At 64.0% G+C, this 55687-nt stretch carries 55 protein-coding genes, 1 tRNA gene, 1 other RNA gene and 2 pseudogenes (1 of these 59 cut by a window edge); 45 read left to right on the top strand and 14 right to left on the bottom strand.

Features of this window, described 5'->3' with window-relative positions:
- Positions 1-763 carry the 5' portion of a Xaa-Pro aminopeptidase gene (pepP, locus tag HZR81_RS11215; RefSeq protein WP_200597214.1) on the bottom strand. Its footprint begins 572 nt before the window's first position, so only the first 763 of its 1335 coding nucleotides appear in the window; the start codon lies at positions 761-763; its stop codon lies off the left edge, out of view.
- A gap of 16 nt (positions 764-779) precedes the next feature.
- Complete coding sequence (locus tag HZR81_RS11210; RefSeq protein ID WP_500128128.1) at positions 780-1334, bottom strand: YecA/YgfB family protein; 555 nt, start codon at positions 1332-1334, stop codon at positions 780-782.
- Positions 1335-1462: 128 nt separating this feature from the next.
- On the opposite strand from HZR81_RS11210, the gene HZR81_RS11205 reads away from it, so the two are divergent.
- The 4 genes from HZR81_RS11205 to HZR81_RS11190 all read left to right on the top strand — a co-directional run bounded on the left by HZR81_RS11205 (position 1463) and on the right by HZR81_RS11190 (position 2804).
- Entirely contained in the window at positions 1463-1672 is a 210-nt protein-coding gene (locus HZR81_RS11205) for a TIGR02449 family protein (protein WP_063541102.1), read from the top strand.
- Positions 1669-1983, top strand: a complete 315-nt coding sequence (locus HZR81_RS11200; protein WP_003303305.1) for a cell division protein ZapA — start codon at positions 1669-1671, stop codon at positions 1981-1983. The genes HZR81_RS11205 and HZR81_RS11200 overlap by 4 nt, the downstream gene beginning before the upstream one ends.
- 33 nt (positions 1984-2016) lie before the next feature.
- Positions 2017-2195: non-coding RNA, 6S RNA (ssrS, locus tag HZR81_RS11195), on the top strand.
- A gap of 6 nt (positions 2196-2201) precedes the next feature.
- Positions 2202-2804 carry a 5-formyltetrahydrofolate cyclo-ligase gene (locus tag HZR81_RS11190; RefSeq protein WP_500128127.1) on the top strand — a complete coding sequence of 201 codons (603 nt, stop codon included), beginning with the start codon at positions 2202-2204 and terminating at the stop codon, positions 2802-2804.
- A 28-nt stretch (positions 2805-2832) separates the two neighbouring features.
- Here HZR81_RS11190 and HZR81_RS11185 read toward each other — a convergent pair whose 3' ends face one another.
- A complete protein-coding gene (locus tag HZR81_RS11185; RefSeq protein ID WP_014818647.1) occupies positions 2833-2985 on the bottom strand; it encodes a hypothetical protein in 153 nt (50 codons plus the stop codon).
- Positions 2986-3182: 197 nt separating this feature from the next.
- On the opposite strand from HZR81_RS11185, the gene HZR81_RS11180 reads away from it, so the two are divergent.
- A complete protein-coding gene (locus HZR81_RS11180; protein WP_110778749.1) occupies positions 3183-3632 on the top strand; it encodes an EVE domain-containing protein in 450 nt (149 codons plus the stop codon).
- Here the strand turns inward: HZR81_RS11180 and HZR81_RS11175 are convergent, their stop codons facing one another.
- Positions 3633-4019, bottom strand: coding sequence for a flagellar basal body-associated protein FliL (locus HZR81_RS11175; protein WP_256359786.1), 387 nt, complete (start codon positions 4017-4019; stop codon positions 3633-3635).
- Between the two features lie 228 nt (positions 4020-4247).
- On the opposite strand from HZR81_RS11175, the gene HZR81_RS11170 reads away from it, so the two are divergent.
- Entirely contained in the window at positions 4248-5228 is a 981-nt protein-coding gene (locus tag HZR81_RS11170) for an NADPH:quinone oxidoreductase family protein (RefSeq protein WP_500128125.1), read from the top strand.
- A gap of 54 nt (positions 5229-5282) precedes the next feature.
- Here the strand turns inward: HZR81_RS11170 and secB are convergent, their stop codons facing one another.
- The 3 genes from secB to HZR81_RS11155 all read right to left on the bottom strand — a co-directional run bounded on the left by secB (position 5283) and on the right by HZR81_RS11155 (position 6499).
- The gene (gene secB, locus HZR81_RS11165; protein ID WP_500128124.1) at positions 5283-5765 is read right to left on the bottom strand and encodes a protein-export chaperone SecB; all 483 of its coding nucleotides are present in this window, start codon (positions 5763-5765) and stop codon (positions 5283-5285) included.
- Positions 5766-5828: 63 nt separating this feature from the next.
- The gene (grxC, locus tag HZR81_RS11160; protein WP_063541096.1) at positions 5829-6083 is read right to left on the bottom strand and encodes a glutaredoxin 3; all 255 of its coding nucleotides are present in this window, start codon (positions 6081-6083) and stop codon (positions 5829-5831) included.
- A gap of 2 nt (positions 6084-6085) precedes the next feature.
- Complete coding sequence (locus HZR81_RS11155) at positions 6086-6499, bottom strand: rhodanese-like domain-containing protein (protein WP_063541095.1); 414 nt, start codon at positions 6497-6499, stop codon at positions 6086-6088.
- Positions 6500-6639: 140 nt separating this feature from the next.
- Here HZR81_RS11155 and gpmI point away from each other — a divergent pair, with 140 nt between their 5' ends.
- The 4 genes from gpmI (at position 6640) to HZR81_RS11135 (ending at position 11742) form a co-directional block, all read left to right on the top strand.
- Positions 6640-8187 carry a 2,3-bisphosphoglycerate-independent phosphoglycerate mutase gene (gpmI, locus tag HZR81_RS11150; RefSeq protein WP_500128123.1) on the top strand — a complete coding sequence of 516 codons (1548 nt, stop codon included), beginning with the start codon at positions 6640-6642 and terminating at the stop codon, positions 8185-8187.
- Between the two features lie 115 nt (positions 8188-8302).
- Complete coding sequence (locus HZR81_RS11145; RefSeq protein WP_500128122.1) at positions 8303-9562, top strand: murein hydrolase activator EnvC family protein; 1260 nt, start codon at positions 8303-8305, stop codon at positions 9560-9562.
- Positions 9563-9631: 69 nt separating this feature from the next.
- Complete coding sequence (locus HZR81_RS11140) at positions 9632-10954, top strand: S41 family peptidase (protein ID WP_500128121.1); 1323 nt, start codon at positions 9632-9634, stop codon at positions 10952-10954.
- Entirely contained in the window at positions 10951-11742 is a 792-nt protein-coding gene (locus HZR81_RS11135) for a divergent polysaccharide deacetylase family protein (protein ID WP_500128120.1), read from the top strand. Before HZR81_RS11140 ends, HZR81_RS11135 begins: the two co-directional genes overlap by 4 nt.
- Positions 11743-11745: 3 nt before the next feature.
- Here the strand turns inward: HZR81_RS11135 and HZR81_RS11130 are convergent, their stop codons facing one another.
- From HZR81_RS11130 to hisB, 7 genes are all read right to left on the bottom strand, one after another.
- On the bottom strand, positions 11746-12492 hold the full coding sequence (locus HZR81_RS11130) for a substrate-binding periplasmic protein (protein ID WP_458992081.1): 747 nt from the start codon (positions 12490-12492) through the stop codon (positions 11746-11748).
- A 231-nt stretch (positions 12493-12723) separates the two neighbouring features.
- Complete coding sequence (locus tag HZR81_RS11125; RefSeq protein ID WP_125867349.1) at positions 12724-13470, bottom strand: substrate-binding periplasmic protein; 747 nt, start codon at positions 13468-13470, stop codon at positions 12724-12726.
- Positions 13471-13555: 85 nt separating this feature from the next.
- Positions 13556-14326 carry an imidazole glycerol phosphate synthase subunit HisF gene (hisF, locus tag HZR81_RS11120; protein WP_500128119.1) on the bottom strand — a complete coding sequence of 257 codons (771 nt, stop codon included), beginning with the start codon at positions 14324-14326 and terminating at the stop codon, positions 13556-13558.
- A 156-nt stretch (positions 14327-14482) separates the two neighbouring features.
- Positions 14483-15226, bottom strand: a complete 744-nt coding sequence (gene hisA / locus HZR81_RS11115) for a 1-(5-phosphoribosyl)-5-[(5-phosphoribosylamino)methylideneamino]imidazole-4-carboxamide isomerase (RefSeq protein WP_063541088.1) — start codon at positions 15224-15226, stop codon at positions 14483-14485.
- Positions 15227-15262: 36 nt separating this feature from the next.
- A complete protein-coding gene (locus tag HZR81_RS11110; protein ID WP_313304013.1) occupies positions 15263-15523 on the bottom strand; it encodes a DUF2164 domain-containing protein in 261 nt (86 codons plus the stop codon).
- On the bottom strand, positions 15524-16162 hold the full coding sequence (gene hisH / locus HZR81_RS11105) for an imidazole glycerol phosphate synthase subunit HisH (protein WP_200290114.1): 639 nt from the start codon (positions 16160-16162) through the stop codon (positions 15524-15526).
- Positions 16162-16755, bottom strand: coding sequence for an imidazoleglycerol-phosphate dehydratase HisB (hisB, locus tag HZR81_RS11100; RefSeq protein WP_003303331.1), 594 nt, complete (start codon positions 16753-16755; stop codon positions 16162-16164). Before hisB ends, hisH begins: the two co-directional genes overlap by 1 nt.
- A gap of 144 nt (positions 16756-16899) precedes the next feature.
- Between hisB and HZR81_RS11095 the strand changes: the two genes are divergently transcribed.
- The 35 genes and pseudogenes from HZR81_RS11095 to HZR81_RS10925 all read left to right on the top strand — a co-directional run bounded on the left by HZR81_RS11095 (position 16900) and on the right by HZR81_RS10925 (position 55664).
- Complete coding sequence (locus HZR81_RS11095; protein WP_185745353.1) at positions 16900-18198, top strand: nitrate regulatory protein; 1299 nt, start codon at positions 16900-16902, stop codon at positions 18196-18198.
- Between the two features lie 357 nt (positions 18199-18555).
- Positions 18556-19887, top strand: a complete 1332-nt coding sequence (locus HZR81_RS11090) for a CmpA/NrtA family ABC transporter substrate-binding protein (protein WP_500128118.1) — start codon at positions 18556-18558, stop codon at positions 19885-19887.
- A 26-nt stretch (positions 19888-19913) separates the two neighbouring features.
- The gene (gene ntrB, locus HZR81_RS11085; RefSeq protein ID WP_500128117.1) at positions 19914-20783 is read left to right on the top strand and encodes a nitrate ABC transporter permease; all 870 of its coding nucleotides are present in this window, start codon (positions 19914-19916) and stop codon (positions 20781-20783) included.
- A gap of 11 nt (positions 20784-20794) precedes the next feature.
- Positions 20795-21577: an ABC transporter ATP-binding protein gene (locus HZR81_RS11080; RefSeq protein ID WP_038655938.1), complete on the top strand. Its 783-nt coding sequence runs from the start codon at positions 20795-20797 to the stop codon at positions 21575-21577.
- A gap of 88 nt (positions 21578-21665) precedes the next feature.
- Positions 21666-22064 (top strand): aspartate 1-decarboxylase autocleavage activator PanM, encoded by a 399-nt coding sequence (panM, locus tag HZR81_RS11075; protein ID WP_208218758.1) that lies wholly within the window; start codon positions 21666-21668, stop codon positions 22062-22064.
- A gap of 181 nt (positions 22065-22245) precedes the next feature.
- Positions 22246-24468, top strand: coding sequence for an AsmA family protein (locus HZR81_RS11070; RefSeq protein WP_500128116.1), 2223 nt, complete (start codon positions 22246-22248; stop codon positions 24466-24468).
- Positions 24465-25532, top strand: a complete 1068-nt coding sequence (gene mutY / locus HZR81_RS11065; RefSeq protein ID WP_500128115.1) for an A/G-specific adenine glycosylase — start codon at positions 24465-24467, stop codon at positions 25530-25532. Before HZR81_RS11070 ends, mutY begins: the two co-directional genes overlap by 4 nt.
- Positions 25529-25801, top strand: a complete 273-nt coding sequence (locus tag HZR81_RS11060) for an oxidative damage protection protein (RefSeq protein ID WP_102839000.1) — start codon at positions 25529-25531, stop codon at positions 25799-25801. The genes mutY and HZR81_RS11060 overlap by 4 nt, the downstream gene beginning before the upstream one ends.
- 92 nt (positions 25802-25893) lie before the next feature.
- Positions 25894-25969 (top strand) — tRNA-Phe (locus tag HZR81_RS11055).
- A 174-nt stretch (positions 25970-26143) separates the two neighbouring features.
- Positions 26144-26317, top strand: a pseudogene (locus tag HZR81_RS11050) (Arm DNA-binding domain-containing protein); the annotation flags it as partial.
- A 407-nt stretch (positions 26318-26724) separates the two neighbouring features.
- On the top strand, positions 26725-27504 hold the full coding sequence (locus HZR81_RS11045) for a substrate-binding periplasmic protein (protein WP_500128113.1): 780 nt from the start codon (positions 26725-26727) through the stop codon (positions 27502-27504).
- 152 nt (positions 27505-27656) lie between these two features.
- Positions 27657-28136: a thermonuclease family protein gene (locus HZR81_RS11040; protein ID WP_500128112.1), complete on the top strand. Its 480-nt coding sequence runs from the start codon at positions 27657-27659 to the stop codon at positions 28134-28136.
- A gap of 177 nt (positions 28137-28313) precedes the next feature.
- On the top strand, positions 28314-30422 hold the full coding sequence (locus HZR81_RS11035; RefSeq protein ID WP_500128111.1) for a TonB-dependent receptor: 2109 nt from the start codon (positions 28314-28316) through the stop codon (positions 30420-30422).
- 42 nt (positions 30423-30464) lie between these two features.
- Positions 30465-30776, top strand: coding sequence for a hypothetical protein (locus HZR81_RS11030; protein ID WP_500128110.1), 312 nt, complete (start codon positions 30465-30467; stop codon positions 30774-30776).
- A gap of 2 nt (positions 30777-30778) precedes the next feature.
- Complete coding sequence (locus tag HZR81_RS11025; RefSeq protein ID WP_500128109.1) at positions 30779-32296, top strand: PepSY-associated TM helix domain-containing protein; 1518 nt, start codon at positions 30779-30781, stop codon at positions 32294-32296.
- Complete coding sequence (locus HZR81_RS11020; protein ID WP_500128108.1) at positions 32289-32591, top strand: DUF3325 family protein; 303 nt, start codon at positions 32289-32291, stop codon at positions 32589-32591. Before HZR81_RS11025 ends, HZR81_RS11020 begins: the two co-directional genes overlap by 8 nt.
- Before the next feature lie 87 nt (positions 32592-32678).
- Complete coding sequence (locus tag HZR81_RS11015; protein WP_500128107.1) at positions 32679-33443, top strand: substrate-binding periplasmic protein; 765 nt, start codon at positions 32679-32681, stop codon at positions 33441-33443.
- 153 nt (positions 33444-33596) lie between these two features.
- Complete coding sequence (locus tag HZR81_RS11010) at positions 33597-35654, top strand: BCCT family transporter (RefSeq protein ID WP_500128106.1); 2058 nt, start codon at positions 33597-33599, stop codon at positions 35652-35654.
- A 174-nt stretch (positions 35655-35828) separates the two neighbouring features.
- On the top strand, positions 35829-36824 hold the full coding sequence (locus tag HZR81_RS11005) for an IS5-like element ISPsp6 family transposase (RefSeq protein WP_003282265.1): 996 nt from the start codon (positions 35829-35831) through the stop codon (positions 36822-36824).
- Positions 36825-37158: 334 nt separating this feature from the next.
- Positions 37159-37932 carry an ABC transporter ATP-binding protein gene (locus tag HZR81_RS11000; protein WP_500128105.1) on the top strand — a complete coding sequence of 258 codons (774 nt, stop codon included), beginning with the start codon at positions 37159-37161 and terminating at the stop codon, positions 37930-37932.
- 14 nt (positions 37933-37946) lie between these two features.
- A complete protein-coding gene (locus HZR81_RS10995; protein WP_063540139.1) occupies positions 37947-38702 on the top strand; it encodes an ABC transporter substrate-binding protein in 756 nt (251 codons plus the stop codon).
- Positions 38703-38765: 63 nt separating this feature from the next.
- The gene (locus tag HZR81_RS10990) at positions 38766-39461 is read left to right on the top strand and encodes an ABC transporter permease (RefSeq protein ID WP_063540140.1); all 696 of its coding nucleotides are present in this window, start codon (positions 38766-38768) and stop codon (positions 39459-39461) included.
- Entirely contained in the window at positions 39458-40147 is a 690-nt protein-coding gene (locus HZR81_RS10985; RefSeq protein ID WP_063540141.1) for an ABC transporter permease, read from the top strand. The genes HZR81_RS10990 and HZR81_RS10985 overlap by 4 nt, the downstream gene beginning before the upstream one ends.
- 114 nt (positions 40148-40261) lie before the next feature.
- A complete protein-coding gene (locus tag HZR81_RS10980; RefSeq protein WP_102839007.1) occupies positions 40262-41164 on the top strand; it encodes a D-hexose-6-phosphate mutarotase in 903 nt (300 codons plus the stop codon).
- A 380-nt stretch (positions 41165-41544) separates the two neighbouring features.
- Positions 41545-43107 (top strand): type VI secretion system protein TssA, encoded by a 1563-nt coding sequence (gene tssA, locus HZR81_RS10975; protein WP_500128104.1) that lies wholly within the window; start codon positions 41545-41547, stop codon positions 43105-43107.
- Between the two features lie 17 nt (positions 43108-43124).
- Positions 43125-43631: a type VI secretion system contractile sheath small subunit gene (gene tssB / locus HZR81_RS10970; RefSeq protein ID WP_008567243.1), complete on the top strand. Its 507-nt coding sequence runs from the start codon at positions 43125-43127 to the stop codon at positions 43629-43631.
- 26 nt (positions 43632-43657) lie between these two features.
- The gene (gene tssC, locus HZR81_RS10965; protein WP_500128103.1) at positions 43658-45136 is read left to right on the top strand and encodes a type VI secretion system contractile sheath large subunit; all 1479 of its coding nucleotides are present in this window, start codon (positions 43658-43660) and stop codon (positions 45134-45136) included.
- Between the two features lie 4 nt (positions 45137-45140).
- Positions 45141-45548 (top strand): type VI secretion system baseplate subunit TssE, encoded by a 408-nt coding sequence (tssE, locus tag HZR81_RS10960; RefSeq protein ID WP_003303358.1) that lies wholly within the window; start codon positions 45141-45143, stop codon positions 45546-45548.
- 11 nt (positions 45549-45559) lie between these two features.
- Positions 45560-47476 (top strand): PAAR domain-containing protein, encoded by a 1917-nt coding sequence (locus HZR81_RS10955; RefSeq protein WP_500128102.1) that lies wholly within the window; start codon positions 45560-45562, stop codon positions 47474-47476.
- A complete protein-coding gene (locus tag HZR81_RS10950) occupies positions 47473-48111 on the top strand; it encodes a DUF2931 family protein (RefSeq protein WP_270054268.1) in 639 nt (212 codons plus the stop codon). Before HZR81_RS10955 ends, HZR81_RS10950 begins: the two co-directional genes overlap by 4 nt.
- Positions 48098-48460 carry a hypothetical protein gene (locus tag HZR81_RS10945; protein WP_500128101.1) on the top strand — a complete coding sequence of 121 codons (363 nt, stop codon included), beginning with the start codon at positions 48098-48100 and terminating at the stop codon, positions 48458-48460. Before HZR81_RS10950 ends, HZR81_RS10945 begins: the two co-directional genes overlap by 14 nt.
- Before the next feature lie 55 nt (positions 48461-48515).
- The gene (tssF, locus tag HZR81_RS10940; RefSeq protein ID WP_500128100.1) at positions 48516-50306 is read left to right on the top strand and encodes a type VI secretion system baseplate subunit TssF; all 1791 of its coding nucleotides are present in this window, start codon (positions 48516-48518) and stop codon (positions 50304-50306) included.
- A pseudogene (tssG, locus tag HZR81_RS10935) lies at positions 50270-51268 on the top strand (type VI secretion system baseplate subunit TssG); the annotation flags it as partial. The gene tssF and the pseudogene tssG, both read left to right, overlap by 37 nt.
- A 285-nt stretch (positions 51269-51553) precedes the next feature.
- Entirely contained in the window at positions 51554-54145 is a 2592-nt protein-coding gene (tssH, locus tag HZR81_RS10930) for a type VI secretion system ATPase TssH (protein ID WP_500128099.1), read from the top strand.
- Positions 54146-54155: 10 nt separating this feature from the next.
- Complete coding sequence (locus HZR81_RS10925; RefSeq protein ID WP_500128142.1) at positions 54156-55664, top strand: sigma-54 interaction domain-containing protein; 1509 nt, start codon at positions 54156-54158, stop codon at positions 55662-55664.
- The last annotated feature ends 23 nt before the right edge of the window (positions 55665-55687 follow it).

Genomic DNA, 55687 nt, shown 5'->3' with positions numbered 1-55687 from the left:
CGCCATCCTTGAGCGGCGCATCGTTCTCGCGGTAATGCAGGATGCAGGCATTGCGACCCGCGGCGACGATGCTGCCGTAGGCCGGCATCTTCGCCCCGCCCTTGCGGAACTCGTAGTCCAGTTCGGCTTCTAGGTGGTACTCGAACAGGCCGGCGCGGCTGGCCTGCATGGCGCGGATGTGCGCACGGGCGGAAATCTCTGCCGCATGCTTCATCACCTTCACCTCGTTGCTCGACTTGTACAGACGCATGTCGTGCAGCAGGTGATCGAGCGCGACGAACTCGCTGGGCGGTTGCGCGCCCTGGCGGGCCTTGGCGCGGATAGTCTTGATCCACTCCATCAGCCGGTGATCGAAGGCCTCGTTGGTGCCGATGGCGTAGTACACCCGGTCGCGGCCCTCGATCAGGCCGGGAAGAATGTCGTCGATATCACCGATGGGAAAGGCATCGTCGGCGCCATATTCGGCAATGGCCCCGTCCTGCCCGGCACGCAGACCGTCCCAGAGCTCGCGCTCGGGATCGCGCTCGCGACAGAACAGCACGTATTCACCATGCTCGCGACCGGGGATCAGGGCGATCACCGCCTCCGGCTCGGGGAAACCGGAGAGGTACTGGAAGTCGCTGTCCTGGCGGTAGACATGCTCGACATCACGGTTGCGGATGTACATCGGCGCCGCCGGCAGAATGGCGATGCTGTTGGGTTCCATCAGCTCCATCAGCGCCTTGCGCCGACGGGCGTATTCCGGTTTCGGGATGCGAGTCATGGACAGAGCGGTTTCCTCAATGCAGAGACGGTTTCGCTGCGGCGGGCAGCGGTTTGGCGCACTCGGTGAACAGCAGCAACGGCGCCACGCGCAGGTACTCCATCACTTCCATGTAATCGGTTTCGCCATCCTCGGATTCTTCCAGCGAATCCTGGATCTGTGCGATGGCAGAGAGGTCCTGCAGCACTTCCATGGCTTCGCTGCTCAGCGCACGATCACCCGCGGCCAGGCCGAAACCGGCCAGGAAACCCTGGCACCATTGGCCGAGCGCCACGGCGCGTTCGGCCAGTGGCGCTTCGTCACTGGGCAGCAACAGGACAATGGCGATGTCGTCGCCGGCGAGCTCGCCTTTGACCATCTCCTGCAGGCCGATCAGGGCCTGGCGCACATTGTCCTGAGGCGCCTCACCGAGCAGGTCGGAGGCATCGGTCAGCCAGGGCTCGACATCGAAGCCGGCGCCAGCGCAGCTGCGCCCCAGCAACAGGCCGTGCAGCTCGGCTGGCGATACGGTTTGCGGACTGCTCGCCAGAAGTGTGGCGAAAGCGGCGTAGGGGGAGTTCTGAATGGACATGGCGGCTAGGCGCACAGTGGCGCAATGACTAGAATGAAGGCCTCGTATCCTAGCACCGGCGGCCGCGGCAAGACCATCGAAGCCCCTGGGCATCGCCTCGTCTTCACCAGTGCCTCAACAGGAATCCCATGGAAGACGCCGATCTGAAAGCGCTGACCATCAAGCTGGAGCAGCTGATTCAGCGCATCGAACAGCTCAAGGCGCAGAACCATCTGCTACTGGCCAACGAGCGGGCCTGGCGTGAAGAGCGCGCTCATCTGATCGAAAAGAACGAAATGGCACGCTTGAAGGTCGAATCAATGATTTCGCGCCTGAAAGCCCTGGAGCAGGACACATGACCCAGCCGAACACCGTCACCGTGCACATCATGGACAAGGAATACTGCATCGCCTGTCCGCCGGAAGAACGCAGCAACCTGGAAGGCGCGGCCCGCTACCTGGATCGCAAGATGCGCGAGATCCGCAGCAGTGGCAAGGTCATCGGGGCCGACCGCGTCGCGGTGATGGCGGCACTGAACATTACCCACGAGCTGCTGCACAAACATGACCGCCTGGACGCCGAAGCCAACAGCGCGCGCGAGCATGTACGCATGCTGCTCGAGCGGGTCGACAGCGCCCTCGCCACCGATCCAAACCCGTCCGGCAACTGATCAACGGCAAACGCTTTGCGTTATACTGCGCCCAACTCCCTGGCATGTTCGCCAGTCGGCGATGACCCTCTCCCGATAAGCAATACCATGGAGGCTACACGTGGTGCCGGTGTGCATGTCCGCCTGACGGAAAGCCTTAAGGTACTCTGTAGTCGCCACCTTGAACTCTCGGGTTCAAGGGCCTACGCGGGCAGCGGCATGCTGGGGAGCCACTTACTATGATTGCAGCCGAAGGCCTTTCGCGCCCGGCGCTGCGCCGCAAGTTGCGCCACGCCCGGCGCCAACTGACACCCGCCCAGCAGCGCCTCGCCGCTCGCCGGCTCTACCGGCAGCTAGCCCACCATCCGCAGTTTCGGCGCGCTCGGCATATCGCGCTGTACCTGCCCAACGATGGCGAAATCGATCCACGCCTACTGCTGCAAGCGGCTCAGCGTCGCGGCAAGGCGACCTATCTCCCGGTCCTCAACCCCTGGCCGCGCACGCGCATGGTGTTCCAGCGCATCAAGCCCGGCGAGCGGCTGCGGCGCAACCGCTTCGGCATTCTCGAACCGGTGATTAGAACCGCTCGACAGCGTCGCGTCTGGGCTCTCGACCTGCTGTTGATGCCGCTGGTGGGCTTCGACGGGAACGGCGGGCGACTGGGAATGGGCGGCGGTTTCTATGATCGCAGCCTGGCGTATCGCGCGATGCGCAAAAAAAGTCACAAACCGACGTTATTGGGACTTGCTCACGAATGCCAGCGAGTCGATCGACTGCCGCTGGAGAGCTGGGATGTAGCGCTTCAGGCTACGGTGACGGACCAGGGCTGGTACGCCGGGTGACGGAGCGCCGCGTCCGTGCGGCACGAGGTCATCGCTGTTGAGCCTGCTGCACCTGAATGACCGGGGCCATGCCGGCCGCGCCATCGTGCTGATCCCACAGACTCTGCGTATAGCCTGTGGTGACTACGCCAAGACCAAAGATAAAGACCAAAATCCACAGAATATCGGGCTTACGTTTCATGTGTGTTCGCCTCCCCCTACCAGGCGAAATGCTTGCGTCGAGTCAGTGTGATTTATCGTTCTAGGACTCGATAGGCCACCTTACAGCCGCGGCATTTTCCGTTAAGCCTCGGCACCGCGCAAATCCGTATTGCAGCCGATTGTCGGAGATTTTGCCATCATGGTCTGATCGAACCGTCTGACAGGAGAGCAAGGTTCATGCCGTACTGGCTAATGAAGTCCGAACCGGACGAGTTTTCAATTCGGGACCTGGAAAAACTGGGCGGCGGACGCTGGGACGGCGTGCGCAACTATCAGGCACGCAATTTCCTGCGGCAGATGCAGGAAGGCGATCAGTTCTTCTTCTATCACTCCAGCTGCGCCGAGCCGGGCATCGCCGGAATCGGCCGGATATCCCGTAGCGCCTACCCCGACCCCACCGCGCTCGACCCTGAAAGCCCCTACCACGATGCCAAGGCTCGTGAAGACGCCAATCCGTGGAGCGCGGTCGATGTCGAGTTCGTCGAGGCCTTCGCGACGCCGCTGAAACTGGCGCGCCTGAAGGCCGAGCCAGCACTGGAGGAACTGGCACTGGTGAAGAAAGGCAGCCGACTGTCGGTGATGCCGGTGAGCGACAGCGAGTGGATGGCGATTCTGGCGATGCGCTGACTACTGGATGATCAGGTTGTTGAACAGCAGATCATCGACAAGCGGTTTGCCTTCCTCCTGTTCGAGCACCTCACGCACCTGCTTCAACGCTTCCTGACGCAGCTGCTCCTTCGCTTCAGGACCACTCAGAGTCTCGTCGGTCTGCTGCGAGAAGAGCATTACCAGCTGGTGGCGGATCAGCGGCTCATGATGTTTGACCCGATCTTCGACCTCCTTGCTGGAGATGCGCAACGCGACATCGGCCTTGTAGTACTTGAGTCGCTCGCCGGAGCCATAGTTGCCCACCATCGCAGGCGTCAGCGCGTAATAGAGGGTCTGGGGAGCAGCGGCCTCTTCGGCGGACTCATTGGCTTGAACAGCCCCGGCAAGTGCCAGGCAGAAAAACATCGATAGTAGGTATCTCACGCTGCGGCTCCAGGAAGAAACTGCGCCAGCATAACCAGTCGCAGCACAACGCCCAAGTCGTTGCACTATCGCCTGGCACTTATACGTCGCCATTACAGCGAACGATGCTGATTGCCTCGCCACGCAGCGCTCCTAGACTGGATAGTCCTGAGCAGTCGAGCCATCCATCGTCGGGCGGCAAGCGCCCGACCAGTCGAACAAGGAAAAGCGATGAAAGCCGTCCTGTGCAAAAGCTTCGGCCCGCCCGAAAGCCTGGTTGTCGAAGATGCCCCCTCCCCTCAGATCAAGCCGAACGAGGTCCTGCTCGACGTGCATGCCGCCGGGGTGAATTTCCCTGACACGCTGATGATCGAGGGCAAGTACCAGTTCAAGCCGCCGTTCCCGTTCTCGCCAGGCGGCGAGGCGGCCGGCGTGATTGCCGCGGTCGGCGAGAAGGTCAGCCACCTGAAAGTGGGTGACCGGGTCATGGCGTTGACCGGCTGGGGCAGCTTCGCCGAGCAGGTTGCGGTCGCCAGCAGCAACGCACTGCCGATTCCGCCAAGCATGGACTTCGAGACCGCTGCCGCCTTCAGCATGACCTACGGCACCTCGATGCACGCGCTCAAGCAGCGCGCCAATCTGCAACCGGGTGAAACCCTGCTGGTGCTGGGCGCCTCCGGTGGCGTCGGCCTGGCTGCCGTCGAGATCGGCAAGGCCATGGGCGCCCGGGTGATCGCCGCAGCCTCGACCGCCGAGAAGCTGGAGGTGGCGAAGAATGCCGGCGCCGACGAGCTGATCAACTACAGCGAAGTGAGCCTGAAGGAGCGCCTGAAGGAACTGACCGGCGGCCAGGGCGTGGATGTGATCTATGACCCGGTGGGCGGCAAGCTGTTCGAGGAAGCCTTCCGCAGCATCGCCTGGAACGGTCGCATGCTGGTGATCGGCTTTGCCGCCGGCGGCGATATTCCGGCGTTGCCGGCCAACCTGCCGCTGCTCAAGGGTGCAGCACTGATCGGCGTGTTCTGGGGCGCCTTCGCCCAACGTCAGCCGCAGGACAACGCCGCTAATTTCCGCCAGCTGTTCGCCTGGCACGCCGAAGGCAAAGTCAAGCCGCTAGTGTCGCAACGTTTTCCACTGGAGCAGACTGGCCAAGCGATCGCCACGCTGGGTCAGCGCAAAGCGGTCGGCAAGCTGGTGGTGCAGGTGCGCTGAGGCGCAGAGGGGAATGCAGGAAGCGTCAGACGCTTCCTGCATGATCCACATGGATCAGTGGGCAGTGCTGGCACCCTGCATGCGTGCCATTTCCTGGGCGTAGAGCGCGTCGAAGTTCACCGGAGCCAGCATCAGCGCCGGGAACGAACCGCGGGTCACCAGGCTGTCCAGCGCCTCACGGGCATACGGGAAGAGGATGTTCGGGCAGAACGCACCGAGCGTGTGGCTCATGGCTGCCGCTTCCAAGCCCTTGATCAGGAAGATTCCGGCCTGCTGCACTTCGGCGATGAAGGCCACTTCTTCGCCGGTCTTTACCGTCACCGAAAGGGTCAGCACGACTTCATGAAAGTCACCCTCGAGCGCCTTCTGCTTGGTGTTCAGATCCAGCGCGACACTCGGATTCCATTCCTGACGGAAAATCTCCGGGCTCTTCGGCGCCTCGAAGGACAGGTCGCGGACGTAGATGCGCTGCAGGGAGAACTGCGCGCCCTGTTCGCTCTGCGACGCTGCGCCGCCGTTATTAGCTTGTTCGGTCATTTCTGCAACCTTCTATCCAGTTGTGCGTGTCGTTTGAATTGTTCGCGCACCCGCGTGTTGGCCTCAGGCCTGCAGCAACGGGTCGAGACGTCCGCCGCGCTCCAACGCGTGCAGCTCGTCGCAGCCGCCGACGTGTTTATCGCCGATCCATATCTGCGGTACCGAGGTACGCCCGGCCTTGCTGGCCATCTCGGCGCGCAGAGAGGGATTGCCATCCACGGGAATCTCCTCGTAGGCGACACCCTTGCGATCGAGCAGCGCCTTGGCGCGGATGCAGAACGGGCACCAGGCGGTGGTATAGATGACGACCTTGGGCATGATTACTTGACCACTGGCAGATTGTCGCCGCGCCAGCTGGAAATCCCTCCCGACAGCTTGGCGGCAGTGAAGCCTGCCTTCAGCAGCTCACGGCAGGCCGTTCCGGCGTGCTGACCCATGGCATCGACCACGATGATGGTCTTGGCCTTGTGCTTTTCCAGCTCGCCTGTGCGGCTGACCAGCTTGTCGTAGGGAATGTTCAATGCATCGACGATATGGCCGGCATCGAACTCCTTCTTGACGCGCACGTCCAACACGACGCCCTCGCCACTGTTGACCAGCGCCGTCAGTTCACGATTGCTCAGGCTCTTGCCACCCTTGCGTGTCTCGGTGATGAACAGAAGGATCAACAGCGCCACGAACAGGCTGCTGAGTACATAGTGGTTAGAGACAAATTCAATCAGGTTAGCGAGCATCAACGGGTACCCGGGCGATAAAATGCGCGCCAGTATACACAGCCCCTCCTACCGGCTGAACCCTGACGACTCGTGACCTCGCCACGGCCAGCCAGTAGACTGGCCGCCCTTTTCCGCCCCCGTGCAAGGAGCCCGAAAGCATGCCTGTCGCCCCTACCGCCGCGCCCAAACCCCTGGTACTGATCATTCTCGATGGCTTCGGGCACAGCGACAGCCCCGAGTTCAACGCCATCCATGCCGCGCGCAAGCCGGTCTACGATCGTCTGCTGGCGACTCAGCCACACGGACTGATCTCCGGCAGCGGCATGGATGTCGGTCTGCCGGACGGGCAGATGGGCAACTCCGAGGTCGGCCACATGAACCTGGGCGCCGGGCGCGTGGTGTATCAGGACTTCACCCGGGTGACCAAGGCGATCCGCGACGGCGAATTCTTCGCAAACCCGACCATCTGCGCTGCGGTCGACAAGGCCGCAGGTGCCGGCAAGGCGGTGCACATCCTCGGCCTGCTTTCCGACGGTGGCGTGCACAGTCATCAGGACCATCTGGTGGCCATGGCGGAACTGGCAGCCCAACGGGGCGCCGAGAAGATCTACCTGCATGCCTTCCTCGACGGCCGCGACACCCCGCCGAAGAGCGCGCAAAGCTCCATCGAACTGCTCCAGGCCACCTTCACCCGCCTGGGTAAGGGCCGTATCGCCAGCCTGATCGGCCGCTACTTCGCCATGGACCGCGACAACCGCTGGGACCGCGTGCAGCAGGCCTACGAGCTGATCGTCGACGGCAAGGCCGAATACCGCTCCGACTACGCAGTGGACGGCCTGATCGCGGCCTACGAGCGCGGTGAAAGCGACGAGTTCGTCAAGGCCACCAGCATTGGCGAGCCGGTGCGCGTCGAGGATGGTGACGCCGTGGTGTTCATGAACTTCCGCGCCGACCGCGCCCGCGAGCTGACCCGCTGCTTCGTCGAGCCCGGCTTCAGCGAGTTCCCGCGGGCCCGCGTGCCGCAGCTGGCCGGCTTCGTCATGCTCACCCAATACGCCGCGAGCATTCCGGCGCCCGCTGCCTTCGCCCCGGAAGCGTTGACCAACGTGCTCGGCGAATACCTGGCCAACAACGGCAAGACCCAGCTGCGCATCGCCGAAACCGAGAAGTACGCCCACGTCACCTTCTTCTTCTCCGGCGGCCGCGAAGAGCCCTTCCCGGGCGAGGAACGAATTCTGATCCCATCGCCTCAGGTCGCCACTTACGATCTGAAGCCCGAGATGAGCGCGCCCGAGGTCACCGACCGCATCGTCGATGCCATCGAGAACCAGCGCTACGACGTCATCATCGTCAACTACGCCAACGGCGACATGGTCGGCCACACCGGCGTGTTCGAAGCGGCGGTCAAGGCGGTGGAATGCCTGGACAGCTGCGTCGGGCGGATCGTCGAGGCGCTGGACAAGGTCGGCGGCGAAGCGCTGCTGACCGCCGACCACGGCAATGTCGAACAGATGGAAGACGCCATGACCGGCCAGGCGCACACCGCGCACACCTGTGAGCCGGTACCCTTCATCTATATCGGCAAGCGCAACGTCTCGATCCGCGAAGGCGGCGTGCTGGCCGACGTCGCGCCGACCATGCTGACACTGCTGGGCATGCCGGTACCGCAGGAAATGACCGGCCGCTCGATCGTCGAACTCAACTGACGGGCGTTAGCGGGATGCGGGGGCGCCAGCCTTCGCTTCCCGCGACGGGCCTCAAGCTTCCCGTCCGCTTTTTAGGCATACTACGCCGGTCATGACCCTCGGTTGACAGCCTTCCATGCCTCGTACATTCCTCGCCCTCGCCTTTCTCTGCCTGCTCGGCCCGGCCGTGGCGGACGAGCGCGCCGCCGCAAGGCAGCAGATCGAAGCCGCCCGCCAGGACATTGCCGAACTGCAGAAGCTGCTCAAGCAGATCGAGCAGGAGAAGTCCGGCGTCCAGAAACAGCTGCAGACCACCGAAAGCGAGATGGGCCAGCTGGAGAAGCAGGTCGATAGCCTGCAGCAGGAGATCGACCGCAGCGAGGCCGAGCTGGAGCGCCTGAACGAGGAGAAGACCACCCTCGAAGGCGCTCGCCTGGAGCAGCAGCGGCTGATCGGCCTGCAGGCCCGCGCCGCCTACCAGAACGGCCGCCAGGAATATCTCAAGCTGTTGCTCAACCAGCAGAACCCGGAAAAATTCAGCCGCACCCTCACTTATTACGACTATCTGAACAAGGCCCGTCTCGAGCAGCTCGACAGCTTCAACGAGACACTGCGCCAGCTGGCCAACGTCGAGGCCGACATCGAAGCGCAGCAGAACCTGCTCGCCGAGAAGAAGGACGGCCTGCTGGAGCGGCGCAACCAGCTCGCCGAGGTGCGCAAGGAGCGTCAGCAGGCACTGGCCAAGCTGAACAGCGACCTGTCCAGCCGAGAGCAGCGGCTGCAGGCTCGCCGCCAGGAACAGGCGCAGTTCGAGCGGGTGCTCAAGACCATCGAAGAGACACTGGCCCGTCAGGCACGCGAGGCCGAGGAGGCTCGTCAGCGCGAACTGCTTGCCGAACGCCAGCGTCAGCAGCAGCAACAAGCCAGGCCCAGCGGCAGCTCCGCGCCGAGTGGCCCGCTGGTATCCAGCGCCGGTGGCAGCTTTGGCGGGCCGTTCGCCCAGGCCAAAGGTAAACTGCCCTGGCCGGTGGACGGACGTCTCGTCGCCCGCTACGGCACTCCACGCGGCGGCGACGCTCGAACCAAGTGGGACGGCGTACTGATCGGCGCCAGTGCCGGCACACAGGTTCGTGCCGTGCATGGCGGTCGGGTGGTCTTCGCCGACTGGTTGCGCGGCGCCGGCCTGCTGGTGATTCTCGACCATGGCAACGGCTACCTGAGCTTGTACGGGCACAACCAGAGCCTGCTGCGCGACGCCGGCGAGATCGTCAAGGCCGGCGACCCGATCGCCACCGTTGGCACCAGCGGCGGCCAGGAAACCGCCGCACTGTATTTCGCCATTCGTCAGCAGGGCCGCCCCAGCGATCCTGCCCAATGGTGCCGCACGCAAGGCTAGTCGAGGGTGATTCGGCCCTACCGAGCCGCCCCATTTGCCTAGCGTGCCCTCTCATTACTGGAGTTCGACATGTTGCACCTGCGCCGTTTCGCCCGCCCCTCCACGCTCGCCCTGGCCATCCTGCTGGGCATGCAAGGCGGTGCCTGGGCCCAGCAGCCTCCGGCGGAAGCGGCTGCGGTACCGAGCTCCAAAGCGCCGCTACCGCTGGATGAACTGCGCACCTTCGCCGAAGTGCTGGACCGCATCAAGGCCGCCTATGTCGAGCCGGTAGATGACAAGACGCTGCTGGAAAATGCCATCAAGGGCATGCTCAGCAACCTCGATCCGCACTCGGCCTATCTCGAGCCCGACGCCTTCGCCGAGCTGCAGGAAAGCACCAGCGGCGAATTCGGCGGGCTGGGCATTGAGGTCGGCATGGAAGACGGCTTCATCAAGGTGGTGTCGCCGATCGACGATACGCCGGCATCCAAGGCCGGCATCGAAGCCGGCGACCTGATCGTCAAGATCGACGGGCAGCCGACCAAGGGGCTGTCGATGATGGACGCCATCGGCAAGATGCGCGGCAAGCCCGGCAGCACGATCAGCCTGACGCTGGTACGTGAGGGCGGTCAGCCGTTCGACGTCAAGTTGACCCGCGCGGTGATCAAGGTGCGCAGCGTCAAGAGCCAGATGCTGGAGCCCGGCTACGGTTACCTGCGCATCACCCAGTTCCAGGTCAACTCCGGCGAGGAAGTCGGCAAGGCCCTGGACCGGCTGAAGAAGGACAACGGCGGCAAGAAGCTCAACGGCCTGGTGCTCGATCTGCGCAACAACCCGGGTGGCGTGCTGCAGGCGGCGGTGGAGATTTCCGACCACTTCCTCACCAAGGGCCTGATCGTCTACACCAAGGGCCGCATCGCCAATTCCGAGCTGCGCTTCAACGCCGATGCAGGCGATGCCAGCGAAGGGGTACCGCTGGTGGTGCTGATCAATGGCGGCAGTGCTTCGGCCTCGGAAATCGTTGCCGGCGCCCTGCAGGATCACAAGCGCGGCGTGGTGATGGGCACCGACAGCTTTGGCAAGGGTTCGGTGCAGACCGTGCTGCCGCTGAACAACGACCGCGCGCTGAAACTGACCACAGCGCTGTACTACACCCCCAACGGCCGCTCGATCCAGGCGCAGGGCATCGAGCCCGACATCAAGGTCGAACGCGCCAAGCTGACCCGTGAACAGGCTGCCGAAGGCCTTCGCGAGGCCGATCTCGCCGGGCATCTGGGTAATGGCAATGGCGGGCCGGACCGCCCCACCAGCACGCAGATCGCCAGCGACTCGCCGCGCCCGCAAGATGACGACTACCAACTCGGCCAGGCGCTGAATCTGCTCAAGGGATTGAATCTCACCCGCGGGCAATGAGCATGCCCGCCTGGGCAGCGGGCCTGGCACTGGTACTGGCAGTATTCAGCCAGGCCGTGCTCGGCCGCGACGTCGTAAACGAGCATGAGCCCCGACCCAGGCTGACCCTGGTCATCGACGACCTCGGCCAGAACCCCGCGCGCGATCGCCGTGTGCTGGAGCTGCCGGGACCGGTCGCACTGGCGATCCTGCCGGACACCCGCCACGCTGCGGCATTGGCCGAACAGGCCCATAGCGCCGGCAAGACGGTCATGCTGCATATGCCGATGGCGCCTGCCCAGGGCCGTTTCGCCTGGCACCCTCGTCTGCCCCACGACGAGCTGGCGCGCCGTCTCGACGCAGCCCTTGGAGCGGTGCCGCATGCCAGCGGACTGAACAACCACATGGGCAGCGCCATGACCGATCAAACACAGGCCATGACCTGGCTGATGGGCGAACTGCAGCGCCGCCACCTGTTCTTTCTCGACAGCCGTACCAGCCCGCGCACCGTGGCCGCCGCCAGCGCCCAACGCACGGCACTGGCCAGCCTGTCGCGGGACATCTTTCTCGATGACGATCCCTCACCGTCCGCGGTAGCCGAACGCTTTCACGCGGCAGTGGCACTGGCCCGCAAGCAGGGCTCGGTCGTCATCATCGGTCATCCCCACGAAAGCACGCTGGCCGTGCTCGAACGCGAACTGCCACGCCTGGCCACACAGGGCATCGACTGGGTAGACGTCGGCCAGATGATTGCCACGCGCAGCAACCGGGCGATGGCCGCCCACGGCCGTGGCGGCATCTATCGCTGAGCATCAGAGATAGCGCTGCAGCATCCTGTCCACCGTGCCATCGGCGCGCATCGCGTCCAGCGCCCGCTGCAGACGCTCGACCACCTCGTCCGGTGTCGCCCGGTTGAGCGCCAGGAACAATCGCGCCTCATTGAAACGCAGCACCGGCTTCAGACCGGTGACGCCTTCCTGCTTGGCCAGATAGGGGCCGACCGGATCGGCGGTGGCCCAAACGTCGATCTGCCCCTTGAGCAGCTTGCCGATGTTCTCCTGGTCGCGCAGCGAATTGATCGGTGCCAGGCCCTTGCCCTCCAAGTGCTGGCTGACCGCGTCGTTCTTGTAGGCACCAATGCGCAGGTCGCGTGCCTGCTCCAGCCCGGTCAGGCGCAGAGGACTGTCGGCGGGCGCCAGCAGCACCCAGCTGATGCTTGCCAGCGGGCCAACCCATTTGAACTGCGGCTCGCGCTCGGCGGTGAAGGTGGTGGAGAACAGCCCCTGATCCGGCTGTTGCAGCACCTGCTTATAGATGCGGTCCCAGGGGAAGCGCAGGGTCAGCTCGTAGCGGATGTCCGCGCGGCGGAACATCTCGCGCACGATGTCGGCGTTGATGCCGTGAATGCGCGCGTCGGCCGCGTAGTTCTTGCCGTCCTCGGCCATGTTGAATGGTGGAAAATTCTCGGTCAGCAGCACGACTCGGTAATCGTCAGGCAGCGCGGCGTGCGCGTGAGCACAGAGCAGCAGCAAGACGACGGCAATGATTCGCTTGAACATCGATCGCTCCCTTTTTCTCGATTCCCTGGCCCATCCCTCCGCGAGCCAGAGCCGAGGTCGATCCAAAGCAAGATGCGAACCAGCGAAGCGCCACGGCGCCAGGGCTAAGCGCCTGCTGGAACGGGGAGCGTGCATGCGCCAGGACGGCGCGAGGAAGTGGATCGGCGCACCCTGCTGGCGCGCCGCCACCATCAAGAAAGTCGGCGCAGGAGATGCGCCGACCAGGGAGACTTAGAGGTAACGCGCGTTGATCTCGTCGATCACACCTTCGCTGCGCATCTGGTCGAGCGCCTTCTGCAGCTTCTGCACCGTCTCGTCGGCGACCTGCTTGTTCAACGCCAGGTAGAGTTCGGCACTGTCGAAGCGCAGCACGCGCTTGAGCCCGGTCACGCCTTCCTGGCGCGCCAGGTAGCGGCCGGCGGGATCGCCGGTGGCCCACAGGTCGATCTTGCCGTCGATCAGCTTCTTCACGTTTTCCTGGTCGCGCAGGGCGAGCTGCGGCTGCAGCCCCTGACCGTCCAGGTGCTCGGCGATGGCGTCACCCTTGTAGGCGCCGATGTTGTACTGGCGCGCCTGATCCAGGCTGGTCAGGTTGATCGGGCTGTCGCCACGGGCTAGCAGCACCCAGTCGTCCGGACCAATGGGTCCGACCCACTTGAACAGCTCCTCACGCTCGGGCAGCCGCGCGGTGACGAAAACGCCATAGTTAGGCTGCTCCAGCGCCATGCCGTAGATGCGCTCCCAGGGAAAACGCAGCGTCAGGGTGTAGTCGACACCGGCGCGCTTGAACATCTCGCGCACGATGTCCGCAGCGATGCCGCTGATGTTTTCATCGCGGGCGAAGTTCTTGCCGTCGGCCGCCATGTTGTAGGGCGGAAAGTTCTCCGTCAGCAGGTCGATCTTCGCCGGCTCCTGGGCATGGGCCAGCGAGGCGCCGAGCAGCAGCGCACTGGCAATGGAGGCGATGGTCTTGAGCATGAGAAATCTCCTGATTGTTCGCCCGCGACTGCGGCGGGCGTGTCCTTGTCTCGGGCATTAAGCCTTATTCAGCTGCACGTCGGGATCAACGCATCACGATGCCGCGGACGGCCAGGTAGGCCTTGGCTTCCGGAACGGTGTATTCGCCGAAGTGGAAGATGCTCGCGGCCAGCACCGCATCGGCCTTGCCTTCGAGGATGCCATCGGCCAGGTGCTGCAGGTTGCCGACGCCGCCGGAGGCGATCACCGGGATGCACAGCGCTTCGCTGATGGCGCGGGTGACGCCCAGGTCGTAGCCGCTCTTCACGCCGTCCTGGTCCATGCTGGTCAGCAGGATTTCGCCAGCGCCGAGGTCTTCCATCTTCTTTGCCCAGGCCACTGCATCCAGGCCGGTGGGCTTGCGCCCGCCATGAGTGAAGATTTCCCAGCGACCCGGCTCGCCCGGTGCGGAGACCTTCTTGGCGTCGATGGCGACGACGATGCACTGCGAGCCGAAGCGATCCGCAGCCTCGCCGACGAAGTCCGGGTTGAACACCGCGGCGGTGTTGATCGAGACCTTGTCGGCGCCCGCATTGAGCAGGTTGCGGATATCCTGCACGCTGCGCACGCCGCCGCCCACGGTCAGCGGGATGAATACCTGGCTGGCCATGCGCTCGACGGTGTGCAGGGTGGTATCGCGGTTGTCGACGCTGGCGGTGATGTCGAGGAAAGTGATCTCGTCGGCGCCCTGCTCGTCGTAGCGGCGGGCAATTTCCACCGGGTCGCCGGCGTCGCGGATGTTCTCGAACTGGACGCCCTTGACCACGCGGCCGTTGTCCACGTCGAGGCAGGGAATGATGCGTTTGGCCAGGGCCATGGTCGATCTCTCTCGTAGGGTGGACAACCGCGCAGCGTTGTCCACCGGGTCACCGAATGCACGGTGGACAAGCGAAGCGTTGTCCACCCTACGGCTTACTCGTCCTTCTGTGTGTAGGGTGGATCGCGCTTCACCGATCCACCGCAGTTCAGCGAATCACTCGTCCTTGTACTTCAGGTCGCAGAGCGCCTGCGCCTCGGCCACATCCAGCGTGCCTTCATAGATGGCGCGCCCGGTGATGGCACCGATGATGCCTGGAGTGTTCGTGTCGAGCAGCTTCTGAATATCGCCGATATTGTGGATGCCACCGGACGCGATCACCGGGATACGGCTGGCGTTGGCCAGCGCCACGGTGGCCTCGACGTTGCAGCCCTGCATCATGCCGTCCTTGGCGATGTCGGTGTAGACGATCGCCGAGACGCCATCGGCCTCGAAACGGCGCGCCAGATCCACCGCCTGCACGCTGGAGACTTCCGCCCAGCCATCGGTGGCGACAAAGCCGTCCTTCGCATCAAGGCCAACGATGACCTTGCCCGGGAAGGCGCGGCAGGCCTCGGTAACGAACTCCGGCTCCTTGACCGCCTTGGTGCCGATGATCACGTAGCTGACACCGGCGCGCACGTAGTGCTCGATAGTTTCCAGGGTACGGATGCCGCCACCGATCTGGATCGGCAGGTCCGGGTAACGCTTGGCAATGGCGGTGACCACTTCTCCGTTGACCGGCTGGCCTTCGAAGGCCCCGTTGAGGTCGACCAGATGCAGGCGGCGGCAGCCGGCCTGGACCCACTTGGCGGCCATGGCCACCGGGTCGTCGGAAAACACCGTGGCATCGTCCATCAGGCCCTGGCGCAGACGTACGCAGGCGCCGTCCTTGAGATCGATAGCGGGGATAATCAGCATGGTTTGAACCTGTTCAAATCAAGTGTCGGTTAAGGGTCAGCTCTTCTCGAGCGCCCACAAGTCGCTTTCGATGCTCTCGAACCGCTCCTTCAGGTGGCTCTGCACGTCGAAGATCGCCTTGTTGTAATACAGCGGCGCGATTTCCCGGGCGAACAGATCGAGCACTTCCTGCGCCTCGAACGAGCCCAGCTCGAGTTCGAAGCGCTCTTGCAGAAAGCGCTTGATGATCTGTTGCGCCGCCTGCTCCTGAGCAGCATCCAGCGCCAGGACCGGCGGCTTGAGCTTGGCCCGGCTCATTTACCAGCGGCCATCCCAGGCGGCGAAGTTCTGCAGCAGCTGCAGGCCATGGGTGTGGCTCTTCTCCGGGTGGAACTGCACGGCGAAGCGCGAGCCATCGGCCAGCGCGGCGGCGAAGTCGTTGCCGTAATGGCCGCGACCGACCACCTGGCGCGGATTGCCGGCCTCGATGTAGTAGCTGTGCACGAAATAGAAGCGCCCGTTGTCCGGAATCGCGTGCCAGAGCGGGTGGTCGACCACCTGCTTGACCTCGTTCCAGCCCATGTGCGGCACCTTCAGGTGCTCGCCGTCCTCAACCAGATCCTTGCCGAAGAAGCGCACCTGACCGGGAAACAGGCCGATGCAGTCGACGCCGTCGTTCTCCTCGCTGCGCTCCATGAGGGCCTGCATGCCGACGCAGATACCGAGGAACGGGCGATCCTGGCTGACTTCGCGAACCAGTTCATCGAAGCCCAGCCGGCGAATCTCGGCCATGCAGTCGCGAATCGCGCCGACGCCGGGAAACACCACGCGGTCGGCCTCACGGATGACCTGCGCATCGCTGGTGATCAGCACCCTGCCGGCGCCGACGTGCTCGAGGGCCTTGGCCACCGAGTGCAGGTTGCCCATGCCGTAGTCGATGACGGCGACGGTCTGCATCACAGGCACCCTTTGGTGGACGGCATCTGCCCGGCCATGCGCGGATCGAGCTCGACAGCCATGCGCAGCGCGCGACCGAAGGCCTTGAACACGGTTTCGATCTGGTGGTGGGTGTTGATGCCACGCAGGTTGTCGATGTGCAGGGTCACCAGGGCGTGATTGACGAAGCCCTGGAAGAATTCCTGGAACAGGTCGACGTCGAACTTGCCGACCACCGCGCGGGTGTAGGGCACGTTCATGGTCAGCCCCGGGCGCCCGGAGAAGTCGATCACCACGCGCGACAGCGCCTCGTCCAGCGGTACGTAGGAATGCCCGTAGCGGGTCATGCCCTTCTTGTCGCCGATGGCTTTGGCGAAGGCCTGGCCGAGGGTGATGCCGACGTCCTCGACGGTGTGGTGGTCGTCGATGTGCAGGTCGCCGTTGCACTCGATGTCGAGGTCGATCAGCCCGTGACGGGCGATCTGGTCGAGCATGTGCTCGAGGAAGGGCACGCCGATGGCGAAGCGCGCCTTGCCGGTGCCATCCAGATTGATGGTGACCTTGACCTGGGTTTCCAGGGTGTTGCGCTCTACGTAAGCCGTACGTTCGGACATCAACAGCTCCGCTGATCGTGGGCGAAAAGGGGCACATTATAGGCGCAAACGCCGCAGCGCGGATACGCGCCGGGCTTACTGGACTGCATCTTGCAGGAACCTGCGCGTCAACCCGCGGAGGTGCCGCCGATGCACGGACGGAAAATGCCTGCGACCTTGCGCTTCATGCTGGCGTCCCGGCGCAGCGAACTGCTCGGCCTGGAAGACCTGGCGCGCACCTGCGAACTGGTCACCCGCATCAGCCAGCTGGTGCACGCGCTGCAGAAGGAGCGCGGCTACTCGAACATCTACCTCAGCGGCAACGCGGCCCATCAGCGTCAGCAGCTGGACGTGCTCAGCCTGGAAGCCGAGGCGCTGGAGCGCGACGTGCGCCTGGATCTGGATCGCATCGATCTGGACGCCGTCAGCAGTGCCGACAAGACCCGCCTGTTCACCCGCATCGCCTATGCCCTGCACAGCCTCGACGAGCTGCCCACACTACGCCGGCGCATCCGCGAGCACGCCATCGGCATGCAGGACGCCACGGCGACGCTGGTGCGGCTGGTCGGCGGGCTGCTGGCGGTGGTGTTCGAAGCGGCCGACACCGCCGCCGACCCCGACATCACCCGCTGCCTGGTGGCACTGTTCAATTTCATGCAGGGCAAGGAACTGGCCGGGCAGGAGCGCGCGCTAGGTGTGGTCGGCTTCGCCAGCGGCTATTTCCGCGCGGACATGCTGGAGCGTCTGGAGCACCTGCTAGAGGGCCAGGAACGCTGCTTCGCCACCTTCAGCCGCTTCGCCAGCCCGGCGGCGCAGGCGCTATGGCAAGCGCTGTGCACCAGCGAGACGAACATCAACGCCTGCCGCCTGCGTGACATCGCCCGCCGCACCAGCCCCGGTGCGGCGGTCGAACCGCAGCTGTGCGAGCTCTGGTTCGAGCTGCACACCGGCCGCATCGATGCGATGAAGCAGGTCGAGACGCGCCTGGAGCAGGATCTGTTGCAACAGTGCCGGTACAGCATCGAGCGAATTCGCAAGGACCTGCAGAGCCATCGCAAGCTGCTCGACGGCATCGCCGACATGCACGCGGCCGCCGAGCAGGCCAAGCTGTTCAGCGTGCAGGCCAGCGATCTCGGCGCGCCGCCGCCGGACGGCATGACGGCGATGGTGGCGCGCTCGACCCTGGAGCTGCTGCTGACACAGAGCGTACGCCTGCAGGGCCTCAATGAGGAGTTGCGCGAGGCGCGTCAGGCGCTGGACGAGCGCAAACAGGTGGAGCGGGCCAAGCAGCAGCTCATGCGCCAGCAGGGCTTCTCCGAAGGCGAGGCCTACAGCTGGCTGCGTCAGGCGGCAATGAATCAGGGCCTGCGCCTGGAGGAGGTCGCCCAGCGCCTGCTGTCACTGGCACAGCCGGCGGCCGAGCGCGCCCCGGCGCGCACCCTGGGCCAGCGTTCCAGGCACTGAAAACAGGCACGCCGCACCATCGGACCAGCCTCCCTGCCCCTCGAATGTGCATGCGCAGCCAGCCCCGCTGAATCGCCACGCACAACTCATCTCGAGCGAGCCAATCACCGAGCTGGTCGCGGCCTGTCTGTGGCGCCGTCGCAAGTGCTTGATCTGGCGGAAGCCACCAGGCGATTCGATGCCGCGCCCGGACCCGCCCGGTGCCGCCCGAGCAGTTCTGGCACAGCTTTCGCAAAGACCAGGCAAGGCCGGATCTTTCGGCTTTCACAACTCCTCATCAGGACAACGGTGTCCACGCTCTCCGGCTCCAGCCGGGCGGTGTGGCGCCGTTTTTTTTCGCCCAAAGGAAAACGGACCATGACCGACAAGCCGAACAACGGCCAGCCCAGCAGCGTAACGCTGGCCTCGCGCCGCAGCTTTCTCAAGCATTCGATCATCGCCGCCAGCGGCGTCGCCCTGTTCGGCGGCATGTCCCTGGGCATGCGTTCGGCCGCCTGGGCCGCGGGCGGTGACGTGGAAACCAGCAAGGCCAAGCTCGGCTTCATCGCCCTGACCGACGCCGCGCCGTTGTTCGTCGCCGCCGAGAAGGGCTTCTTCGCCAAGTACGGGATGAGCGAGGTCGAGGTGCTCAAGCAATCGTCCTGGGGCACCACCCGCGACAACCTGGTGCTCGGCTCGGCGAAGAACGGCATCGATGGCGCGCACATCCTCACACCGATGCCCTACCTGATCAGCGCCGGCATCGTCACGCCGAACAACCAGCCGGTGCCCATGTCGATCCTGGCGCGGCTGAACCTGTCCGGCCAGTGCATCTCGGTCGGCGAGGAGTATCGCGACCTGAAGATCGGCCTCGACAGCACGCCATTCAAGGCGGCGTTGGAGGCGAAGAAGGCCAGCGGCAAGAAGGTCAGTGCGGCGATGACCTTCCCCGGCGGCACCCATGACCTGTGGATGCGCTACTGGCTGGCGGCCGGCGGCATCGACCCGAACGCCGACATCAACACCATCGTCGTGCCGCCGGCACAGATGGTCGCCAACATGAAGGTCGGCAGCATGGACACCTTCTGCGTCTGCGAGCCGTGGAACGCCCAGCTGATCAACCAGAAGATCGGCTACACCGCCAACACCACCGGCGAGCTCTGGCACAACCACCCGGAGAAGGCCTTCGCCCTGCGCAGCGACTACGTAGCCGCCAACCCCAACGCGGCCAAGGCACTGACCATGGCGATCATGGAAGCCCAGCAGTTCTGCGAGAAGGCCGAGAACAAGGAAGAAGTGGCGAAGATCTGCTCGCAACGCAAGTGGATCGGCGCACCCTACAAGGACATCGTCGACCGTATGAAGGGCAACTTCGCCTACGGCACCGGCAAGGTCATCGAGAACCATCCCGAGCAGATGCGCTACTGGGACGACCACGCCTCCTATCCGTTCCAGAGCCACGACCTCTGGTTCCTGACCGAGAACAAGCGCTGGGGCTACCTGCCGGCCGACTTCGACAGCCAGGCGCTGATCGCCAAGGTCAACCGCGAAGACATCTGGCGCGCCGCCGCCGGCGAGCTGAACCTGCCCGCCGAACTGATCCCGACCTCCACCTCCCGCGGCGTGGAGAAGTTCTTCGACGGCAAGGTATTCGACCCCGAGAACCCGCAAGCCTACCTGGACAGCCTGACCATCAAGGCCATGGCCTGATAACCGCAACCCGCGAGGAAAAGCCCATGAATGCCAACGTCAAACTGCAGCCCGCCAGCGCCGAGCCGGTGTCCATCGTCCGCCCTTCCCGGCTCGCCACACTGGCTCGGCGCAGCGGCCGCTACGCGGTGCAGCAGCTGGTGCCACCACTGGTGATCCTGCTGCTGCTCGGCTTGATCTGGGAGATGCTCTGCTCCGGTGCCGATGCCGCGCTGCCGCCGCCCTCGCAGGTGGTCGCGGAAACCTGGGAGCTGATCGTCGATCCGTTCTACGACAACGGCGGCAATGACGTGGGCCTGGCCTGGCAACTGCTGGCCAGCCTCGAACGGGTGGCGGTCGGCTATCTGCTGGCGGTGGTCGCCGGGGTCGGCCTCGGCGTGCTGATCGGCCAGTCGGATTGGGCCATGCGCGGCCTCGATCCGATCTTCCAGGTGCTGCGCACCGTGCCGCCACTGGCCTGGCTGCCGCTGTCGCTGGCGGGCTTTCAGGACAGCCATCCCTCGGCGCTGTTCGTCATCTTCATCACCGCGATCTGGCCGATCATCATCAATACCGCGGTGGGCATCCGCAACATCCCGCAGGACTACCGCAACGTCGCCCAGGTGCTGCAGCTCAATGGCTTCGAATACTTCAAGACCATCATGCTGCCGGCCGCCGCGCCCTACATCTTCACCGGCCTGCGCATCGGCGTCGGCCTGTCGTGGCTGGCGATCATCGCCGCGGAGATGCTCATCGGCGGCGTCGGCATCGGCTTCTTCATCTGGGATGCATGGAACGCCTCGCGCATCAGCGACATCATCCTCGCGCTCGTCTACATCGGCGTGGTCGGCTTCGTGCTCGATCGCCTGGTGGCCTTCGTCGGCCAGCGCATCACCCGCGGCATTCCGGCCAACTGAGGAGCAACGCCATGAGCTATCTCTCCATCGAACACCTGGACAAGAGTTTCGTGCGCGGCAACCTCGCCTCGCAGGTGCTCAAGGACATCAACCTGAACATCGCCAAGGGCGAGTTCATCTCCATCATCGGCCACTCTGGCTGCGGCAAGTCGACGGTGCTGAACATCGTCGCCGGGCTGCTCGACCCCAGCCTCGGCGGCGTGATCCTCGACGGCAAGGAAGTCCGCGGCCCCGGCCCGGACCGCAGCATGGTGTTCCAGAACCACTCGCTGCTGCCCTGGCTGACCGTCTACGAGAACGTCGAAGTGGCGGTGAACAAGCTGTTCAAGCGCAGCATGAACAAGCGTGAACGGCGCGAGTGGATCGAGCACAACCTGGCGCTGGTGAACATGAGCCACGCACTGAACAAGTACCCGCAGGAAATCTCCGGCGGCATGAAGCAGCGCGTCGGCATCGCCCGCGCGCTCGCGATGAAGCCCAAGGTGCTGCTGCTCGACGAGCCCTTCGGCGCCCTCGATGCACTGACCCGCGCGCACCTGCAGGACGAGGTGATGAAGATCCAGAAGGACCTGGGCAACACCATGATGATGATCACCCACGACGTTGACGAAGCCGTGCTGCTCTCCGACCGCATCGTGATGATGACCAACGGCCCCTCGGCGACCATCGGCGAGATTCTCGAGGTGAAACTGCCGCGCCCGCGCGACCGCATCGCCCTCGCCGACGACCCCGAGTACAACCACTACCGCCGTGCGGTGCTGAGCTTCCTGCACGAGCGCCATCGCCTGCACTGATCGGGCACGCCCACCGCCGGCGTCTCGTGCGCTGGCGGCGGTTCGGCGTATGCTTGCCGGCAGTCCGCCCAGCCGTCGCAAGGTCGCCATGCCCGTCTACGTCGAATCCGTCACCCAGCCCAGCCCACAGGATTTAACCGATCTGGCGAAAATCTACGCCGATGCGCCCGAATGGCTGCTGACGCCCTATGCCAGCGCCGAAGCGCTGATTGAGGCGGCGCTGGCCGATGGTAGTCTGATCGCCGGGCGCTTCAATGACCGCCTGCTCGGCGCCGCCCTGCTGCAGCGCGGCGCCGACGCCTGGCGCCTGTCGCACCTGTGCGTGCGCAAGCTCACCCGCAAGCGCGGCGTCGGCCGCCGGCTGCTGGAGGAAACCCAGCGCCAGGCCAGTGAAGCCGGCAAGCCGTTGCGCCTAGCCGCGCCCGCCGGCCATCTGGAAGCCAGCGCCCTGGCCGCGCGTACGCATCTGCCGCTGGATTCGCTCTAAGTCGCCCACGCGACATCTCCTGCGCCCTGCCTGATCCGCAGCAGGGCGTACTTACCCCGCCGCGGCCAGCTGCGGAACCCGCCCCCGCAACGGCACTCCAACGCCGACCGCGCTCCCGACAAGTGCAGGCACGGGGCTATACTCGGCACTTTTCAGATCGTTCATCTACAAGGACTCGTCCATGAAATCGCTCGGCAAAATCCTGGGTCTGGTCTTTCTCGGGCTGTTGCTGATCGTCGTGGCGGCGGGCTTCGCCCTGACCCACCTATTCGATCCCAACGACTACAAGGATGAGATTCGCGACCTGGCGCGCAGCAAGGCCGGCCTCGAACTGGACATCAAAGGCGATATCGGCTGGAGCCTGTTTCCCTGGCTCGGCCTGGAGCTGCACGAAACCACCCTGGCCAGCGCGCAAACCCCCGAGCAGCCGTTCGCCGACCTGCGCATGCTCGGCCTGTCGGTGCGGGTAATGCCGCTACTGAGCCGCGAAGTGCAGATGAGCGATATCACCGTCAACGGCCTCAACCTGACCCTGAGCCGTGACGAACAGGGCCGCGGCAACTGGGAAGGCGTCGGCCAGCCTGCCGCTCGCAGCGAACCGGCCGGCGAGCCCCCGAAAGCTGCCGAGCCGCAAGCCGAACAGCGCGAAGACGCACCGCCTGCGCGCAAGCCGCTCACCCTGGATATCGACAGCCTGACCGTCAGCGATGCCCGCGTGACCTACCACGACGCCAAGACCGGCCAGCAGTACAGCGCCGAAAGCATCGAGCTCACGACCGGCGCAATCCGTGAAGGCAGCCCGGTCCCGGTGAAGCTCAACGCCTTTTTCGGCAGCAACAAGCCGGTGATGCGCGCACGCACCGAACTGCAGGGCTCGCTGCGCTTCGACAACCAGCTCAGGCGCTACCAGTTCGAAGACATGCGCCTGTCCGGCGAGGCCTCCGGCGAACCTCTGCAGGGCCAGACCCTGACCTTCAGCGCCCAGGGCCAGCTGCTGGTCGATCTCGCCGCGCAAATCGCCGAGTTGAACGGTCTCAAGTTCACCGCCAACCAGCTGCGCGGACTGGGTGAACTGAAGGCGCGCGACCTGGACAAGGAACCGAAGGTCAGCGGAGCGATGACCGTGGCGCAGTTCAACCTGCGCGAATTTCTACAGGGCACCGGCCAGCAGCTGCCGGCCATGACCGATGGCAATGCGCTGAGCAAGGCCGAGCTGGTCAGCCGGCTGAGCGGTACGGCGAACAGCCTCGCGCTGGAAGAGTTGACTCTCAAGCTCGACGACAGCACCTTCACCGGTCGCATCGCCATCAGCGACTTCGCCCGCCAGGCGCTGCGCGTCGATCTCAAGGGTGATCGGCTGGATCTCGACCGCTATCTGCCGCCGCCAAGCAAGGACGAGCCGGCAGGCGCCGCACGCAAGAGCGAAGTGAAGAGCACCCAGGCCGCCGCGGTCGGCAGTGGCAGCACACCGCTGCCCAATGCGCCGACCCAGCAGGCCTGGAGCGAGGCCTCGGTGCTGCCGCTGGATCAGCTGCGCAAGCTCGACAGCGAGATCAATCTGGCCATCGGCAGCCTGACCGCAATGAAGATCCCGCTGGACGGCTTCAACCTCAAGGCACGTACCCGCAACGGCCTGCTGACCCTGCAGGAAGTGCGCGGCGGACTGTATGGCGGCCGCCTGGACGGCTCGGCCAGCCTCGACGTGCGCCCGGCCCTGCCATTGCTGACGCTGCAAAACCGCCTCAACGGTGTGCCGATCGAGCGCCTGCTGGAAAGCCAGGGCGAAGAGGTGGTGGTCAAGGGCCTGCTAAACCTGGATGCCGACCTGCGCACTCAGGGCAACAGCCAGAAGGCCTGGATCGACAATCTCAATGGCAAGGTCGGTTTCATCATCGACAATGGCGTGCTGGTCGATGCCAACCTCGAGCAGCAGCTCTGCCGCGCCATCGCCACGCTCAATCGCAAGCCGCTGACCAGCGAGCCACGCAGCAAGGACACGCCGTTCCGTGAACTCAAGGGCAACCTGACGCTACGCAATGGCGTAGCCAGCAACCCCGACCTCAAGGCCAGCATCCCCGGGCTCACAGTCAATGGCAACGGCGATGTCGACCTGCGCGTGCTGGGCATGGACTATCGCGTCGGTATCGTCATCGAGGGCGACAAAGGCGCAATGCCGGACCCGGCCTGCCAGGTCAACGAGCGCTACGTCGGTATCGAATGGCCGCTGCGCTGCCGTGGCCCGCTGGAGCTGGGCGCCAAGGCCTGCCGCTTCGACAAGGACGCGCTGGGCAAGGTGGCTGCGCGACTGGCCGGCGAGAAGCTCAACGAAAAGATCGAAGAGAAGCTCGGCGACAAGGTCAGCCCGGAGCTCAAGGACGCGCTCAAAGGCCTGTTCAACCGATGAGTCCCGAGCAGTTCGGCGCGGCGGTCCTCGACTGGTTCGACCGCCACGGTCGCAAGGATCTGCCGTGGCAACAGAACATCACGCCGTACCGAGTATGGGTGTCGGAGATCATGCTGCAGCAGACCCAAGTCAGCACTGTGCTCGGCTACTTCGACCGCTTCATGGACGCGCTGCCCAGCGTCGAGGCACTCGCCAAGGCCGAGGAAGATGAAGTCCTGCACCTGTGGACCGGCCTGGGTTACTACAGTCGAGCACGCAATCTGCACAAGACTGCGAAAGTTATCGTCGCCGAATACGACGGCATATTTCCTGCGGACGTCGACAAGCTCGCAGAACTGCCGGGCATCGGCCGCTCCACGGCCGGCGCCATCGCCAGCATCAGCCTGGGCCTGCGCGCACCGATCCTCGACGGCAACGTCAAACGCGTGCTGGCCCGCTACGTCGCCCAGGACGGTTATCCCGGCGAGCCGAAGGTGGCCCGCCAGCTGTGGGAGGTGGCCGAGCGCTTCACCCCGCAGCAGCGGGTCAACCATTACACCCAGGCGATGATGGATCTCGGTGCCACGCTGTGCACCCGCAGCCGCCCGAGCTGCCTGCTCTGCCCGCTCAAGGACGGCTGCCGCGCCCACCTGCTCGGACGCGAAACCGACTTCCCGGTGCCCAAGCCACGCAAGGCGCTGCCGCAAAAACGCACGCTGATGCCGCTGCTGGCCAATCGCGACGGCGCCATCCTGCTCTACCGCCGCCCGTCGACGGGCCTGTGGGGCGGGCTCTGGAGCCTGCCGGAACTGGACGACCTCGCCGCCCTCGACCCACTCGCCGCGCGGCATGCGCTGCAGCTCGAGGATCGCCGCGAGCTGCCAGGCCTAACCCACACATTCAGCCATTTCCAATTGGCTATCGAGCCCTGGCTGATCAGGGTCAAGTCCGCCCCCGACGCCGTGGCCGAGGCGGACTGGCTCTGGTATAACCTCGCCACCCCGCCGCGCCTCGGCCTTGCCGCGCCGGTAAAGACACTGCTCAAGCGCGCCGCCGCTGAATTGAATGCAGGAGAGACCTCATGACCCGCACCGTGAACTGCCGCAAGTACAACGAAGAACTGCCCGGCCTCGACCGTCCGCCGTTTCCAGGCCAGAAAGGCGAGGACATCTACAACAACATCTCCAAGCAGGCCTGGGACGATTGGCAGAAGCACCAGACCATGCTGATCAACGAGCGTCGGCTGAACATGATGAACGCCGAGGACCGCAAGTTCCTTCAGGGCGAGATGGACAAGTTCTTCTCCGGCGAGGACTACGCCAAGGCCGAAGGCTACGTGCCGCCGAGCGAATGACCGTCGGCTGCGCTAAGCGCCCGTCCGGATTAAATATTTTTCCGGACCACGCTTGACAGGCAAAAGCCAAATCCGTCTAATAGCGCCCCGTTGCCCAGGTAGCTCAGTCGGTAGAGCAGGGGATTGAAAATCCCCGTGTCGGCGGTTCGATTCCGTCCCTGGGCACCACCTTTCGTTTTCAGGTGGTGTCAGCATCACCCGGAAGCCCACAAGAAACCCGCCCAGTGCGGGTTTTTTGTTGTCTATACTTCCCGTGGAAACTCTTGTAAGCCCCAATCTTTAGGGGCATTCTTTGGGGCATGGCCGGTTCGGTCAAATTTATGCCCCTACGAGGTGCGCCCCATGCCACGGAAAGCCACGCCGCTGACGGACAGCGCGATCAAGGTAGCCAAGCCCAAGGACAGCCCCTACAAGCTGACGGACGGCCAAGGGCTATATCTGGAGGTCACGCCCAACGGCTCGAAGCTGTGGCGCCTCAAGTACCGTTTCGATGGCAAGGAAAAGCGGCTGGCCTTGGCCTATGGATTCCGGGACTCGGAGTACTTCTTCCTGAAAATCAAGGCCGCCTTCCCCGGGAAAGCGCGATGAACCTTTTTTATTGCCTGTGATTTTTGCCGGCGGCGCGCGACGCTCGCCGGAACGGCCTTGACGGGATCACACGGAAGCACCCGCCCAGCATCGGCTGCATCCTGTGATCTCCCCCAAGCCACCCGCTGACTGAAGCTCCGATACCGAACGGCACCTACGCCGCAGCACGAGGACATAGCCGCAGGCAAGCTGCGCAGGGCCAGCAGTCCTTCATTCCCTTCATTGCTCCGACTTCATGCTGCGCTAGGCTGGTGTTAACCGGGCGGGCCTGAGCGGGATGTTGCCTGGCCGCGTCGAACTGCCAAGGGATGCTGCACAGCGCAAGGAGCCGGACGGTGCACAGGATTCTCTCGATTCTGCTGATATTGCTATTGTCGAACGCCGGCCCGGCCGGCGCGGCGCAGTGGCGTTTCGTGACCGAGGACTTCCCGCCGTTCACCTACCCGGCTGACGCCCCGGCCAGCGAAACCACAGGTGTTGGCGCAGCCGGCCCGTTCGTGGAGGTGGTACATACGATCTGCGCACGCCTGCAGCACCACTGCACGATCACCCTGTACCCCTGGCAGCGCGCATTCCGTCTGGCCGAGCAGGGCCAGGTGGACGGAATATTCACGCTCACACCCTCACCGCAACGCGAGCAGATGTTCCACATCAGGCGGATGCTGGTCACTTCTCGCTACAGTGTTTTCGCCCAGACCAAGAGCAGCTTCGTCTTCAATCAACCAAGCGATATGGCGGGCCGGCTGGTTGGCGTCTATGGTCCGTCCGGCACCTCCTATGTGCTGTCCGAGCGCCTCAAGTCGGTGCCTGACGTACGCTTGCACCTGAATACCGACAATCGACGACTCTTACGCATGCTGCAGTCCGGACGCTTCGGCGTGGACGGCCTGGCAGTGCTCAATCAGGATGTCGCCTGGCACCTGATCGAACAAGAGCGCCTCGCCGGAGTGCGTGAGGCCGGCGAGATGGGTCCGATCCGCTATGGCATCGGCCTCTCGCGCAAGACGGTGAGCCAGGCACAATTCGAAGCGTTCGAGCAGGCGCTAGACTCCGCAATAGCCGATGGCACGGTGCCGAATATCCTGCGCCGGCACCAACTCGAAGCCGCCTTCTGAGCATTGCGCACGCCCGGCAAGCGGCGGCTCGGCGCATTTCTCGCCATGCGGTCGCCATTTCGCCAACGCAGACGGACCATCTGAGACCTGGCGCCGATCAGGGCAGCGACCAGCCTGTTACCCTCGCCCGCCCGAACCGCATGGACGCCCTCATGCTGCGCTACCTGCTTGCCGCCTTGCTCGCCACTGCCATGCCTGCCTCTGCCGAGTCGTTCGATTGCCGGGTGGTCGGCATCGCAGACGGCAATACCTTCAGCTGCCGGACCAACGCGGGCGAACGACTCCGGGTTCGGCTGGCGGAGATCGACGCCCCCGAACTCAAGCAACCCTACGGCAGCCAGGCCCGGCAAGCGCTCTCCGACCACATCTTCGGCAAGAACGTGACGCTCGAGGTCAAGGGCCGCGATGGCCTTGGGCGGACCCTGGCGCGAGTCGGCGTCGGCAATATCGACGTCAATTCGGAAATGGTCAGGGCGGGCGCCGCCTGGGCGTATCGCGCTCGCCTGGACGACCGCAGGCTGCTCGACCTGGAGGCGGTCGCCCGAGAGTTCCGGCGCGGCCTGTGGTCGTTGCACAAGACCGAACAGCAACCACCGTGGGAATGGCGCGAGCAGATGCGCAAAAGTCGCTGACCCAACCCGCACGCTCGGCCCAGCCCAGCCCAGCCCAGCGGGTAACGGGTGGAACGACCAAAACAGGCGAAAAACAGACAAAGCTTAATGAAAGTAATTTACATTTAGTTTACATTCGCGCTCCCTGAACAAATCCAACACCGGGAGCTTCACGTGTTTCGCAGAACCAGCCTGTGCTTGTCTATCTCTCTTGCAACCTTTGCCCTCTCGCCCCTGCCTGCCACCGCGGCGGATGAAGCGACGGAGCTCGAAGCAGTCACGATCAGTGCGACACGGGCCAGAAGCGAAGCGGGCAAGACGCCACAGAAAATCACGGTGATCAGCCGCGAGCAAATCGAGCAGCAACTGGCGATCACCTCGGACCATGGCGCGATCCTGAGCAACCTGATCCCCTCCTACTCGCCAAGCCGGCAGAAGATGAGCAGCGCCGGCGAGACCTTTCGCGGCCGCTCGGCACTGATCCTCATCGACGGCGTGCCACAGTCCACGCCGCTTCGCGACAGCCAGCGCGACGGTTATGTGATCGACCTGTCGATGGTCGAGCGCATCGAGGTGATCCACGGCGCCAGCGCCGAGCACGGCCTGGGCGCCACCGGCGGCATCATCAACTATGTCACCCGCCGTCCGGAAAGCGGCGCGCTGCGTCAGCACGCGGGCGTTAGCTTCACCGCACCCGCCGACTACGAGTCCGAAGGCCTGGGCTACAAGCTCGATTACCGGGTGGAAGGTACCCAGGGCGATCTCGATTACCTCGCCGCCGCCAGCTGGCAGACCCAGGGCATGTTCTACGATGCCAACGGCGATCTGATCGGCGTCGATGACACCCAGGGCGACGTGATGGATTCGACCGGCACCGATCTGCTGCTCAAGCTCGGTTACTGGCTGGACGACAATCAGAACATCGGTTTGATGATCAATCGCTACGAAGTCGAAGGCGATCACGAGTACGTCAACGTACCGGGTGACGCCGACGCGGAGATCCCCGCGACCTCGCGCAAAGGCGACCCGCAGGGCAAGGCACCGCAGAACGAAGTGCTCGCGACCAGCCTGTCCTACAAACATGCCGATCTGTATGGCAACGAACTAGGCCTGCAGCTCTATACCCAGCGATTCCGCGGCCGCTTCGGTGGCGGCACCAACGCCACCTTCCAGGACCCCAGCATCGCGCCGGCGGGAACGCTGTTCGATCAGTCGCAGAACGAGTCGGACAAGATCGGCGGCAAGCTGACGATCAGCCGCGATGGCATGCTCGACAACCGCCTGATGCTCACCGGCGGACTCGATGTGCTGCAGGACACCACCAGCCAGCAGCTGATTCTCACTGATCGGGAATGGGTGCCAGAAACGGTGTTCCGCAACTATGCGCCGTTCCTCCAGGCCGAGATCCGCGCGCTCGACCAGCTGACCTTGCATGCCGGTGTGCGGCATGAATTCGCCGACCTCGACGTCGACAGCTTCCGCACCATTGCCTCGACCAAACCGGTGGGCAGTGTCGATGTGGAAGGCGGCAACCCGACCTTCGAGGAAACGCTTTATAACGCCGGCCTGGTCTGGCAGATGAATGACTGGGCGCAGCTGTTCGCCAACTACTCGGAAGGATTCGGCATGCCGGATGTCGGTCGCGTGCTGCGGGGCATTGGCACGCCGGGCACCAGCGTCGACAACTTCCTCGACCTGCAACCGGTGGTTACCGAAAACCGCGAGATCGGCCTTCGCCTGAATCACGGACCGTTCGACGCGGAGATCAGTTACTACGAGTCGGATGCCGACCTCGGCTCGCGCCTGGACAGCGTGGGCGGGGTCTACCAGGTACGCCGCGAGCGCACCGAGATCGATGGCATCGAGTTCACCGGCGGCTGGCAGATCAACAAGGCGCACCGGCTAAAGCTGATGTATGCCCAGGTAAACGGCCAGTCCGACACAGACGACGACGGTAAGGTCGATACCGACCTCGATGGCGCGAACATCTCTCCGGATCGTTACGGCATCAGCTGGCAGGCCAACTGGAACGACAAGCTGCACAGCCTGCTGCAGGCCAACCACTATGCCAGCCGGGGCTTTGACCAGCCGGACCTGGATTTCGACGGCTACACCCTGGTCGATGCCTCGCTCGGTTATCGCCTGCCGGTCGGCGAAGCCCGCCTGGGGATCGAGAATCTGTTCAACGAGGACTACCTGACCTACTACTCGCAGGCCGCCAACACCGGCGCACCCGCAACCCGCAATGGGCGCGTCTTCAATGGTCGTGGACGGACGTTCACCCTTGGCTATCAGGTCAGTTTCTAAGACATGCACTCAGCGGCCAAGCAGGGGCGGCAACAGCACCAGATGGACTGGCGCCACCACGCCAGTCTCGCGCTGCGGGTTCTTGCCGGCATCGGCGGCGGCTTCGCCTGTACCGTAGCGCTGGTTTCGGTCAGCGCTCGGTTGTTGGTGCAGCCAATCGGGCTGGCCAGCCACGAGGCGGTGTTGATCGCCTGCATGCTGGGTTTCGTCATCTACCTCGGCCTGCTGCTCTGGGCGTTCGTCGAACCACGGCTGTGGCGATTGTGCCTGCTCTTGCTGCTTGGCATCGCCAGCGACCTGGCGTTGCAGCTCGGCCCGCCGGCATCGCTGCCGCTTATCACTGGTGCAGGTTGACGATGCCCGGGGACGGATTTCGTGCTTCGCTGAGCTGGCTGCACACCTGGGCCGGCGTGCTGCTCGGCGGCCTGCTGCTGGCGGTTTTCTGGTCCGGCAGCCTGGTGGTCTTCGATCGCGAGATCGACCGCTGGATGCTGCCTTCGACGCGGCTCGGCTCACCACCTGTCGAGCTTTCCCTGGATCGCCTGGTCGTGCCGCATGCCCAGCGGCTGGCCGGCACGGCTGGGCGCTGGAGCATCACCCTGCCCAGCGAGCGCACACCAGTCATCCAGCTGGAGTTCCCGAATGCCGAGGGCGTATCGACGCGCCGCTTCATCGATCCTGCCAACGGCGAGCTACTACCGGACCATGGCAGCTGGGCTGCCACCGGGTTCCTCTTTCCGTTCCACTACAGCCTGCATCTGCGCTGGCGCAATGTCGGCTACTGGCTGCTGGGCATCGCCGGCATGGGCATGCTGCTGTTGCTGGTGTCCGGCGTGGTGATCCATCGCAAGATTATTCGCGAGTTCTTCACCTTCAGGCCGCACAAGAGCACGCAACGCGCGACGCTGGATCTGCACAACCTGACTGGCGTCGTCGCATTGCCGTTTCACTTTCTGATCAGCCTATCCGGTCTGATCATCTTCTTTGCCATCTACTTTCCGATGGTCATCGAACGAATCTACCCCGGTAATCCGGCTGCCTTCAGCACCGAGGCATTCGGCAACTACACACGGCAGCCATCCGCCGAGCCCGCGACGCTGGCTTCGCTGGACGCCATGCGCGACCGTGCCCGCGAAGCCTGGGGTGATGAGCCTTACATGCTGCGGGTATGGCATCCCGGAGACGCCCAGGCATACGTGGAGGTTCGCCGCAGCTTTGCCCGCCAGGTGACCATGAACGTCGATCGCATGACCTTCGACGGCAGCAGCGGAGCCCTCCTGCTTGATCACCGGACCGGGCCGGTAGCCGCCATCCAGCGATTCTTCAGCGGCCTGCATTTCGTTCAGTTCGAACACTGGACGCTGCGCTGGCTGTATTTTCTGGGCGGGTTGTCCGGCTGGGTAATGATCGCCACCGGGCTGCTGTTCTGGACCGGCGCCCGCCGCGCCCGACACCAGCGGAACGGGCATACCGGCGCGCACCTGCTGGACGCGATCTGTGTTTGCAGCTGCAGCGGTCTGATCCTCGCCACGCTTGGCTTCTTCATCGCCAATCGCGCGTTGCCGGCCGACCTCGGCCGCTTCGAGATAGACCGCGCCGCCCTCGAGGGCTGGGCGTTCTTTCTGATCTGGGCGTCGACCCTGGTCCATGCGCTGATTCGTGGCGCGGGTGCCTGGCACGGACAATTGCTGGCCATCGGCGGCGCCGCACCGACGGCAGTGCTGCTGAACTGGCTGACCACCGGCGATCATCTGCTGCACAGCCTCCAGCAAGGGCGCGATGCGGTTGCCGGGATGGACCTGTTGCTCATGTTGCTGGCGCTGCTGGCGCTGGCTGCGGCACGACGCCTGAACCGGCGCATTAGCAATGGCTGAAGTCATGCAGCTGGGCGTCTTTATCCTGTGCTACCTGGCGTTCGCCCAGCTCGCACTGCTGCAGCAATCTCATCGCCAGAAGGTCTGGCGATCAGCGGCACCGGCGCCCGCACGCGAGCGATGGCTACGCCGCAGTGTCGCCGCGATTTCCTTCGCCGGCGCGCCCACGGCCCTGATGACGGTGGAGGGGCCAGGCTTCGCTGTACTGCTCTGGTTCTTGATGATGGCGGCCGCCGCTATGGCGGTCACCCTTACCCTCACCTGGCGACCGGGCTTGCTGCGCTGGCTGCCCTGATTCAGGGTCGCGCCGAGGACGGCGACACGCTAGCCTGCAAGGGCGTGGAGCGTATTGCCGCTCTGCCGATCGCCTGGAGCTTGCAGCATGCCCACTCGATGGATTGCGATAGTCGCCGGCCTGGCACTCATGGGCAATTGCCAGGCCGATGAGCTGCGCTTCGTTACCGAGGATTTTCCGCCGTTCACCTATGCATCAGCCACAGCGGCCGCGGACCGTGCGGCCGGGCCGTTCGTCGAGATCGTCGAAGCCGTCTGTGCACGGATGGAGGTCGACTGCCCGGTGCAGCTGCTGCCGTGGCGCCGTGCACTTGCGCTGGCCGAAACGGGCGAGGTGGACGGCATATTCACCGTGATTCGCTCGCCGGAGCGCGAGCGCGCCTTTCACCTCACCCGCATGCTGGTCACCTCACGCTATGGCGTCTATGCCCGCTCGAGCAGCCGCTTCGTTTTCCACCGCCCGCAGGACCTGGCCGGGCGCAGCGTCGCCGTCTACGGGCCGTCAGGTACCTCGTTCGTGCTCGGCCAGCACCTGGCCGAGGTCAGCGACGTGACACTGATCCTGAAGGCCGACAATCGGCGGCTGCTGCGCATGCTGGAAGCCGGCAGGTTCGGCGAACAGGGCGTCGCAGTGGTCAATCAGGACGTCGCCTGGCACCTGATCGACCAGGAAAGGCTGCTCGACATCCACGAAGCCGGCGAGCTGCAGGCTGTCTCCTACGCTATCGGGCTGTCTCGAGCGGCGGTCAGCGAAGCCGAGTTTGCCCGCTTCAACGATGCGCTGGAGGTGCTGATCGACGAGGGGAGCATCGCCACGATTCTGCGCCATCACGGGCTGGAGCCGGCTTTCTAGACGCTTCGCTACACCGGAGCGGAATCCTTCCTCACTTTTCGCTGAATCATTCGGCGCTTCGAGCCGTCTACCAGAAGGCAGCGTTCGGGCAAATCCGAAGTCTCGCCGCGTACATCCCGCTCATCACCCGCTCATAACGGAGGCTGACCGCCCATGGATGCCGCCAGGAAATTGCCCAAGGCCATCATTCTCTTCCCCGTGTTCATCCCAGCCGTGATCGTCACGCTCCTGCTGGTGATCGGCACGATCAGCAACCCGGAACTGGCCGGTGAGGTGTTCAGCTCGACGCTGGCCTTCATCACTGCCAATTTCGGCTGGTTCTACATGCTCTCGGTGGCCTTTTTCCTGGTGTTCATCGTCGGCATCGCCATGACACCCTGGGGCAACATCAAGCTGGGTCCGGATCACGCCGAGCCGCAGTACAGCTTCCCGGCCTGGTTCGCCATGCTCTTCTCCGCCGGCTACGGCATCGCCCTGTTGTTCTTCGGCGTGGCCGAACCCGTACTGCACTACGCCTCGCCGCCCGCCGGAGCCGCGGAGACGGTCGACGCGGCCAAGCAGGCCATGCAGATCGCCTTCTTCCACTGGGGCTTTCATATCTGGGCCATCTACGGCCTGACCGGCCTGGTGCTGGCGTACTTCTCGTTCCGCCACGGCCTGCCGCTGTCGATGCGCTCGGCGCTGTACCCGATCATCGGCGAGCGCATCCACGGGCCGATCGGCCATGTGGTGGATGTCTTCGCGATTCTCGGCACGCTGTTCGGCATCGCCACCACGCTGGGTCTGTCCGTCACCCAGATCAACGCGGGCATCAACTACCTCTGGCCGTCGATACCGATCAGCATCAACGTGCAGATCATCGCCATCGCGATCATTACCGCAATGGCGATCTGTTCGGTGGTTGCCGGGCTGGACAAGGGTGTGAAGAACCTGTCGCTGCTGAACATGATCCTGGCGATCGGTCTGATGCTCTTCGTGTTTCTGGCCGGGCCGAGCATCTTCATTCTCGAAACCTTCCTGCAGAACACCGGCAGCTACCTGAACAACATCATCGAGCGCACCTTCAACCTGCAGGCCTACAGCCGCAGCGACTGGATCGGCAACTGGACCCTGTTCATCTTCGGTTGGACCATCGCCTGGTCACCGTTCGTCGGGCTGTTCATCGCCAAGATCAGCCGTGGTCGGACCATCCGACAGTTCGTCTTCGGCGTGATGTTCGTGCCGACCATCTTCACCTTCCTCTGGTTCTCGGTGTTCGGCGATACCGCACTGCACATGATCATGGTCGAGGGCTACACCTCACTGATCGGCGATGTGCAGGCGGACAACGCCATCGCGCTGTTCAAACTGTTCGAACTGCTGCCGATGACGTCCATCGCCTCGTTCCTGGCGGTGGTGCTGATCATCACCTTCTTCGTCACCTCGTCGGATTCCGGCTCCCTGGTCATCGACTCGCTGGCCGCAGGCGGCGCGCTGCACACGCCGGTATGGCAACGGGTGTTCTGGGCCAGCATCGAGGGCGTGGTCGCATCCACCCTGCTGCTGGCTGGCGGCCTCAGTGCGCTGCAGACCATGACCATCGCCAGCGCGCTGCCTTTCGCGATCATCATGATGATCGCCGCGCTGGGCATGTGGCGCGCACTGGTGATCGAAGGCCACCACGAAACCAGTCTGCAAAGCCATATGCAGAGCAGTCGCCTGGCCAGCAACGCCGGTCCCGGCCTGTGGAAGAAGCGCCTGGCCGGTTTGGTCAGCTTTCCCAACCGGGAGGAGGTCGACGGCTTCATGAACACCACGGTGCTCAAGGCCATGCGCCGGGTGCAGCGCGAACTCAGTGGCCAGGACTGGGCAGCCGAAGTGCACACCGATGAAGCCCATTCGCGGCTCTACCTGGAGGTCATCAAGGATGACCAGGTGGACTTCATCTACGAGATCCGCGCGGTCGGTTATGCCATGCCGGCGTTCGCGCTGACCGAAGGGCCGGAGGCCGACGAGCAGTACTACCGCGCCGAGGTGTTCCTGCGCCGCGGCGGCCAGCATTACGACGTCTACGGATACGACCAGGCGGACATCATCAGCGACATACTCGACCAGTTCGAGAAGTACCTGCACTTCCTGCACATCTCGCCGGGGAGCTTGCCGTGGAAAATGGCCGAGCACGACGAAATGCTCTCCGACGATCAAGATGCACCGAAGCCGGACGCGGGCTGAGAGCGGTGGCAGCTTCAGGCCGCAGCCAAGCGGACCGAGCTGCCGCTTGCGCCGGGCAGCGGAGCGCACCTGCGCACGCAGCATCGACTTCATCTATATAGCTAGGGAGACACTGCATAAATAGCCAGCCGCCCCCACCCTTGGCACACTGAGCCCCCTCAACCAGCCCCCTCCATGAGCTTTGTTACGCGCGTGCAGAAGACCTTCTCCGAACTCGAATATACCGGCAAGAAAAAGCAGACTCGCCGAGATCGCTTCCTGGCTGACCTTGAACAGCTGGTGCCCTGGGCACAAGTGGAGGCGCAAGTGGCGCCGTTCTATAGCGACACCACAGGCAAGCGTGGACGCCCTGCGATTGGGTTGTCGCGCATGCTGCGCATGTATGTCGTGCAGCAGTGTTTCGGTCTCTCCGATGAAGGTACCGAAGATGCCGTCTACGACAGCCAGGCCATTCGTGGTTTCATCGGCATCGACCTGGGCCGTGAGTCGGCACCGGATGCCACTACCTTGTTGCGATTTCGCCGCTTGCTGGAAACCCATCAGCTAACGCGGGTGCTGTTTGAAACGATTAACCAGCATCTGGCCAGCCGGGGTCTGCTGCTCAAGGAAGGCACTATCGTCGACGCTACCCTGATCGCCGCGCCGCCCTCGGTCAAGAACCGAGAAGGTAAGCGTGATCCTGAGATGCATCAGGCCAAGAAAGGCAATCAATGGCACTTCGGGATGAAGGCCCACGTTGGTGTCGACGCCACATCGGGACTCGTGCACAGCGTGGTAGGGACTGCCGCCAACGTGGCGGATGTCACCCAGGTCGATCAGTTGCTGCACGGCGCCGAAACCTATGTTTCGGGTGACGCTGGATACACTGGTGCGGCCAAGCGACCGGAGCATGCTGAACGGGACGTTGTCTGGTCGATTGCAGCACGGCCAAGCAGTTACAAACATCACGGCAAAGACAGCGTGCTGTACCGAGTCAAGCGCAAAGTCGAATACGCCAAGGCGCAGCTGCGTGCCAAGGTCGAGCATCCCTTCCAGGTGATCAAGGTGCGCTTCAATCATCGTAAGGTTCGCTACCGTGGACTGGAAAAGAATACGGCGCAGTTGTTCAGTCTGTTTGGGTTGGCCAATCTGGTACTGGCCAAGCGGTATTTGCAACGGACGGCGGGATAAGTCCGTCCGAAAGGCGGGGCTGGCCCGCTAATCAGCAAAATCAGGGTAGAAATCGGCCCAAGAAACGCAGAATAAGGCCGGTAGGTTGAAAAAACCGGGTTGAAAAAGGGGGGACGGTGAGAATTGGCTAATTGTTCAGCGTCTCCCTAGGAGCGCATTGTTGGCCGGCGAAACGTGACCGAACGGTCACATCGCTCAACACCGCATCGCGCTTGGCGCATGCCGCATCGCATGCTAGGTTTGCGCCTCGCCAGGACGGCGAGCAGTTCGCGCGGAGCGCACCATCAGATATCTAGACCATGGCGGCCTTCGCCGGTCTGTAAGAGGACCCCTCATGGCCGAGGCCATCCCTGCACTGGAAATCCGCAACCTGCACAAGCGCTACGGCGACCTGGAAGTTCTCAAAGGCATTTCGCTGACCGCCCGTGACGGCGACGTGATTTCCATCCTCGGCTCTTCAGGCTCCGGCAAGTCCACCTTCCTGCGCTGCATCAACCTCCTGGAAAACCCCAATGAGGGTGAAATCCTGGTGGCCGGCGAGCAGCTCAAGCTCAAGCGCGACAAGCAGAGTGATCTGATTGCCGCTGACGGCAAGCAGCTCAACCGGGTTCGCAGCGAGCTGGGCTTCGTGTTCCAGAACTTCAACCTCTGGCCGCACATGACCATCCTCGACAACATCATCGAGGCACCGCGCCGCGTGCTCGGCCAGAGCAAGGCCGAAGCCACCGAGGTGGCCGAGGCGCTGCTGGCCAAGGTCGGCATCGCCGACAAACGCCACGTCTACCCCAACCAGCTTTCCGGCGGTCAGCAGCAGCGCGCGGCGATCGCTCGCACGCTGGCGATGCAGCCCAAGGTAATCCTGTTCGACGAACCCACCTCGGCGCTCGATCCGGAAATGGTACAAGAAGTGCTTGCAGTGATCCGGTCGCTCGCCGAGGAAGGCCGGACTATGCTGCTCGTCACCCACGAAATGAATTTCGCCAAGCAGGTTTCCAGCGAAGTGGTGTTCCTCCACCAGGGTCTGGTCGAGGAGCAGGGGACGCCCGAGCAGGTATTTGACAGCCCTCAATCGGCGCGCTGTAAACAATTCATGTCCAGCCATCGCTAATGGAGCAACACCGCATGAAGAGCTATAAAAAGATCCTGCTGACCGCTGCTGCCTCGCTGATCATCGGCACCCAGGCATTCGCCGCGGAAAAACTACGGATTGGTACCGAAGGCGCCTACCCGCCCTTCAACCTGATCGATGCCAGCGGCAAGGTGGTTGGCTTCGACCTCGACATCGCCCACGCCCTTTGCGCCAAGATGCAAACCGAGTGCGAAGTGGTCACCTCCGACTGGGACGGCATCATCCCGGCCCTGAATGCCGGCAAGTTCGATTTCCTCGCCGCCTCGATGTCGGTGACCGAAGAGCGCAAGAACGCCGTCGATTTCACCGATCACTACTACACCAACAAGCTGCAGTTCGTGGCGCCGAAGGGCGTCGAGTTCAAGACCGACAAGGACTATCTGGACGGCAAGGTCATCGGCGCGCAGCGCGCAACCATCGCTGGCACCTGGCTGGAAGACAACCTGGACGGCGTGGTCGATATAAAGCTCTATGACACCCAGGAGAACGCCTACCTGGACCTGGCCTCCGGCCGCGTCGACGGCATCCTGGCCGACACCTTCGTGCAGTGGGAATGGCTCAAGAGCGATGCCGGCAAGGACTTCGAGTTCAAGGGCGAACCGGTGTTCGATGACGACAAGATCGCCATCGCCGTGCGCAAGGGCAACGACGAGCTGCGTGAGAAGCTGAACAAGGCGCTGGCCGAGATCATCGCTGACGGCACCTACAAGCAGATCAACGACAAGTATTTCCCGTTCAGCATTTACTGATCCAACCGAGCCGAAGCCCGGTCGCCTGAAACTGGCCGACCGGGCTTTGGTGTTTGAGCTTCTATGATTCCTGACCTTCACGGATTCGGGCCGGCGCTCATTGCCGGCACCTGGATGACCATCCAACTGGCCCTCGCCTCCCTGGCGCTGGGGCTGGTGCTCGGTCTGCTCGGCGCTCTCGCCAAAACCTCGCCCTACAGCGCGCTGCGCTGGCTCGGCGGCACCTACTCGACCATCGTGCGCGGTGTCCCTGAACTGCTCTGGGTGCTGCTGATCTACTTCGGCACCATCAGCCTGATTCGCGGTATCGGCGAGTTGTTCGGCATCGAGAACCTGGCGCTCAGCCCGTTCGCCGCCGGCACCATCGCCCTCGGCCTGTGCTTCGGCGCCTATGCGACCGAGGTCTTCCGCGGCGCGCTGCTGGCCATTCCCAAGGGTCACCGCGAGGCTGGCCTGGCCCTGGGGCTGGGCAAGCGGCGCATCTTCCTGCGGCTGATCCTGCCGCAGATGTGGCGCCTGGCCCTGCCGGGTCTGGGCAACCTGTTCATGATCCTGATGAAGGACACCGCGCTGGTTTCGGTGATCGGCCTGGAGGAAATCATGCGCCGCTCGCAGATCGCGGTGACCGCCAGCAAGGAGCCTTTCACCTTCTTCCTCGTGGCCGCCTTCATCTACCTGTGCCTGACCATCGTCGCCATGATCGGTATGCACTTCCTCGAAAAACGTGCCGGCCGCGGCTTCGTGCGGAGCGCAGCATGACCTGGGAAATCTTCATCAAGTGGCTGCCGAGCTTCATCGAGGGCGCTTGGCTGACTCTTCAGCTGGTCGGCGTTTCGGTCGTCGCCGGGCTGATCCTCGCCGTACCGCTGGGAATCGCCCGCTCCTCCCGACATCTAGCGGTGCGCGCGCTGCCCTATGGCTACATCTTCTTCTTCCGTGGCACACCACTGCTGGTGCAACTGTTCCTGGTCTACTACGGCATGGCGCAGTTCGAGGTGGTGCGCCAGAGTGCGCTCTGGCCGTATCTGCGTGACCCGTACTGGTGCGCCATCATCACCATGACCCTGCACACCGCCGCCTATATCGCCGAGATCATCCGCGGCGCGATCCAGAACGTGCCTCACGGTGAAGTCGAAGCCGCCCGCGCGCTGGGCATGTCACGCGCGCAGGCGCTGCTGCACATCATCCTGCCGCGTGCGACACGCATCGGCCTGCCGGCCTACAGCAACGAAGTGATCCTGATGCTCAAGGCCAGCGCCCTGGCCAGCACCATCACCCTGCTGGAACTGACCGGCATGGCACGCAAGATCGCCGCACGCACCTACCTGCACGAGGAAATGTTCCTCACCGCCGGCCTTATCTACCTGCTGATCGCCTTCATCCTGATGCAGGGCTTCAAGCTGCTGGAACGCTGGCTACGGGTCGACGCCTGCCAGGGTCGCTAAGCCCTGGCTGCCTCCTCGGCTCAGCGAGGAGGCATGCTCTGCCTGGCCACTTTGGCTGAATCCCGCCTCCGCTCCGCGGTCAGACGCAAACCCGATCCCATCACGAGATTGCCCATGCCTGTCGATATTCAACGCATCGAAATGGACCAGCTCGCCTGCTGGCGAGTCCGCCGCGGTGAGGACGAACTGCTGATCGCCGAACAGGGCGCGCAGATCCTCAGCTATCGCCAGGGCGATGCGCCGCCGATCATCTGGCTCAGCGAGGAGGCCGCCTATCAGCAAGGGCAGTCGGTTCGCGGTGGCGTACCCGTGTGCTGGCCATGGTTCGGCGACCTGGCGCGCAACCCGCAAGGGGTCCAGGCAAGCTACCACGGCGAGCAACCCGCCCCGTTCCACGGCCTGGTGCGCGCCCTGCCCTGGCAACTGCGCGAACAGCGCAGCGAAGGCGATACGGCAGTTCTCGAATTCCATTGCCCGCAGGCGCTCGGCCAATTGCCGGGCTGGCCGCACCGGGTCGAACTGGCGCTGCAGATCCGCCTGGCCGACGAGCTGGAGCTCAGGCTCAGCAGCCGCAACGTCGGCACGGAGGCAGTCACCATCAGCCAGGCCCTGCACAGTTATTTCGCCGTCAGCGACATCCGTCAGGTGCGTGTGGAAGGCCTGGCCGGCTGCCCCTACATCGATACGCTGCTGGATTGGCAGCAGCGCCAGCAGCAGAACGGCGACCTGGCGTTCAACGGCGAAACCGACCGCATCTACTTGCAGCTCCCGACAACGCTGAGGCTCGTCGACCCGGCATGGAAACGCAGCATCCAGCTGACCACCCGTGGCTCGCGATCAGCGGTGCTGTGGAACCCCTGGATCGACAAGGCCAAGCGCCTGTCCAGCTTCGCCGACGACGCCTGGCAGCGCATGGCCTGCATCGAGACGGCCAACGTGCTGGACGACGTGGTGGTATTGCAGCCCGGCCAGCAGCACCTGTTGGGCGTGTCAGTCACCGCAATCCCCGCGCTCTGAATTGCCGAATACGATCGGCTATAACAGCGCCAATCATCTTTCTGTGATTGAGTAGATAGTTGCATGTAAGTGATGACTTACATGCAACTGGACTATTTCGCACAAGTTCAAATAGATCGCAGAAGCAAATTTCCCGACAGTTTTGAATTAGTTCCGTCGGCCGCCGGCTAATATTTCCCACTGCAACAGAGATCACACTTCTCGCCTTGAATGAGGCATACCCCCCGTCTAGGATGCCCACCCCATAAGGCCCTGTGCAATTTGTTGCGCAGGGAAAGTGCGCAAAAAGTTGCGCACCTCCTTTCTCGGAAACATGCCGCTCTTAAATATTCGGCAGTTTCAAAGTTCACGGATCGAACTTGAGCGTCACGGAAGACCCAATGCACGCCAGCGCACTCAGCAAGCATTATCTGGAACTTGCCAGAAAGCCGGTCAATGACAGCAATTTCGCTGGCGACGATATTCGCTACAGCAGCGAATTCGAATTGCTCGAGGCTGAACTGGCCAAGGCCGGAGCATTGCACCAGACCACCGGTATCGACTGGCAGAAGGTCCGCGAGGGCAGCGAGATGCTGCTCGCCTCGCTGTCCAAGGACCTGCGCGCCGCCGCCTGGCTGACCTGGAGCCTGTTCCAGCGCGAGTCGTTCGCCGGGCTACAGGCGGGGCTGAATCTGCTGCAGTACCTGTGCAGCAATCACTGGGCCGAACTGCACCCACGCAAGCCACGCACCCGCGCCGCCGCGATCAACTGGCTGCTGCCGCGCCTGGAACAGACCTTTTCCGAGGACGTCCCGGTCGGCGAACAGCTGCCGCTGTTCCGCAGCCTGGCCGAGCAACTGCATGCGCTGGAGCAGTGCCTGTCCGGTCATCTCGGCGAAGACGCACCGCTGCTGTTGCCGCTTTGCCGCCAACTCGACGGCATGGTCAAACGCGCCAGCTCGGGGCAACCGCAGCCCGGGACAGTGGGCGCAGCCATCGCCCAGGTGAAGCAGGTCGCCAGTCAAGTCTTCGCCCCCGGTTCGCCGATCGAGAACGACAAGGAAGCGCTCAAGGCCCTGCGCAACCTGCAGGAACAGGCACGCCCGCTGACCGCCTGGTGGCTGAAGCAGCGCACCAGCGATCTGCGCCCCTTGCGCCTGGCGCGAACGCTGCTCTGGCTGAGCATCGACAGCCTGCCCGAGCACAACAGCGAGCAGATCACCGCGCTACGTGGCGTACCCGCCGACAAGCTGGCCAGCTACCGCGAACGCTTCGCTCAGGGGCATTACGCCGACCTGCTGGTGGACCTGGAAAACAGCACCGCGCGCGCGCCGTTCTGGCTGGACGGTCAGCGCCTGGCCTGGGAGTGCCTGCAGGAGCTAGACGCCGCGCAGGCCATGCGCGAAGTGGAGATCCAGCTCGCGCTGTTCCTGCAACGCCTGCCGCGTCTGGAAGAGCTGTGCTTTCACGACGGCACCCCGTTCGCCGACGCCAAAACCCGCGCCTGGATCAGCGGCCAGGTCATGCCCCATGTACAGCCGGCCACGGCCGCCAGACAGGAAGAACCGCCTGTCACCGGCACCGCACAACCGAGCTGGGAGCTCGCGCTGCAAGAAGCCGTTCCGCTGTTGCGCAAAGAAGGCCTCAAGCCTGCCGTGCAACAGCTCAAGCAGGGCCTGACTCGCGCCCGCGGCGGCCGCGAGCGCTTCTTCTGGCAGCTGAGCCTCGCCCGCCTGTGCTACCAGGCCAAGAAATACGAGCTGGCCAAAACCCAGCTCGAAGCACTCGACCAGCAGCTCGAGGCCAGTGGCCTGGGCAGCTGGGAACCCGATCTCGCCCTCGAGGTACTGCGCCTGCTGCACAGCTGTTGCGAGCTGCTGCCGCAGAACCACGCCGTGCGTGAAAGCAAGGATGAGATTTACCGCAGGCTGTGCCACCTCGATCTCGAAGTGGTGCTGGACTAACCGCAAAGGAGAACACCATGGCCAAAGAAGGCTCGGTTGCACCCAAGGAACGCATCAACGTCACGTTCAAGCCGGCCACCGGCAATGCTCAGGAAGAGGTCGAGCTGCCCCTCAAGCTGATGGTGCTGGGCGATTTCACCCAGCGCGCCGACGACCGCAAGATCGAAGACCGAAAGCCCATCGCCATCGACAAGAACAGCTTCGACGAGGTCCTGGCAAAGCAGGAGCTGAACCTGACCTTCGGCGTGCCGAACCGCCTGCAGGACGAGCAGACCGATGACGAGCTGGCCGTGCAGCTGCGCATCAATTCGATGAAGGACTTCAACCCGGCCAATCTGGTCGAGCAGGTCCCGGAACTGAAGAAACTGATGGAACTGCGCGACGCCCTGGTCGCCCTGAAGGGCCCGCTGGGCAACGCTCCGGCCTTCCGCAAGGCCATCGAAAGCGTACTCGCCGACGACGATTCGCGTGACCGCGTACTCGGCGAACTGGGCCTGGCGGCCAAAGAGAAGCTGGACGCCTGATATCACCGACAAGGAAGCACATCTACATGACCACTAGCGCAGCCGCCGTCGAGCACGGCAACCACCTCGCCGAAGGCGGCATCCTCGACCGCATCATCGCCGAAACCCGCCTGACCCCGGATGACGAGGCCTACGACATCGCCAAGCGCGGCGTCTCGGCCTTCATCGAAGAACTGCTCAAGCCGCATAACGAAAACGAGCCGGTGAAGAAGGCCATGGTCGACCGCATGATCGCGGAGATCGACGCCAAGCTCAGCCAGCAGATGGACGAGATCCTGCACCACCCGCAGTTCCAGGCCCTGGAGTCCTCCTGGCGCGGCCTGAAGCTGCTGGTGGATCGCACCAACTTCCGCGAGAACATCAAGCTCGAGCTGCTCAACGCCTCCAAGCAGGACCTGCTCGATGACTTCGAGGACAGCCCAGAGATCGTCCAGTCCGGCCTGTACAAGCACATCTACACGGCCGAGTACGGCCAGTTCGGTGGCCAGCCGGTCGGTGCGCTGATCGCCAACTACTTCTTTGACCCCAGCGCACCCGACGTGAAGACCATGCAGTACGTCGCCAGCGTCGCGAGCATGTCTCACGCGCCCTTCATCGCCGCTGCCGGCCCGAAATTCTTCGGCCTGGAAAGCTTCACCGGCCTGCCGGACCTGAAGGATCTCAAGGATCACTTCGAGGGCCCGCAGTTCACCAAGTGGCAGAGCTTCCGCGAGCAGGAAGATGCCCGCTACGTCGGCCTGACCGTTCCGCGCTTCCTGCTGCGCAACCCCTACGATCCGGAAGACAACCCGGTGAAGAGCTTCGTCTACAAGGAAAACGTCGCCGGCAGCCACGAGCATTACCTGTGGGGCAACACCGCCTACGCCTTCGCCAGCCGCCTGACCGACAGCTTCGCCAAGTTCCGCTGGTGCCCGAACATCATCGGCCCGCAAAGCGGTGGCGCGGTCGAGGATCTGCCGCTGCACCACTTCGAGAGCATGGGCGAGATCGAAACCAAGATCCCGACCGAGGTGCTGGTTTCCGACCGTCGCGAGTACGAGCTGGCCGAGGAAGGCTTTATCGCCCTGACCATGCGCAAGGGCAGCGACAACGCCGCGTTCTTCTCCGCCAACTCGGCGCAGAAGCCCAAGTTCTTCGGTAATAGCGAAGAAGGCAAGACCGCCGAGCTGAACTACAAGCTCGGCACCCAGCTGCCCTACCTGTTCATCGTCAACCGCCTGGCGCACTACCTGAAGGTGCTGCAGCGCGAGCAGATCGGTGCATGGAAGGAGCGCACCGACCTCGAACTGGAACTCAACAAGTGGATCCGCCAGTTCGTCGCCGACCAGGAGAATCCGAGCTCCGAAGTACGCAGCCGTCGTCCGCTGCGCGCCGCCCAGGTCAACGTCAGCGACGTCGAGGGCGAACCGGGCTGGTACCGCGTCAGCCTCAGCGTGCGTCCGCACTTCAAATACATGGGCGCGGATTTCACCCTGTCGCTGGTCGGCAAGCTGGACAAGGAATAAGCACTTGAACGGATACGGCAGCCTCTTCGAACGCCTCGGCGGTGACGCCGCGCGACGTTCCGGCTGGAGCCGCGAAGTCGCGGCGATGGCCTCGGTGGCTGCCCATCTGGCCAAGATGCTCAGCACCCGAGCGGGCAGCGTGCAGACGCTGCCCGACTACGGGTTGCCCGATCTCAACGATATGCGTCTGTCGCTGCACGACTCGCTGCAGCAGGCGCGTATCGCCATCGAGCGCTTCATCGAAGCGTACGAACCCAGGTTGACCCAGGTGCGCGTGCTGTCGCTGCCGCGAACCCACGACCCGCTGACCCTCGCCTTCACTATCGAAGGCCTGCTGGAAGTGGATGGCCTCAAGCGCCAGGTCAGCTTTTCCGCCAGCCTGGATGGCAGCGGACAGGTCAAGGTCCAGTAAGGAGACAACGGATGTCCGGCAAACCCGCAGCCCGCCTCGGCGACCCCACCGCCTGCCCGAAGACTGGCCACGGCACCAACCCCATCGCCGCCGGCTCGCCCGACGTGCTGTTCGACGGTCTGCCGGCCGCGCGCATGGGCGACGCTTCCGCCTGCGGCGGTGCGATGGCCAGCGCGGTGATCCCCAACGTGCTGATCGATGGTAAGCCGGCGGCGGTGGTGGGCAGTGTGGGTAATCACGGCAATGTCGTCACCGCCGGCTCGGGGACGGTGGTCATCGGCAGCAGCCACAACTCGGCGCCCTTCCTCGCGCCTGCCGCCCTTGGAATTGCCAAGGCAGTTACTGCGGCGGCCGCTGCCGCCGAGGCCTTTCGCTCATCTGAACCGATAGCCCGCGCCTGGCAGGAAGAGCCGGGTGACCTCGCGCCATTGGGCGTTGAAGAGGAAGACGAAGAAGAGGAGCTGGTCGAGCAGCCGCAGCAACAGGCGCGTCAGGGCATCACCCTGCGAATCGGCGTGTTCTTCGACGGCACCGGCAATAACCTGGCCAATGCCGCCGTGACCGAAAAGTGTCGCCAGGACGACCTGACTCTGCTGGACGAGCGCACCCTCGGGGAGGTCGTCGAGTATTGTAGGGCGCATGGTTTCGGCGGTAGCGAAGGCAACGGCTTCTTTGCCCAGACACCGGACAACAGCTACGGCAACGCGCCGAGCAACGTAGCGCGGTTATTCGACCTGTACCAGGACGATGCGACCCGGAGCCTGGCTAAGGACGAACGTAGCGCCAGCATCAAGGCGTATCTCGAAGGCATCGGCACCAGCAGCGGCGAGGAAGATTCGGTATACGGGCAAGCGACGGGCATGGGTGACACCGGTGTCGTGGCCCGGGTAATGCAAAGCCCCAACACGATCAGCCTACAGCTGGGCCTATTTACGGAAAGCAACCCCGGAGTGCAGGTCGACGCGTTGGAATTCGATATCTTCGGATTCAGCCGCGGCGCAGCAGCAGCCCGCCATTTCGCCAATGAATTGCTCAAAGCCAACGGTGGGGTGCTGGCTGGCCTCCTGCGCCCGGGCCAGTTCGGGCTGTCAGAAGATTTCGAATGGAGCGGCCACGCCTGCATCAACTTTATCGGGCTGTTCGATACGGTGGCAGCCGTGGCCGATCCAATGAGGTGGGACTTCAGCCCTGCTGACCACCTCAATCCAGGCGTCAACCTGTACCTGCCTCCGGGTTGCGCACGCAAGGTAGTCCAGCTCACGGCTCGGGATGAGATGCGCTGGAACTTCGCGCTCAATAGCGTGGCTCCGCATCACCAGGAGATAGCCCTTCCCGGCGCGCACTCGGATATCGGTGGTGGCTATCTTCCGATTGCCCGGGAAAAGCTGATCTTGAGTCGTCCTGTCAGCTCCACGGTGCCCGCTGGGACGCCTATTGAAAGCACGCACGCCTGGCGTGAAACCAGCCGTCAATACGAGAAGTGGATGGCTCTCGGGCTACCGGAAGATCAGCTTAAAAAAGAGGTTCGCCGCATCCGCAAACTCAATCCCCGCGGCGTCAACCATCCACCGGAGGACTGGGTGTTAGGCCTGGTAACTATCGACCGTCAGATACGCGGCGAGTTAGCGCTGGTGTATTTGCGTGTGATGCGGGAATTGGCGGTGGAAAATGGGGTTCCCGTCAAATCTATTCCCGACACGCCGATTTTTGCGCTTCCTTTTGAACTCCAAGATATTGCCAAGAAAATGATGGCTTATGCCTACGGTAGCCGGTTTGACCTAAACGAAGATGAAGATCGCTTGCTCCGATCACGATATATCCACCTATCTGCACACTGGAAACCCACGAGCGGCCTGCTTATCAGTAAACCCGCGCCCAATGTCCGTTTGGTCTACAACAACGAGCCACAGCAAGGCTACCCCGAATGAAGAAGCTCCTCCTCGCATGCACACTCGCATTGCTCAGCGGCTGCGCGAGCAGCCAAGCCCAACCTAAGCTGCCTTTTGACGCGTGGTACGCCGGCACTTTCGCGCCGAACCATATGGAAGTATGGGTAGAAAGCGTGGACGTGATCGACCGCCGCGGTCTCGCATACGAAAGAGTCAATGGCGGAGTGCCATCCTATGCCAGCACGATCGCGGGCTGGCCTTCACATCCGGCGGGAGGTGCAGGCAAAGGTCTACGCGGTATCGATCTGCCAGAAATCATCTTTGTGCGTTGGCAATCCCTAGTCGAGCCGCAGACCTATAACGTGCGAATCAACATTCCCGAGTGGGTACGGGAGGAAATGCTTAAGCCACAGGCGCCTTACTGCCGTGGCGAGAAGCGTGTCGTCGAAGGAATGTATCGCCGATTCATCACCATCGGCCTCGCTCCCGGCGGAATCGCCAAGGCCTGGGTAGGCGGGCCCTGCCTGCAGTCCATTGAGATTGGCCGCTTCGAGGCTGCAGTTAGCAAGCTAGGGCCGAGCCTTGGACAGAACGAGGGGCGCTACGCCTATCCCCTCTCGGAAAAAGCCAAGGCCTACATCGAGCAACACGGGGTGCCCTATGGCTCGTGGTAAACCCTCCTCACGCTGCGCCCGCCTGGCGCTCGCCGCCCTCGCGCTGACATTGGCCGCCTGCACCAACACTTCCCCGCCGCCGCGCGAACTGGCCGGGCGCTACGAACTGGTCGGCGTGATGGAGATGGGCTCACAGCTGCTGCTCCAGGAACAGGGCACGTTCGAGGCGGTGCTCTACTACGGCAGCCTCGACATCCAGGGTCGAGGGCACTGGGCAATGGCGGACGGGCAGATCGAGTTGCGCGAACGCGGGCCGAGGGCCTTTTTCGACGGGATGAAACTTGTGCCAAGCGGCAACTGCCTGCTCGTGAACATGGACACCTCCACGGGATGCTACCGCCGACGCTAGGAGCCCCGCCGCACAAGCGCGCCGGACACGAAACGACAAGGATGAATCGTTAGACATGTCTTTCAACCATTACTACCAGAGCGAGCTCACCGCCCTGCGCCAGCTCGGCAAGCGCTTCGCCGAGCGCAGCCCGGCGCTCGCGCCGTTCCTCGGGCAGGCCGGGCGCGATCCGGATGTCGAGCGGCTGCTCGAAGGCTTCGCCTTTCTCACCGGGCGGCTGCGGCAGAAGCTCGATGACGAGCTGCCGGAGCTGACCCACTCGCTGATGCATCTACTCTGGCCGAACTACATGCGTCCGCTGCCGGCTTTCAGCATGCTGCAGTTCGATCCGCTGAAGCGCCCCGGTCCGGCGCTGACGGTACCGCGCAATACGCCGGTGGAATCCAATCCGGTGCAGGGCGTCAGCTGCTGCTTTCGTACCGCCTACGCCACCGAAGTGCTGCCGCTGGCGTTGCAGGCGCTGGAGTACTCGGTCAAGGGCACCGGTGCACTGCTCAGCCTGCGCCTGCAGATGAGCGCCGATGGCCATCTTGGCGAGATCGGTCTCAACCATCTGCGCCTGCACCTGGCGGGCGAGCCCTATATCAGTCAGCTGCTCTACCTCAGCCTGTTGCGCCATCTGGGTGGCATCGAGCTGGTGCCGCTGAACGAACAAGGCTACCCGCTGACCGGTCCCGATGGCCGCCCGCTGACGCCCTTGCAGCTCACCCCCAAGCAGCTCGAACCGGTGGGATTCGCCGAGGATGAGGCGCTGATCCCCTACCCGCTCAATACCTTCCGCGGTTATCGCTACCTGCAGGAATATTTCGCCTTCCCCGACAAGTTTCTCTTCGTCGACCTCAAGGGCCTGGAGATCATTCAGCGCATTCCGGACGACATGCTCAAGCAGGCCCGCGGTCTGGAGCTGCGCTTCGACATCCACAAGGCCGGCGTGCAGCGCATCCGCCCGACGCGGGACAACGTGCGCCTGTACTGTACGCCGGTGGTCAACCTGTTCCCGCACGATGCCATCCCGATCCGCCTGGACGGCAAGCAGGACCAGTACCTGCTGCTGCCGGCGGAGTACGATGCGCAGCAATGCGGCGTGTTTTCGGTGGATCGGGTCACCGGCTGGAAACCCGGCGGCATGGGCTACGAAGAGTACGTGCCGTTCGAATCCTTCGAGCATGACCCCAGCTTCGATGTACCGGTGGCGCGCCCGCACTACAGCGTGCGCCAGCAACCTTCGCTGCTGGGCGAAGGCCAGGAAACCTGGCTCAGCTTCGGTCTGCGCAACCATGACCAGCACGAGACGCTGTCCATCGAGCTGACCTGCACCAACCAGAACCTGCCGCGCCAGCTGAAGCTCGGCGACATCTGCAAGCCCTGCGAAGACACCCCGGAATTTCTCAGCTTCCGCAATATCTCGGCGGTCACCCCGAGCTACGCGCCGCCGCTGCAGCGCGACTATCTGTGGAAGCTGATCAGCAACATGTCGCTGAACTACCTGTCGCTGGCCAACGTCGAGGCGCTCAAGGTGATCCTCGAGACCTACGACCTGCCGCGCTATTACGACAAGCACGCCGAGAACGTCAGCCGGCGGCGCCTCGGCGGCCTGACTCACATCGCCCACCAGCACGTCGATCGCCTGCATCGCGGGCTGCCGGTGCGTGGCGTCCGTACCGAACTGACCATGAACCAGGACGGCTTCATCGGTGAGGGCGATCTGTTCCTCTTCGCCTCGGTGCTCAACGAATTCTTCGCCCTCTACGCCAGCCTCAACTCGTATCACGAGCTGCGCGTGCAGAGCACACAGGGAGAGGTGTACCAATGGACGCCGCGCATGGGTCAGCAACCGCTGCTCTGAAACCGCTCAACCGCGGCATCCGCGAGTACAGCCTGTTCCAGGGTGTGCTGCTGGTGCTCGATCGCCTGCGCCAGCTCAATCCCGGTCTGGATGACGAGGCGCTCTATGAACGGCTGGAATTCCAGGCCAACCCGAGCCTGGGCTTTCCCGGCAGTGATATCGAGCAGGTGCAGTTCTTCCAGGAGCACGACGAGTGGCGCGCGCGCCTGCGCATCAACCTGGTCAGCCTGTTCGGCGCCGGCTCGCCACTGCCGGCCTTCTACGGCGAACAAGCGCTTGGCGACAGCGAGGACGGCAACCCGACCCGTGATTTTCTCGACCTGTTCAACAACCGCCTGCAGCGCCTGCTGCTGCCGATCTGGCAGAAGTACCGCTACCGCGCCCGCTTCACCAGCGGCGCCCATGACCCCTTCTCGGAGCAGCTGTTCGCCCTGGTCGGGCTCAGCGGCGAGGCCATCCGTAGCGCGCCGGAACTGAACTGGAAGCGCCTGCTGCCCTATCTCGGCCTGCTCAGCCTGCGCGCACACTCGGCCGCATTGATCGAGTCGGTGCTGCGCTACTACTTCAAGCACGCCGAGCTGAACATCGAGCAATGCCTGGAGCGCCAGGTGGAAATCCTCGACGAGCAACGCAACCGCCTCGGTCTGGCCAACAGCCGGCTGGGCGAAAGCCTGGTGCTCGGCGAGCGGGTCCGCGACCGCGGCGGCAAGTTCCGCATCCATATCCGTCAGCTGGACTGGAATCGTTTCCACGAATTCCTGCCCATCGGCAGCGGCTACCAGCCGCTCTGTGCGCTGGTGCGCTTCACCCTGCGCGATCCGCTGGATTACGACCTGCGCCTGGAGCTTCGCCCGGACGAGATCCGTGAACTGCGCATCGGCGCCGACAACAACTGCCGCCTCGGCTGGACCAGCTGGCTCGGACGCAACCGCGCCGACGGCCTGGTCACCCTGGGCAGTCAGCGGGCGAGCGCCGCGGTTAATGACGGCCGCGGCGTCGCCCCGCAGGCCGCAAGCCAAGGCATGAGGAGAGAAATTTGGTGATTCCAAATGAGCGACAAACAACGCCGGATTGTGGTCTGCGGGGCACGCCCCTTCGGGTTGCTTCTGTGAGCGCGCCATGCCGCGTTGCGGGACTTGTCGAGGGAATGGCCATCGTCTGCGTCCCTCGCCTTGCCTGGCACGCACACAGAAGCAACGCGGCTCGCCATTAACCGCGGCGCTCGCCCTCCATTAAGGAAGATGAAAATGATCAATGTCGATCTGCAACAACTGGTACAGGCGCTGGACGCCGAGACCAAGCGCGACCTGGAAGGCGCAGCCGAACGCTGCGTGGTACGTGGCGGCAGCAAGATTCTCGTCGAGGACCTGCTGCTCGGCCTGCTCGAGCGTCCCGATGGACTGCTCAAGCGAGCCTTGCTGGATGCCGAAGTCGATACCGGCGCACTGGCGCAGGCGCTGCAACCGCGAGGCGAGCACAGCGAATCGCGTAACCCGGTGTTTTCCACCGAACTGGTGCAATGGCTGCAGGATGCCTTGCTGGTGGCCAGCCTGGAACTCGGCCAGAGCCAGATCGACCAGGCCGCGCTGATTCTCGCGCTGCTGCGCAATCCGCTGCGCTATGCAGGCAGTCATTACCAGCCATTGCTGGCCCGGCTGGACGCCGAGCGCCTGCGCGACTTCGCCCTCAGCCAGCAGCCTCAAGGCAGCACCGGCAAACCTGCTGCCAGTGGCGAGTCAAACCTGGCGCGCTTTACCCACAACTTCACCCAGCAGGCCCGCGACGGCAAGCTCGATCCGGTGCTCTGCCGCGACTCGGCGATCCGCCAGATGATCGACATCCTCGCCCGGCGGCGAAAGAACAATCCGATCGTGGTCGGCGAAGCTGGGGTCGGCAAGACCGCCATCGTCGAAGGCCTGGCACTGCGCATCGCCGCCGGAGAAGTGCCTGCGGCACTCAAGGGCGTCGAGCTGCTCTGCCTGGACCTCGGTCTGCTGCAGGCCGGCGCCAGCGTGAAGGGCGAATTCGAGCGCCGGCTGCAGGGTGTGATCGACGAAGTGAAGGGCTCAGCCAAGCCGATCATCCTGTTTATCGACGAGGCGCACACGCTGATTGGCGCCGGCGGCCAGGCCGGTAGCGGCGATGCGGCCAACCTGCTCAAGCCGGCACTGGCACGCGGCGAGCTGCGCACCATCGCTGCAACGACCTGGAGCGAGTACAAGAAATACTTCGAGAAGGACCCGGCACTGGCCCGGCGCTTCCAGCCGGTGCAGCTGCACGAGCCGAGCGTTCCGGAAGCCGTCACCATCCTGCGCGGGCTGGCGCCGGTCTACGAAAAGAGTCACGGCATCTACCTGCGCGATGATGCGGTCACGGCCGCCGCCGAGCTGTCGGCGCGCTACCTGGCCGGCCGGCAGCTGCCGGACAAGGCCGTCGACGTGCTGGATACCGCCTGCGCGCGGGTGCGCATCAGCCTCGCCGCTGCGCCCGAGGCGCTGGAACGCCTGCGTGGTGAAGTCGCCGAAGGCGAGCGCCAGCGTGAAGCCATGCGCCGCGATCTGGCCGCCGGCCTGCCGGTCGACGCGGCTGTCCTCCAGCGGCTGGAGCAAGGTCTGCTCACGGCGGGAGACGAAATAGAGCAACTCGAATCCCACTGGGCCAGGCAGCGCCAGCTCGCCGAGCGCCTGCTCGAGCTGCGCAAACGCACCGCCGAAGCCCGCAGCGATGCAAACGAGGACGGCGAGGCCCCATCGCTCGATGAGCTGGAGGCCGAGCTGCGCACCGTGCAGGCCGAACTCGCCGCAGCCCAGGCCGAGCAGCGACTGGTCAGCCATGAGGTCTGCCCGCGCCTGGTGGCCGAGGTGATCAGCCACTGGACCGGCGTGCCGCTGGCGCAGCTGGCACGGGAGCACAACGCCCAGGTCGCCAACTTCGCCGCCGATCTGCGCGCCCGGGTGCGTGGACAGGAACAGGCCGTCGAAGCGCTGGATCGTGCCATGCGCGCGGCAGCGGCCGGGCTGAACAAACCCGACGCTCCGGTGGGCGTGTTCCTGCTGGTCGGCCCCAGCGGCGTCGGCAAGACCGAGACCGCCCTCGCCCTGGCCGACCTGCTGTATGGCGGCGAGCGCTTCCTCACTGTGATCAACATGTCCGAGTTCCAAGAGAAACACAGCGTTTCCCGCCTAATCGGCGCGCCTCCAGGCTATGTCGGCTACGGCGAAGGCGGCATGCTCACCGAAGCGGTACGGCAGAAACCCTACTCGGTGATTCTGCTCGACGAGGTGGAGAAGGCCGATCCGGATGTGATGAATGTCTTCTATCAAATCTTCGACAAGGGCGTGGCGAATGACGGCGAAGGCCGCGAGATCAACTTCCGCAACACCCTGATCCTGATGACCAGCAATCTCGCCAGCGAGTGCATCGCCAGTTTCTGCAGCGCCGGGCAGCGACCGGCCGCCGAGGATCTGGAACTGGCCATCCGTCCGCAGCTGTCGCAGCACTTCAAGCCGGCCCTGCTCGGGCGCATGCGCGTAGTGCCCTATTACCCAATCGCCGGTGAGGTGCTCGACGAGCTGGTCGCGCTCAAGCTGGCACGCTTCGGTGAGCGGCTGCAGCGTCGCCAGCTGCAGTTCAGCCACTGCCCGGCGCTGGTCACGCACCTCTCCGAGCGCTGCGGCGACAGCGACAGCGGCGCGCGCCTGATCGACCATCTGATCGAGCAGCACCTGCAACCACTGGTGGTGGACCGCCTGCTCGCTGCCATGGCCAGCGGCAAGCCGCTGCAGCGGGTGCATGCCACGCTGGATGGCGACGGCGCGCTGGTCTGTGAGTTCGCCTGAAATGTCCGCAATGTTCAATCAGGTGCCACAGCCACTGCGCTATGCCGAGGCCCTGCTGGGCCGCTTCGCCGGGCTGGCGCGCGCGGCGAACGCCGACAGCCTGCTCGGTGGACTGGTGGAAACCGCGGCGCAGCTGAGCAACTGCCAACTCAGCCAGCTCTATTTGCTGGACGCCACCCACACTCGCCTGACGCTCTGCGCTGAATGGCACAACGGCCTGCTACAGCCACGCGAAGCCACCAGCCTGCCGAGTGATTACGACGGCGAGCAGCTGCTGCAATACTGCCTGTGCCAGAACCAGACCCTGTGCCTCAGCGAACTGGACAGCAATCTGCACGCTTCGAGCTTCCTGCCGGACAGCCCGGTCCCCTGGCGCAGCCTGCTCTGCCTGCCGCTGCAGGACGAGCAACAGCGCGTCGCCGGCCTGCTGCTGACGGCCAGTACCGAATCGCGCGAGCTGCACGGCTTCAGCGGCTCGCTGGCCCAGCTCGGCGCCTTCGGCCTCGCCCAGCTGCATCTTCTCCAGCGCCTGCGCGCGCCCGGCGGCACCGCGCCAGTTGCCGCGCCAGTCAGTCCCTGCGCCAGCGGTTACGGCCTCATCGGTGACAGCCCGCGCATGCGTGCGGTCTACCAATTGATCGGCAAGGTGCTGCACAGCCCGGTCAACGTGCTGCTCACGGGAGAAACCGGTACCGGCAAGGAACTGGTGGCGCGCGCCATTCACGATTGCGGGTTCCGACGCAGCAAACCCTTTATCGTGCAGAACTGCGCTTCGCTGCCTGAGCAGCTTTTGGAAAGTGAGCTGTTCGGCTACCGCAAGGGCGCCTTCACCGGTGCCGACCGAGACCGCAGCGGCCTGCTTGATGCGGCGAACGGCGGCACGCTGTTCCTCGACGAGATCGGTGACATGCCATTGCTGCTGCAGGCCAAGCTGTTGCGCGTGCTGCAGGAAGGCGAAGTGCGCCCGCTGGGCTCCACCGAAACCCACAAGGTCGACGTGCGCATCGTCGCCGCCACCCACCGTGACCTGCGCAGCCAGGTGGAGAACGGCCTGTTTCGCGAGGATCTGTTCTACCGCCTCTCGCACTTCCCCATCGAACTGCCGCCGCTGCGCGAGCGTGAAGAGGACATCCTGCGCCTGGCCCGGCATTTCGCCGACAAGGCCTGCGCGTTTCTCCAACGCGATCTGTGTCGCTGGTCCGACGCCGCGCTCGAGCGTCTGGCAGGCTATGCCTTCCCCGGCAACGTGCGGGAATTGAAAGGGCTGGTGGAGCGCGCCGTGCTGCTCTGCGAGGGCGGTGAGCTGCTACCGGAACACTTCAATCTGCATGTGGAGGCGAGCCTGGACAGCAGCCTGAACCTCCGCGAACGCATGGAGCGGGTCGAACGCAGCCTGCTCATGGATTGCCTGCGCAAGAACGGCGGCAACCAGAGCCAGGCCGCCCGCGAACTCGGCCTGCCGCGGCGCACGCTGCTGTATCGCATGGAACGGCTGAATATCAGCCCGGCCGATCTCTAAGGAAGGAAAGACGCCATGTTCAA

The sequence above is a fragment of the Pseudomonas sp. LM13 genome, assembly GCF_041381355.1.
In the GTDB taxonomy this organism is placed as follows: Bacteria; Pseudomonadota; Gammaproteobacteria; order Pseudomonadales; family Pseudomonadaceae; genus Stutzerimonas; species Stutzerimonas frequens.
The sequence above is the reverse complement of the archived record's forward strand: the minus strand, read 5'-3'. Positions and strand labels throughout refer to the sequence as shown.

Excerpts from the sequence above, each read along its gene's own strand:
- HZR81_RS11210 (WP_500128128.1), bottom strand. The coding sequence starts at position 1,334 with ATGTCCATTCAGAACTCCCCCTACGCCGCTTTCGCCACACTTCTGGCG.
- HZR81_RS11205 (WP_063541102.1), top strand. The coding sequence starts at position 1,463 with ATGGAAGACGCCGATCTGAAAGCGCTGACCATCAAGCTGGAGCAGCTG.
- HZR81_RS11200 (WP_003303305.1), top strand. The coding sequence starts at position 1,669 with ATGACCCAGCCGAACACCGTCACCGTGCACATCATGGACAAGGAATAC.
- HZR81_RS11190 (WP_500128127.1), top strand. The coding sequence starts at position 2,202 with ATGATTGCAGCCGAAGGCCTTTCGCGCCCGGCGCTGCGCCGCAAGTTG.
- HZR81_RS11185 (WP_014818647.1), bottom strand. The coding sequence starts at position 2,985 with ATGAAACGTAAGCCCGATATTCTGTGGATTTTGGTCTTTATCTTTGGT.
- HZR81_RS11180 (WP_110778749.1), top strand. The coding sequence starts at position 3,183 with ATGCCGTACTGGCTAATGAAGTCCGAACCGGACGAGTTTTCAATTCGG.
- HZR81_RS11175 (WP_256359786.1), bottom strand. The coding sequence starts at position 4,019 with ATGTTTTTCTGCCTGGCACTTGCCGGGGCTGTTCAAGCCAATGAGTCC.
- HZR81_RS11170 (WP_500128125.1), top strand. The coding sequence starts at position 4,248 with ATGAAAGCCGTCCTGTGCAAAAGCTTCGGCCCGCCCGAAAGCCTGGTT.
- secB (WP_500128124.1), bottom strand. The coding sequence starts at position 5,765 with ATGACCGAACAAGCTAATAACGGCGGCGCAGCGTCGCAGAGCGAACAG.
- grxC (WP_063541096.1), bottom strand. The coding sequence starts at position 6,083 with ATGCCCAAGGTCGTCATCTATACCACCGCCTGGTGCCCGTTCTGCATC.
- HZR81_RS11155 (WP_063541095.1), bottom strand. The coding sequence starts at position 6,499 with ATGCTCGCTAACCTGATTGAATTTGTCTCTAACCACTATGTACTCAGC.
- gpmI (WP_500128123.1), top strand. The coding sequence starts at position 6,640 with ATGCCTGTCGCCCCTACCGCCGCGCCCAAACCCCTGGTACTGATCATT.
- HZR81_RS11145 (WP_500128122.1), top strand. The coding sequence starts at position 8,303 with ATGCCTCGTACATTCCTCGCCCTCGCCTTTCTCTGCCTGCTCGGCCCG.
- HZR81_RS11140 (WP_500128121.1), top strand. The coding sequence starts at position 9,632 with ATGTTGCACCTGCGCCGTTTCGCCCGCCCCTCCACGCTCGCCCTGGCC.
- HZR81_RS11135 (WP_500128120.1), top strand. The coding sequence starts at position 10,951 with ATGAGCATGCCCGCCTGGGCAGCGGGCCTGGCACTGGTACTGGCAGTA.
- HZR81_RS11130 (WP_458992081.1), bottom strand. The coding sequence starts at position 12,492 with ATGTTCAAGCGAATCATTGCCGTCGTCTTGCTGCTGCTCTGTGCTCAC.
- HZR81_RS11125 (WP_125867349.1), bottom strand. The coding sequence starts at position 13,470 with ATGCTCAAGACCATCGCCTCCATTGCCAGTGCGCTGCTGCTCGGCGCC.
- hisF (WP_500128119.1), bottom strand. The coding sequence starts at position 14,326 with ATGGCCCTGGCCAAACGCATCATTCCCTGCCTCGACGTGGACAACGGC.
- hisA (WP_063541088.1), bottom strand. The coding sequence starts at position 15,226 with ATGCTGATTATCCCCGCTATCGATCTCAAGGACGGCGCCTGCGTACGT.
- HZR81_RS11110 (WP_313304013.1), bottom strand. The coding sequence starts at position 15,523 with ATGAGCCGGGCCAAGCTCAAGCCGCCGGTCCTGGCGCTGGATGCTGCT.
- hisH (WP_200290114.1), bottom strand. The coding sequence starts at position 16,162 with ATGCAGACCGTCGCCGTCATCGACTACGGCATGGGCAACCTGCACTCG.
- hisB (WP_003303331.1), bottom strand. The coding sequence starts at position 16,755 with ATGTCCGAACGTACGGCTTACGTAGAGCGCAACACCCTGGAAACCCAG.
- HZR81_RS11095 (WP_185745353.1), top strand. The coding sequence starts at position 16,900 with ATGCCTGCGACCTTGCGCTTCATGCTGGCGTCCCGGCGCAGCGAACTG.
- HZR81_RS11090 (WP_500128118.1), top strand. The coding sequence starts at position 18,556 with ATGACCGACAAGCCGAACAACGGCCAGCCCAGCAGCGTAACGCTGGCC.
- ntrB (WP_500128117.1), top strand. The coding sequence starts at position 19,914 with ATGAATGCCAACGTCAAACTGCAGCCCGCCAGCGCCGAGCCGGTGTCC.
- HZR81_RS11080 (WP_038655938.1), top strand. The coding sequence starts at position 20,795 with ATGAGCTATCTCTCCATCGAACACCTGGACAAGAGTTTCGTGCGCGGC.
- panM (WP_208218758.1), top strand. The coding sequence starts at position 21,666 with ATGCCCGTCTACGTCGAATCCGTCACCCAGCCCAGCCCACAGGATTTA.
- HZR81_RS11070 (WP_500128116.1), top strand. The coding sequence starts at position 22,246 with ATGAAATCGCTCGGCAAAATCCTGGGTCTGGTCTTTCTCGGGCTGTTG.
- mutY (WP_500128115.1), top strand. The coding sequence starts at position 24,465 with ATGAGTCCCGAGCAGTTCGGCGCGGCGGTCCTCGACTGGTTCGACCGC.
- HZR81_RS11060 (WP_102839000.1), top strand. The coding sequence starts at position 25,529 with ATGACCCGCACCGTGAACTGCCGCAAGTACAACGAAGAACTGCCCGGC.
- HZR81_RS11040 (WP_500128112.1), top strand. The coding sequence starts at position 27,657 with ATGCTGCGCTACCTGCTTGCCGCCTTGCTCGCCACTGCCATGCCTGCC.
- HZR81_RS11030 (WP_500128110.1), top strand. The coding sequence starts at position 30,465 with ATGGACTGGCGCCACCACGCCAGTCTCGCGCTGCGGGTTCTTGCCGGC.
- HZR81_RS11025 (WP_500128109.1), top strand. The coding sequence starts at position 30,779 with ATGCCCGGGGACGGATTTCGTGCTTCGCTGAGCTGGCTGCACACCTGG.
- HZR81_RS11020 (WP_500128108.1), top strand. The coding sequence starts at position 32,289 with ATGGCTGAAGTCATGCAGCTGGGCGTCTTTATCCTGTGCTACCTGGCG.
- HZR81_RS11015 (WP_500128107.1), top strand. The coding sequence starts at position 32,679 with ATGCCCACTCGATGGATTGCGATAGTCGCCGGCCTGGCACTCATGGGC.
- HZR81_RS11010 (WP_500128106.1), top strand. The coding sequence starts at position 33,597 with ATGGATGCCGCCAGGAAATTGCCCAAGGCCATCATTCTCTTCCCCGTG.
- HZR81_RS11005 (WP_003282265.1), top strand. The coding sequence starts at position 35,829 with ATGAGCTTTGTTACGCGCGTGCAGAAGACCTTCTCCGAACTCGAATAT.
- HZR81_RS11000 (WP_500128105.1), top strand. The coding sequence starts at position 37,159 with ATGGCCGAGGCCATCCCTGCACTGGAAATCCGCAACCTGCACAAGCGC.
- HZR81_RS10995 (WP_063540139.1), top strand. The coding sequence starts at position 37,947 with ATGAAGAGCTATAAAAAGATCCTGCTGACCGCTGCTGCCTCGCTGATC.
- HZR81_RS10990 (WP_063540140.1), top strand. The coding sequence starts at position 38,766 with ATGATTCCTGACCTTCACGGATTCGGGCCGGCGCTCATTGCCGGCACC.
- HZR81_RS10985 (WP_063540141.1), top strand. The coding sequence starts at position 39,458 with ATGACCTGGGAAATCTTCATCAAGTGGCTGCCGAGCTTCATCGAGGGC.
- HZR81_RS10980 (WP_102839007.1), top strand. The coding sequence starts at position 40,262 with ATGCCTGTCGATATTCAACGCATCGAAATGGACCAGCTCGCCTGCTGG.
- tssA (WP_500128104.1), top strand. The coding sequence starts at position 41,545 with ATGCACGCCAGCGCACTCAGCAAGCATTATCTGGAACTTGCCAGAAAG.
- tssB (WP_008567243.1), top strand. The coding sequence starts at position 43,125 with ATGGCCAAAGAAGGCTCGGTTGCACCCAAGGAACGCATCAACGTCACG.
- tssC (WP_500128103.1), top strand. The coding sequence starts at position 43,658 with ATGACCACTAGCGCAGCCGCCGTCGAGCACGGCAACCACCTCGCCGAA.
- HZR81_RS10955 (WP_500128102.1), top strand. The coding sequence starts at position 45,560 with ATGTCCGGCAAACCCGCAGCCCGCCTCGGCGACCCCACCGCCTGCCCG.
- HZR81_RS10950 (WP_270054268.1), top strand. The coding sequence starts at position 47,473 with ATGAAGAAGCTCCTCCTCGCATGCACACTCGCATTGCTCAGCGGCTGC.
- HZR81_RS10945 (WP_500128101.1), top strand. The coding sequence starts at position 48,098 with ATGGCTCGTGGTAAACCCTCCTCACGCTGCGCCCGCCTGGCGCTCGCC.
- tssF (WP_500128100.1), top strand. The coding sequence starts at position 48,516 with ATGTCTTTCAACCATTACTACCAGAGCGAGCTCACCGCCCTGCGCCAG.
- tssH (WP_500128099.1), top strand. The coding sequence starts at position 51,554 with ATGATCAATGTCGATCTGCAACAACTGGTACAGGCGCTGGACGCCGAG.
- HZR81_RS10925 (WP_500128142.1), top strand. The coding sequence starts at position 54,156 with ATGTTCAATCAGGTGCCACAGCCACTGCGCTATGCCGAGGCCCTGCTG.